Source organism: Citrobacter sp. CK180 (genome assembly GCF_030333655.1).
Classification (GTDB): Bacteria; Pseudomonadota; Gammaproteobacteria; order Enterobacterales; family Enterobacteriaceae; genus Citrobacter_B; species Citrobacter_B koseri.
Map to the genome: position 1 here is coordinate 1 of NZ_JAOWFM010000050.1, position 57,671 is coordinate 57,671.

A 57,671-nucleotide genomic window follows, 5' to 3' on the forward strand; every position below is an offset into this window, starting at 1 on the left:
AAGTGAAGAGGCCATCCTGAGGGATGGCCTTTTTGCGTTCATGCGCCCGGGTGCAGCCGGATGGCGGCTGCGCCTTATCCGGCCTACAGACTGTGTGCAAAATACCCGGGATGTTTTTACAGGCCGGATAAGGTGTTCACACCGCCATCCGGCATATATGCGCTGTTCTGCCGGATGACTATTCCCTCCGTATACTCCTAAATCGTTTTCCTGCTAACTAAAATATCGATCTCTGTCACAAAATAAATAATAACAATTATATAACATTTCATTCACTAAAAAAGACAGTGAAAAGCACCGACGAGCTCGGGTGGATCTTTGGCGGGAGTATATTTCTAATGACTGAAAGCAGTGTAACTGTAAACGGGTCGCTGGCAAGCAGTGACACCCGTCGTCGCGTATGGGCAATTGTGGGGGCATCATCAGGGAATCTGGTCGAGTGGTTTGATTTCTATGTTTATTCCTTCTGCTCTCTCTACTTTGCGCACATCTTTTTTCCTTCGGGAAATACCACCACTCAGCTTTTACAGACCGCCGGAGTTTTCGCCGCAGGCTTCCTGATGCGTCCCATTGGCGGCTGGCTTTTTGGTCGGATTGCCGATAAGCATGGTCGTAAGAAATCAATGCTTCTCTCTGTTTGCATGATGTGTATGGGCTCGTTAGTCATTGCCTGCCTGCCGGGGTATGCCACGATCGGCACCTGGGCTCCGGCTCTTCTGCTGTTGGCTCGTCTGTTTCAGGGGCTGTCTGTTGGAGGAGAATACGGAACCAGTGCGACCTATATGAGTGAGGTAGCTGTTGAAGGCCGCAAAGGTTTTTACGCATCGTTCCAGTATGTCACTCTGATCGGCGGTCAGTTACTGGCACTGCTGGTTGTGGTTATCTTGCAGCAAACGCTGGAGGAATCTTCCCTCAGAGAATGGGGATGGCGTATTCCTTTTGCATTGGGTGCCGTACTGGCCGTTGTCGCGCTTTGGTTGCGTCGACAGTTGGATGAAACCTCAAAACAAGAAACCCGCGCGCTGAAAGAGGCTGGATCGCTCAAAGGACTATGGCGTAACCGTAAAGCGTTTATCATGGTACTGGGATTTACCGCTGCGGGCTCGCTGTGTTTCTATACCTTCACAACCTATATGCAGAAGTATCTGGTGAATACCGCCGGTATGCATGCCAATGTCGCCAGCGGAATCATGACGGCGGCGCTGTTTGTCTACATGCTAATTCAACCCCTGTTTGGCGCCCTTTCAGATAAAATCGGCCGACGGACATCAATGCTCTGCTTTGGCGCTCTGGCTGCGCTATTCACCGTACCTATTCTGTCAGCATTACAGAATGTCACTTCACCTTACGCAGCCTTTGGGTTGGTGATGTGCGCCCTGTTGATCGTGAGTTTCTACACCTCAATCAGTGGGATCCTGAAGGCGGAAATGTTTCCTGCCCAGGTGCGGGCATTGGGGGTAGGGCTTTCCTATGCGGTGGCGAATGCGCTGTTCGGCGGCTCTGCGGAATATGTTGCGCTGTCTCTGAAGTCCGTTGGTATGGAGACATCATTCTTCTGGTATGTGACCATTATGGCTATCGTGGCATTTCTGGTGTCGCTGATGTTGCACCGCAAGGGAAAAGGGTTACGTCTCTAATTCCGCGCCATTTGCCAGACGGCGTAACCCGTGGTTGCGCCTGCGACATCCCAGGCGAAGTCTTTCCAGCTCCAGCCGCTCCCTGCGGGGCGGCTGTCCCACATCTCTTTTGACGCACCGAGACTAATGGAGAACAGCAGCCCAACGGTTGCACTGCGATCGCGGCTCATTCCCTGATGCCGGGCATACTCATTCCCGGCGGCGGAAAGCATGGCTGATGCAATGAAGTGTTGCGCTTTATCCTGCCCGCTCCAGCTGTCATTGGACATATGGCTACAGCCTGAGAGCAACAACATGCTAAAAAGTATAAGGAAACGCACCGTGACCCTCACAGGAAAAACCCCGTCGCAGGGACGGGGCTTTTTGATTTACAGAATACGGCTGATTAATCTGTCGATTCGAATACGACGGAGTCTGCGGATGAGCTTACGGACTTTGACCGGATAGTCAGCGATGCTTTGTAGATCGCGGTAATGCTTAACAACCGTGGTGTGAGTGCGGATAAGCTCCAGCTCTTTCTCTCTCTGGGGAGCAAGTTCCTGTTTTGGATCGTGAATCAGAATTGCGTTTTCCAGATCCAGACGCCATGCTCGCGGGTTAAGGTTGTTCCCGGTGAGCAGCATCCACTTATCATCAACCCACATTCCTTTCAGGTGATAAGTATTGTCGTCATCTTTCCACAAACGCACTACGAGCTGATCGGTGTTGACGTAATACTGCAAGCGGCTGAGGAAGCGACGCAGGTTAATCTCGTAGAGATAGGGAAGCGCGCCGATGATTTTAAACGGCTCATCCTCAGGGATATAAAAGTCGTTGGCGGTTTTATCACCCACGATAATCTCAACCTTTTTCCCTTCGCGCAGCAGTTGGATGATGTTGCGAACCAGCAGTGCAGGCAAGTTGAAATAAGGTGTGCAAATTGTGAGCTTATGCTCTGCGCAGGGCATAAGATGGAAAATGGTCTTGTTCAGCAGGCTCGATTTTCCCAGCCCAACCAGTGGCGTAACGGAAAGTTGCTCGTTGTCGGCATCGCCCTGGAAATGGTATGACGCATCGCGCAATTCCTGGCGATACAAACGAATGTCGTTTTTAATCTCCGGGCTTTTCGGACGCTGGGAACTGTCCAGGCGATTTACGCCGCGACCGTTAAGCAGATTCTGCGTGACCCACTCATACATGATGTCGGCCATCTTTGCATTACGAATCAACTGGTAACGATCATAACGATATTTATCATGCTGATGCAGATAGACGTCGTTCAGGCTGGCGCCGCTGTAAAGGACGCTATCATCAATGATAAAGCCTTTAAAATGCAGTACGCCAAGCGCTTCACGCGTGTTAATCGGCACGCCGTAGACAGGAATATCGATTCCTGGGTTTTCTTGCGCCATTCGGCAATACCAGTCAGCGTTAGTATTGGACGCGGCTGCGCCAATGCGCCCACGCTGAGCGCGATGCCAGTCGACAAGTACCCGAACATCCAGCTCAGGACGCTGCCGTTTAGCCTCATAGAGCGCGTCGAGTATGCCCTTGCCGCCGTCATCCTGTTCAAGATACAGGGCAATAATGCAAATACGCTGCGTCGCGCTGGCTATCTTCTCCAGCAGAGTCTCCCTGAAATTAGCGGGAGCATAAAAGAAATCTACATCATCAACTGGCTGAGAGATCTTGGGTAGTTGGGCAAGGTGTTGTTGATGTTTATTACGCTTAAATTTTGACAACATCACAGTGCATTTCTTCTCTGTTCATTGAAGGGTCCTCTGTGCTATGCAGACGACATAAGCGAGCAATGATAACACCAGTACCCGTTAAAGTGGTCAACATTTCCAGTACCTTACTCACGATTCCTCGTATTGGGCCAGATTCAGCGTCAGCCCAACAATCCCCTCTTCGAGCTGGATATCAACATCAAACCCGAGCTTTCGGGCCAGTGCCACCATGCCGCGATTGTTTGGCATCGTAATGCCATTCAGGCGTCTCAGTCCGTGATCTCGGGTATAAGCAATCAATTTTTCCATTAATCGCCGGCCTAATCCTAACCCTTTGAGATCTGAGCGAACCAGCACGGCAAATTCCGCATCAATGTTATCCGGGTCGGAGATCGCGCGCGTTACCCCGAGGATCTCTTCAGTTTGATCAATACGGCGCACGGCAACAAATGCCATTTCCCGATCGTAGTCGATCTGCGTCATGTTGGCTAAATCTTCATGAGTAAATTCATTGATCTCGCTAAAATAACGGTAATACAAATCCTCTTTTGTTACCTGAGAAATGAACTGCTGTAGATAAGGCTCATCTTCCGGCAGGATAGGGCGAAACAGGCAACGTTCGCCATTTTTCATCTCAACCCACTCTTCAAGCTGCTGCGGATAGGGGCGAATAGCGAGTCGGCTCTCGTTGTCGCCATCATAAGGGGCGATATCCAGCGTGACGTCCAGCGCGGTAAACTCGCCAGCAGAAGCCAGCAGGGGATGGATATCCAGACGCTGAATTTCCGGGCAATCGACAATCAGGTTCGAGACCTGTACCAGCAGCTGGCTTAACCCTGTGATATCCAGCGGGCGTAGCGCGCTCCGGCCACGAATTTTTTTACTTTTGATTCCCTGAATAACCAAATAGCGCGCCAGATTCATGTTTAACGGCGGCAGCGCGACGACGGCCTGCTCTTCGGGCCGCCACTCTACGCCGCCTTCGCCAAGCATAATCAGCGGCCCAAAGACCGGGTCGTGTTCGACGACGACGCGAAGTTCCTGCGCGCCGGCACGGTTCGCCATACTCTGGACTAACAGACCGTGAATGCGCGCCTGAGGCCAGGCCATTTTTACACGATCGAAAATGGCATTCGCGGCTTGCTGAACTTCCGTTGCCGTGCGCAGATAGAGCATTACCCCCTGAACTTCCGATTTATGCGGAATATCCGGCGAACGCAGTTTTAACGCTACCGGGTAGCCAATTTGCTCGGCGATATGCACAGCTTCCGCGCTGTCGCCAGCAATCCAGGTGGGAAGCGTGTGTAACCCATACGCCTGCAAGATAGGCTGAACTTCATGGGTATCCAGAGACGTTGCGCCCTCTGCAATCGCCTGCTGTAACAGGTTATGCGCTTGAGCCGTGTCTGAGGTCAGATTGCCTGGCAACACCGGGGTTTCCCGTAATTGCTTCTGGTTACGCCGGTATTCCACCATGTGCATAAAGGCAGTGATGGTGCCTTCCGGTGTTCGATAGGTAGGTAATCCCGCTTCACTGAACATTTTGCGGGCTTCCTGAGAGGAAAACTCGCCGCACCAGTTGGTGAGCAAGGTGACGAATTTCCCTCTGGGATGATGTTTCACCGCTTCAATGAGCGCGTGCGCGCTCTCGGTGCCAGGTGCGGCGGCGCTGGGTGAGTGGATCACCATCAGCGCATCAAAATCCTGGCTGGCGAGTAAGATATTCAGCGTTTTGACGTAGTGTTCACAGCTGGCATCATCACGCAAATCCAGCGGGTTGGCGATATCGACGTGAGCAGGTAGCGCTTCGCTTAGCTTAAGGCGGGTCTCTTCGCTCAGGGTGGCGAGCTTGCCGTTGCGCGACCACAGCTCATCCAGCGCCAGCGCGGCGGGCGCAGCGCCATTGCTGATGATCATCAACCTGTCGCCACGTAATGGCCGCATATGACTCAGCGTTTCGACCGCCGAGAAGAGTTCGTGAGTATCCTGCACGCGTAAAAGCCCCGCACGCTGGATGGCGGCATCCCATGCCGGATCCATGCCGACACTGGTATTTAACAAACGTTGCGCCGCCGGGCTGCGACCGCTTTTAATCACCAGAATGGGTTTATTTCGCGATGCGCTACGGGCGGCGGAGACAAAGCGTCGCGCGTCGCTCAGATGTTCGAGATAGAGCAAAATGGCGCTGGTTTTGCTGTCGCGCGCCAGATAATCCAGCAGTTCATCAACATCAATGTCCAGACTGTCGCCAAGCGCGATAAAATAAGAAAAGCCCATCTCCCGCTGTTGCGCCCAGTCGAGAATCGTATTGGAGACGGCGGCGGATTGTGAAATAAACGCGAGTTTTCCACGCTTGATCGGAACCGGAGAGAAACTGGCGTTAAGCCCTTGCCAGGGGGCGAGTAAACCCAGGCTATTTGGGCCGAGTAGTCGCATTTTATAGCGTTGGGCACATGCCAGAAGTTCAGCGTGCTGCGCTGCGGGCGCCGACAAAATAATGCAGGTTTTACAGCCTTTTTCCCCCAGGGCCTCCAGCAACGCGATATTACGGCTGGCGTTGGTGCACAGAACGGCGAGATCCGGTGTAAAAGGCAAACTGGCGACGTCGGGCCAGGCCAGGACGCCTAAGACGGCTTTCCATGCGGGCGTTACAGGTAATACCGGGCCATTAAAGCCTCCTGCCAGCAGGTTACGCATCATCAGGTAACCTGCGCGATTGGGCTTCATCGACGCCCCTAGCACTGCTATCGATTTTGGTCGCAGTAGTGCTTCCAGTCCTCTCTGACTCATGCCGGTCTCCCTTACGCAGAAGTGACCGAATGATTTTAAACGCTTTCTGCTGTTTCTGTTGTGACGCTTCCCTGATGTTGCGTTTTTCCTGCCAGATAGCGCGTTTTAAAGCGTGAGAAGTGATCGCCTAAATGGGTTGCCGCGGCCGTGTCGCCCGCCAGATCCAGCAGCGCTATTGCCACTTCGGCAGTGCAATACTGCCCTTCGGCATGAATTTCTCGCAGGTGATAGGCGGAAAGACGCGATAAATCAACGGAAATAACCGGCAGGTTATCGAGATAAGGGCTTTTACGGAACATTTTGCGCGCTTCCGGCCAGGTGCCGTCGAGCATGATAAACAGCGGCGGTTTTCCGGCTGGTGGCGTGAAAATGACCTCGCGTTCTTCCCCGGCATAGGAGGCGGGGAATACGACCATCGGCTGATAATCCGGGTTGTTAACCAGATCGAGCAGCGCCTGCGGCGGTTCGGTACGCGACCATTGAAAGGCCGTTGTATCCGGCAGAATATCGGCAATCAGACGCCCCGTATTGCTGGGTTTCATTGGCCCGGTATCAAACATCACCAGACAAAAACGGCTTGTCGCCTGAGAAGGCGAGAGCGTATCGCACAGGCAGAGTTTCAACGGGAGCAGACAGCGCTGACAGCGACGAATGCGGTTTCCTCTGGCAAGAAAAGGACGCGTGGCGCGTGCGAGGCGTTCGGCGCGTAACTGGAGAACAGCGTTATCAGTCATGGAAGAATACAGTGAAAAACGCTATTGTCGCAGAGGTGAAAACGGGGCACAAGATGCGCCCCGTGGAGATTACAGCGATTCGTTCAGCCAGCTGTCGAATGGTGCTTTAGGAACTGCGCCATTTAACATGTCGATGACTTCGCCGTTCTTAAAGATCATGATGGTCGGGATGCTGCGGATACCGAAACGGGCGCTGAGTTCACGTTCCGCTTCTGTGTTAACTTTCACAAAACGCACCTTACCGCTGCGCTCTTCCGCGACATCTTCAAAAATCGGGGCAAAGTTACGGCATGGGCCGCACCACGGCGCCCAGAAATCGACCACCACAGGGAGATCGTCTTTCAGCAGCTTATCCAGCGTTTCACCGGTCGCATTAATCACCTCTCCATCGAACAGGTCGTGACCACAGCGTCCACATTTTGCCGCATCCTGAATACGATCATCGGGAATGCGGTTGATTGCCTGGCAGCTGGTACAAACGGTATTCATAACTAACCTCTGGATGAGTAGGGTAGACTTTTCCGGCAATCACGCCGATATGTTTCCAATATGTTACATATTATCGATGAGACTGTTTTAAACAACAATGTGTTTTATTCAATGAGTACAATAGTCATTAGCTTTTAAATGAAATAATGGCTAACCGGGTGCACATCGGGTAATCTTCGCGCTTCGCGCAGCGCTGGTGGAGAAAAGCATGAACGATGAATTAAAGAACAAAAGCGGCAAGGTCAAAGTGATGTATGTCCGCAGTGATGATGACTCTGATAAACGCACCCATAACCCGCGTACCGGGAAAGGGGGAGGTCGTCCAGGAAAGTCTCGTACTGACGGTGGCCGTCGCCCCGCCCGCGATGCTCGTGATGAAAGAAGCGGTCAGATTCGCGATCGTAAGCGTGAAGACTCACCGTGGCGTACCGTTTCCCGTGCGCCAGGCGATGAAACGCCTGAGAAAGCCGATCACGGTGGAATCAGCGGTAAAAGTTTTATCGATCCTGAAGTTTTACGTCGTCAGCGTGCGGAAGAGACCCGTGTCTACGGCGAAAACGCCTGTCAGGCCCTGTTCCAGAGTCGCCCGGATGCGATTGTCCGCGCATGGTTCATTCAGAGCGTGACCCCTCGCTTTAAAGAAGCGTTACGCTGGATGGCGGCTAACCGCAAAGCGTACCACGTTGTGGATGAAGCTGAACTGGCGAAAGCCTCTGGAACTGAGCACCACGGCGGCGTTTGTTTCCTGATTAAAAAGCGTAACGGTACGACCGTTAAGCAGTGGGTAAGCCAGGCGGACGCGCAGGATTGCGTGCTGGCGCTGGAAGATGTGGCTAACCCGCACAACCTTGGCGGCATGATGCGTAGCTGTGCGCACTTTGGCGTAAAAGGCGTGGTGGTACAGGACGCGGCGCTTCTTGAATCCGGTGCGGCGATCCGTACGGCGGAAGGCGGAGCAGAGCATGTTCAGCCGATCACGGGCGACAGCATTGTGGATGTGCTGGATGATTTCCGTCAGGCGGGTTATACGATTGTCACCACGTCCAGCGATCAGGGCAAGCCGTTGTTTAGTACGGCGCTGCCAGCGAAAATGGTGCTGGTGTTAGGGCGTGAGCTGGAGTCCCTGCCGGAAGCCGCGCGTGAACCTGGCGATCTGTGCGTGAAAATTGATGGCACCGGAAATGTTGAAAACCTCAACGTCTCTGTCGCAACCGGCGTATTGCTGGGCGAATGGTGGCGTCAGAATAAAGCATAATCAGGTGTAAGTGCCTGATGGTGCTGCGCTTATCAGGCCTACGGCAATGATTCGTAGGCCGGGTACTCGGCGTAAACGCCTGATGGCGCTGCGCTTATCAGGCCTACGGCAATGATTCGTAGGCCGGGTACTCGGCGTAAACGCCTGATGGCGCTGTGCTTATCAGGCCTACGGTAATGATTCGTAGGCCTGATAAGGCGAAGCCGCCACCCGGCGCAAAGCAAAAACTTATTCGCTCTCTGCCGGTAATACCGGCATCCAGTCAATCGGCTTCTCGCCGTGCTGCTCCAGCCACTGATTCGCCAATACAAAATGGTTACAGCCAAAGAATCCCCGATGTGCCGACAACGGCGACGGATGCGGCGCTCTCAACACGTAATGGCGCTGGCGATCGATAATCGCCCCTTTCTTTTGTGCGTGCGAACCCCAGAGTAAAAAGACGACCCCTTCACGATGTTCGTTAACAAGGCTGATCACTTTGTCTGTAAAGGTTTCCCATCCCAGACTGGCGTGAGAATGCGCCTGGCCTGCGCGGACGGTCAGCACGGTATTTAATAACAATACCCCCTGACGCGCCCAGCTCTCCAGATACCCATGAGCAGGGCGGGTAAAGCCCGGTATGGACGTTTCCAGTTCTTTATACATGTTCAGCAGAGAAGGCGGTGTGGCAATACCCGGACGAACAGAAAACGCCAGACCATGCGCCTGCCCAGGGCCGTGATAAGGGTCTTGCCCCAGAATCACCACTTTGACATCACCGAGTTCAGTGAAGCGAAACGCGTTAAATACATCCTTCTGTGGAGGATAGACTGTCATTCCTGACTGACGTTCGCCCGCAACGGTATGGAGTGTGTTAACAAAATAGGGCTGCTGCTTCTCATCTGCCAGCACATCGTGCCAGGTTAAATCGGTGGCCATCTCGCTCTCCTGCGAATTTTTCAATTTGCATAGCTTAACTGCTTCTTTCTATGGTGCAAAATCGCGTGCGTCACAAACCCGGCTACCCCTTAAAGATAGTTGAAAATTTATGTAAAAAGTTTATGTGTGGATATGGCGTAAGTTGATGTAAAACAATAAATTCCATGCAACACCCTCTTTGTGGTGTGGTTTTTGTTGATTTAAATCAAAGAATCAAGGGTGTGTGAGGGGTATATATACACTCAAGCAACAATGGTTTTACCAATTGGCCGCGAACAGGCCGATCATAATCAAACACTTTTGCCGGGGAGGCATCACATGATTACAGGTATCCAGATTACTAAAGCCGCTAACGACGACCTGCTGAATTCTTTCTGGTTGCTGGACAGCGAAAAAGGCGAAGCACGTTGCATCGCGGCGAAAGCTGGTTTTGCCGAAGATGAAGTGGTTGCAGTGAACAAACTGGGTGAAATCGAATACCGTGAAATTCCGATGGAAGTAAAACCGGAAGTTCGCGTTGAAGGCGGTCAGCACCTGAACGTTAACGTTCTGCGTCGCGAAACGCTGGAAGATGCCGTTAAGCACCCGGAAAAATATCCGCAGCTGACCATCCGTGTTTCTGGCTATGCCGTGCGTTTTAACTCCCTGACGCCGGAACAGCAGCGCGACGTTATCGCTCGTACCTTTACTGAAAGCCTGTAAGGCTGACTGATAACATAAAAACGCCGGGTTAGCCCCGGCGTTTTTTTTACTCTTCGTTGGACTGCTTCTGCGCGTCCGTACCCGTACCAGCAGGCTTGCGGCGTTTACCAATGTTTTTGGTATCACGGTGACGTTTCTTCACGCGCGGCTTCTCTTTTTCTTGTTTTTTCTTCTCAGCACGTTTAGCCAGCACTTTCTTGGACGGCTTGCCGGTCAGTTTTTCGCTCGGCGCACGAGTGGTTGGACGCAATTCATCAATGACGCGCGCTTTCAGCGTCTCTTCAATATAGCGACCCACTTTTCCCAGCAGCAGATGGTCATGCGCTTCTACCAGGGAAATCGCCGTTCCTTTACGCCCTGCACGTCCGGTACGGCCGATACGGTGCAGATAGGTATCGCTGCTGCGTGGCATATCGAAGTTAAAAACATGGCTTACATCAGGGATATCAATCCCGCGAGCGGCGACGTCGGTCGCGATCAGCACGTTCACGCGGCCATCGGTCAGACGTTTGATCGCTTCGTTACGCTTACCCTGTACCATCTCGCCTTCGAGATAGCAGTTATTGATGCCTGCTTCGCGCAGCCAGCCTGCCAGCTCATGTACACGCTCACGTTTACGTACGAAGACGATAGAGCGGGTGGCTTCAGGTTGTTTTAACAGGTGTACCAGCAAAGCGGTTTTGTGCTGAATGTCATCGGCACGGTAGTACCATTGATGAATCTTTTTGCGTTCGCGGGTAGACGGGGTCGCTGAGACCTCGACCGGATCTTCCAGCAGACGTTCCGCAAAATCGTTAATCGCGCCGCCTTCCAGCGTAGCGGAGAACAGCATGGTCTGTTTGCGCCAGCGGGTTTCACCTGCGATATGCTCGATATCCTGGGCGAAGCCCATGTCCAGCATACGGTCGGCTTCATCAAGAATCAGCGTTTCAACCGCGCGGCAGTCAAAGTTTTCTTCTTTAATATATTGCAGCAGGCGACCCGTGGTGGCGACCACAATATCCTGGTTCTCGCTGAACACCTCGGCATGGTTCATATAAGCCACGCCGCCGGTGATTGTCGCAATATCCAGATGGGTGTGTTTCGCCAGTTCACGGGCGTGATCGGCAACCTGCATCGCCAGTTCGCGGGTCGGCGTAAGGATCAGAATACGCGGCGGCCCGGATTTTTTACGCGGGAAGTCGAGCAGGTGCTGCAACGCTGGCAGCAGGTATGCCGCCGTTTTACCGGTGCCTGTCGGCGCAGAACCGAGTACATCACGCCCATCGAGCGCAGGCGGAATGGCGGCAGCCTGAATGGCGGTCGGGCGAGTAAAACCTTTATCCTGGAGGGCATCCAGCAGGCTTTCATCGAGTTCAAGTTCGGAAAAAGTCGTTACAGTCATGTTCTACCTCTGTGTGGGGCGCTGATTATAGACGTTACGGCTGCAATCTTCATCTGTTTGTATGGATATCGCTTCTCAGGTATTGTTTTCACCCTACGCTATTGCCGTTTTTCCAGGAAGGTTGTTCTTTCATGTCCCAGTCTACATCCACACTTCGTCGTAATGGATTTACCTTTAAGCAGTTTTTCGTGGCGCACGATCGCTGCGCGATGAAAGTCGGTACTGATGGTATTTTATTGGGAGCATGGGCACCAGTCGCAGGCGTAACGCGGATCCTCGATATTGGTACCGGCAGCGGTCTGTTGGCGCTGATGCTGGCGCAGCGTACCGACGAAAGCGTCACCATTGATGCCGTTGAACTGGACAGCGAAGCGGCGACGCAGGCGCAGGAGAATATCGCCCACTCACCGTGGCCGCAGCGGATAACGGTGCATACGGAAGATGTCCGGCAGTGGGTGCCGCGCCAGACCGCGCGCTTTGATCTTATCATCAGTAACCCGCCTTATTATGAACAAGGGGTGGAATGCGCAACGCCGCAGCGAGAGCAGGCGCGTTATACCACCACGCTCGATCACGAGGCGTTACTTACCACCGCGGCTGAATGTATTACGGAAGAGGGATTCTTCTGCGTGGTGCTGCCGGAACAGACTGGCAACACCTTCACGCAGCAGGCGTTAAGCATGGGCTGGCATTTGCGTTTACGTACCGACGTAGCCGAAACGGAGTCGCGATTGCCTCATCGGGTACTGTTGGCATTTTCCCCGCGAACGGGGGAATGCTTTAGCGATCGCCTGGTGATTCGTGGGCCAGACCAGCTTTACTCTGAAGGGTACACGGCGCTGACCCAGGCGTTTTATTTGTTCATGTAAGCGTTGAGCGGCGAAAGCACCGACGGGCCGGATTCCGGCAGCAATGCGGGGTAATCCAGCGTGTAGTGCAGGCCACGGCTCTCTTTACGCATCATCGCGCAGCGCACAATCAGTTCCGCGACCTGCACCAGGTTGCGCAGCTCCAGCAGATTATTCGATACGCGGAAGTTAGCGTAATATTCGTCGATTTCCTGTTGCAGCATCGTAATGCGTCGCAGGGCGCGCTCCAGACGTTTGGTGGTGCGCACAATGCCGACATAGTCCCACATAAACAGACGTAGCTCATGCCAGTTATGCTGGATCACGACCAGCTCATCCGGGTTTTCAACGCGACTTTCATCCCAGGCCGGAAGCGTACTAACGCTACGGGCATACGGCATACGTCTGTCGATATCTTCTGCCGCTGACCAGCCATACACCAGACACTCCAACAGGGAATTGGACGCCATGCGATTCGCACCGTGCAGGCCGGTATAGCTTACTTCGCCAATGGCATACAGACCGTCCACATCGGTTCGGCCAAAATCGTCGACCATCACGCCGCCGCAGGTGTAGTGGGCGGCTGGTACGACCGGAACCGGCTCTTTAGTCAGATCGATTCCCAACCCCAGCAATTTTTCATAAATCATAGGGAAGTGCTGACGCACAAATGCTTCCGGTTTATGGCTGATGTCGAGGAACATGCAGTCTGCGCCGAGACGCTTCATTTCGTGGTCAATGGCGCGGGCGACGATATCGCGCGGAGCCAGTTCGCCACGCTCATCAACATCAGGCATAAAGCGCGTGCCGTCCGGGCGTTTGAGATGCGCCCCTTCGCCACGTAGCGCTTCCGTCAGCAGAAAGTTTCGTGCCTGAGGATGATACAGCGCGGTAGGGTGGAACTGATTAAATTCAAGATTCGCGACGCGGCACCCGGCGCGCCAGGCCATCGCGATACCGTCGCCGGAAGAGATATCCGGGTTGGTGGTGTACTGATACACTTTCGATGCCCCGCCTGTCGCCAGAACGACTGACTTCGCGTGGCATGTTTCGACCGACTCTTTATTCCGATTCCAGATCCAGGCGCCGACGACGCGGCGTGTTCCTGGCAGGCCGATTTTATCGGAGATGATCAGATCGACGGCGTTACTCCGCTCCAGTACGCGAATATTCGGATGGTTCTGCGCCTTGCTGACCAGGGTAGTTTCCACTTCTTTGCCGGTGGCGTCAGCCGCATGCAGGATACGGCGATGGCTATGGCCGCCTTCACGGGTCAGATGGTAGCTCTCTTCCCCGTTCGGTTGCACCTGGGTGTCAAATAATACACCCTGATCGATAAGCCACTGTACGCAAGAGTGGGCATTGCTGGCGACAAACTCCACCGCGTGGCGATCGCAAATACCGGCCCCGGCGATCAGCGTATCTTCAACATGCGAATCGATACTGTCCGTCTCGTCGAAAACGGCGGCAATGCCACCCTGAGCATAAAACGTTGAGCCTTCGCTCACCGGGCCTTTACTCAGGACTATCACCTGATGTTTTTCAGCCAGGCGCAGCGCCAGAGAGAGTCCGGCAGCACCGCTGCCAATAATCAGCACGTCACAGGAAAGTTCAGGAGTCGTAGTCATAGCGTTTGTTTAATTTACTAAACAGTGTTTGGGCAGCATAGCACCATACTGCGCGATACAGCACGTTTTATTTTTGAATGTGTTGCAATGGCTAAACATTAAAGGAAAATTCAAGGGGAAGTAAAACAAAGAAAATATTTTGCGAAGCAGGCCGTTAGCGCCAGATTATGTGATGAAATAAAGTGGCTGTTGGGTTACTCTTCAAGCGGCTAAAAGGGCATTTCTATACAGATAGTGCGTTGTTCAGACTCTGTAGACTTATAATGAGAGATAATGATCTGTCTACAACATGACAAACAAAAACAGATGCGTAACGGAACTTTACGAAAAAGAGACACTCTAAGCTGTTGCTTGCTCATAGTGCAGTTTATGGAGTGGCGTTTCGAGAGCGCGTGGAAATTTGGTTTGGGGAGACTTTACCTCGGATGAGCGAGCAGTTAACGGACCAGGTCCTGGTTGAACGGGTCCAGAAGGGAGATCAGAAAGCCTTTAACTTACTGGTAGTGCGCTACCAGCATAAAGTGGCGAGCCTGGTTTCCCGCTATGTACCGTCGGGCGATGTTCCCGATGTGGTGCAAGAGTCATTTATTAAGGCCTATCGCGCGCTGGATTCTTTCCGGGGGGATAGCGCTTTTTATACCTGGTTGTACCGTATTGCCGTCAATACGGCGAAGAATTACCTGGTTGCTCAGGGACGCAGGCCGCCTTCCAGCGATGTTGATGCGATTGACGCAGAAAACTTCGAAAGTGGCGGCGCATTGAAAGAAATTTCGAACCCTGAGAACTTAATGTTGTCAGAAGAGCTGAGACAGATAGTTTTCCGAACTATTGAGTCCCTCCCCGAGGATTTACGCATGGCAATAACCTTGCGGGAGCTGGATGGCCTGAGCTATGAAGAGATAGCCGCTATCATGGATTGTCCGGTGGGTACGGTGCGTTCACGTATCTTCCGTGCGCGGGAAGCTATTGATAATAAAGTTCAACCGCTTATCAGGCGTTGACGATAGCGGGATACTGGAAAAGGTATTAGGCATGCAGAAAGAAAAACTTTCCGCTTTAATGGATGGCGAAACGCTGGACAGTGAGCTGCTGAAAGAACTGGCTCACGACCCGGAAATGCAAAAAACATGGGAGAGTTATCACCTGATCCGCGATTCCATGCGGGGTGATACCGCTGACGTTCTCCATTTCGATATTTCCGCCCGCGTAATGGCCGCCATCGAAAATGAGCCGGTACGCCAGACGGCACCGCTGATTCCTGAAGCCCAGCCCGCACCGCACCAGTGGCAGAAAATGCCATTCTGGCAGAAAATGCGTCCGTGGGCGGCGCAGCTCACTCAAATGGGTGTGGCTGCATGCGTATCACTTGCAGTTATTGTTGGCGTCCAGCACTATAATGGACAATCTGAAACGTCCCAGCAGCCCGAAACGCCGGTATTCAATACATTACCGATGATGGGCAAAGCCAGTCCGGTGAGCCTGGGAGTACCTTCTGACGCGACGGCTAACGGCGGTCAGCAACAGCAGGTGCAGGAGCAGCGTCGTCGCATTAATGCCATGTTGCAGGATTACGAACTGCAACGCCGACTGCACTCCGAACAGCTTCAGTTTGAGCAGGCGCAAACACAGCAAGCCGCTGTACAGGTGCCAGGAATTCAAACTTTAGGAACGCAATCGCAGTAATGAAGCAACTTTGGTTTGCCATGTCACTTGTGGCGGGTAGCCTGTTCTTCTCTGTTAACGCCTCGGCCAATACTGCGTCCGGGGCGTTATTGCAGCAGATGAATCTGGCCAGCCAGTCACTGAATTACGAGCTGTCATTCGTCAGCATCAATAAACAAGGCGTTGAGTCTCTGCGTTATCGACATGCACGCCTGGACAATCGTCCTCTTGCACAACTGTTGCAAATGGATGGCCCGCGCCGGGAAGTGGTGCAGCGTGGTAACGAAATCAGCTACTTCGAACCTGGGCTCGAACCGTTCACCCTGAACGGCGACTATATTGTCGATTCTCTGCCGTCCCTTATCTATGCCGACTTTAAACGTCTTTCTCCCTGGTATGACTTTATTTCCGTAGGCCGCACCCGCATTGCCGACAGGCTGTGTGAAGTCATTCGTGTTGTCGCGCGCGACGGCACCCGTTACAGCTATATCGTATGGCTGGATACCGAAACAAAGCTGCCGATGCGGGTGGATCTCCTTGACCGGGATGGGGAAACGCTGGAGCAGTTCCGCGTGATTTCCTTCGCCGTGAATCAGGACGTCGGTAATAGCATGCAGATGCTGGCAAAAGCGAATTTGCCGCCATTGCTTTCTGTTCCTGTGGGGGAAAAGGCGAAGTTCAACTGGAGCCCGACGTGGTTGCCGCAAGGGTTTAGCGAAGTCTCCAGCAGCCGACGCCCGCTGCCTACAATGGATAATCTGCCTATCGAGTCACGCCTCTATTCTGACGGCCTGTTCAGTTTCTCTGTGAACGTGAATCGTGCGACGCAGAACAGCACCGATCAGATGCTGCGAACCGGGCGCAGAACGGTCAGCACCAGCGTGCGTGAAAACGCTGAAATTACGATTGTCGGCGAACTTCCGCCGCAAACCGCGAAACGCATTGCGGACAATATTAAGTTCGGGGCGGCACAATGATTAAAGAGTGGGCGACCGTTGTCTCCTGGCAAAATGGCCAGGCACTGGTGAGCTGCGACGTCAAAGCATCGTGCAGCAGTTGCGCCTCACGGGCCGGATGCGGCAGTCGTGTGCTGAATAAACTCGGGCCGCAAACCACACATACTATTGTGGTGCCAAGTGCTGAACCGCTGGCGCCTGGTCAAAAAGTGGAACTGGGCATTGCCGAAGGCAGCCTGCTGGGGTCAGCAATGCTGGTTTACCTGTCGCCGCTGGTTGGGCTGTTTATCTTCGCGGCGTTGTTCCAGGTACTGTTTGGTTCTGATATTGCCGCGTTGAGCGGCGCGGTGCTGGGCGGCGTCGGGGGTTTTCTGATTGCGCGCGGCTACTCGCGTAAACTGGCTGAACGCGAGGCCTGGCAGCCGGTCATTCTTAACGTTGCTCTTCCTCCTGGTCTGGTTCGCGTTGAAACATCATCTTCCGAAACGAACCCGTGATATTTTTGCCGGATGGCGGCTTCGCCTGATCCGGCCTGGGAACGATAAGCAGACTCTCCAGGCCCGATAAGCTCGTGCTATCGGGCATCATGCTTCCCTTACGACGTTTTACATTAGAAAAGCGATGCCGTTTCCGGTTCCCGCTATCCTTGCTGTATGAACATTTCCTCGCCTCAGTGTTGTAGTGTAGAATGCGGCGTTTCAGTTAAACAGACGTTAAGCTCAGAACAGCGACTTCTAAGAGCCTGCTCAGGCAGGCGTAAGGCACAATAATTACTCTATATGAAGAACATACGTAACTTTTCGATCATTGCTCACATCGACCACGGTAAATCGACGCTGTCTGACCGCATTATCCAGATCTGCGGTGGCCTGTCTGACCGTGAAATGGAAGCGCAGGTTCTCGACTCAATGGATCTTGAGCGTGAGCGCGGTATTACTATCAAAGCGCAAAGCGTGACGCTGGATTACAAAGCGGCTGATGGTGAAACCTATCAACTGAACTTTATCGACACCCCAGGCCACGTTGACTTCTCATATGAAGTTTCCCGCTCACTGGCGGCGTGTGAAGGCGCACTGCTGGTGGTTGACGCCGGGCAGGGCGTCGAAGCGCAAACGCTGGCGAACTGCTATACCGCGATGGAAATGGATCTCGAAGTGGTGCCGGTTCTGAACAAGATTGACCTGCCAGCCGCCGATCCTGAGCGTGTGGCTGAAGAGATCGAAGATATTGTTGGCATTGATGCGACCGATGCCGTTCGCTGCTCGGCAAAAACCGGCGTAGGCGTACAGGATGTGCTGGAACGCCTGGTGCGCGATATCCCGCCGCCGGAAGGCGATCCGGAAGGCCCGCTGCAAGCGCTGATTATCGACTCCTGGTTCGATAACTACCTCGGCGTAGTGTCGCTGGTGCGTATTAAAAACGGCACCATGCGTAAAGGCGACAAAGTCAAAGTGATGAGCACCGGGCAGGTTTATAACGCTGACCGTCTGGGGATCTTCACGCCGAAGCAGATTGACCGTACCGAACTGAAGTGCGGCGAGGTAGGCTGGCTGGTTTGCGCAATTAAAGACATTCATGGCGCCCCGGTTGGCGATACATTAACGCTGGCGCGTAACCCGGCAGAGAAAGCGCTGCCGGGCTTCAAAAAAGTGAAGCCGCAGGTATACGCCGGTCTGTTCCCGGTGAGTTCTGATGACTATGAGAACTTCAGGGATGCGCTCGGCAAGTTGAGCCTGAACGACGCCTCTCTGTTCTACGAGCCGGAAAGTTCAACCGCGCTGGGCTTCGGCTTCCGCTGTGGCTTCTTGGGTCTGCTGCACATGGAGATCATTCAGGAGCGTCTGGAACGTGAATACGATCTGGACCTGATCACCACCGCGCCGACCGTTGTGTACGAAGTGGAAACTACGGCGAAAGAGATTATCTATGTCGATAGCCCGTCCAAGCTGCCGCCGCTGAATAACATCTATGAACTGCGCGAGCCGATTGCTGAATGTCACATGCTGCTGCCTCAGGCATACCTGGGCAACGTCATTACGCTGTGTGTCGAGAAGCGCGGCGTCCAGACCAACATGGTGTACCACGGTAACCAGGTGGCGCTGACTTATGAAATCCCGATGGCGGAAGTGGTGCTCGATTTCTTCGACCGCCTGAAATCAACGTCTCGTGGTTATGCGTCGCTGGATTATAACTTCAAGCGCTTCCAGGCGTCCGACATGGTGCGCGTCGACGTGCTGATCAACAACGAACGTGTCGATGCGCTGGCGCTGATCACTCACCGTGGTAATTCGCAGAGCCGTGGTCGTGAGCTGGTGGAGAAGATGAAAGAGCTGATCCCTCGTCAGCAGTTCGACATTGCGATTCAGGCAGCGATTGGCACGCATATTATTGCGCGTTCTACCGTGAAGCAGTTGCGTAAAAACGTTCTGGCCAAGTGTTACGGCGGTGATATCAGCCGTAAGAAAAAGCTGCTACAGAAACAGAAAGAAGGTAAGAAGCGAATGAAGCAGATCGGTAACGTCGAACTGCCTCAGGAAGCGTTCCTCGCCATTCTGCATGTCGGTAAAGACAGCAAATAATCCTAAGGAGTTGGCATGGCGAATATGTTTGCCCTGATTCTGGTGATTGCCACACTGGTGACGGGCATTTTATGGTGCGTTGATAAATTTATCTTCGCGCCAAAACGTCGGGAACGTCAGGCAGCGGCACAGGCCGCTGCGGGTGATTCACTGGATAAAGCCACGTTGAAAAAAGTGGCGCCTAAGCCGGGCTGGCTGGAAACAGGGGCTTCGGTTTTTCCGGTACTGGCGATTGTGCTGGTGGTGCGTTCATTTATTTATGAACCTTTCCAGATCCCGTCGGGTTCGATGATGCCGACGCTGTTAATCGGTGACTTTATTCTGGTGGAGAAATTCGCCTATGGAATTAAAGATCCGATTTACCAGAAAACGTTGATTGAAACGGGTCATCCGAAACGCGGTGATATCGTGGTCTTTAAATACCCGGAAGATCCGCGCCTGGACTACATTAAACGCGCTGTCGGCCTGCCGGGTGACAAAGTGACGTACGATCCGGTAGCCAAAGAGGTTACTGTACAGCCAGGGTGCCGTTCCGGTCAGGCATGTGAAAACGCGCTGCCGGTGACTTACTCCGACGTTCAGCCCAGCGATTTCGTGCAGACCTTTGCCCGCCGTAATGGGGGAGAAGCCAGCAGTGGGTTCTTCGAAGTGCCATTAAACGAAACGAAAGATAACGGCATTCGTCTGGCGGAGCGTAAAGAGACGCTGGGCGACGTAACCCACCGTATTCTGACCGTACCGATCGCACAGGATCAGGCGGGGATGTATTACCGTCAGCCGGGGCAGCAACTGGCGACCTGGATCGTACCGCCAGGACAATACTTCATGATGGGTGATAACCGCGATAACAGCGCGGACAGCCGTTACTGGGGATTTGTACCGGAAGCGAATCTGGTTGGTAAAGCGACCGCGATCTGGATGAGTTTCGACAAACAGGAAGGTGAATGGCCGACCGGCGTACGCTTAAGCCGTATTGGTGGGATCCATTAATTTCTGATAATCGTTCATGTTGTCGTCATTGCGGCGACAACATGAATTATTTATTGGATAAATCTCCGCAGACTAACGACATCCCCTGTCGTTGTGTATAGAATATTCCCCCGAAGTTTTAGGTTGGCGCCGTCAGGTTGCCACGGCACACTAAACAGCGTTGGTTTCCTCAGGTCTGTTTCGTGTGCTGAATTGTTGACGCATTCATTTATTGGTATCGCATGAACCCCATCGTAATTAATCGGCTTCAACGGAAGCTGGGCTACACTTTTACTCATCAGGAGCTGTTGCAGCAGGCATTAACCCACCGCAGCGCCAGCAGTAAACACAATGAGCGTTTAGAATTTTTAGGCGACTCGATTTTGAGCTTTGTTATCGCCAACGCGCTTTATCACCGCTTCCCGCGTGTGGACGAAGGTGATATGAGCCGTATGCGCGCCACGCTGGTGCGCGGCAATACGCTGGCGGAATTGGCCCGTGAATTTGATCTGGGTGAATGCTTACGTTTAGGGCCTGGTGAACTGAAAAGCGGCGGCTACCGTCGTGAATCTATTCTGGCGGATACCGTAGAAGCGTTAATCGGCGGCGTTTTTCTCGACAGCGATATCCAAACCGTCGAGAAGTTGATCCTTAACTGGTATCAAACGCGCCTGAATGAAATCAGCCCGGGCGATAAACAAAAAGATCCGAAAACGCGTTTGCAGGAATATTTGCAGGGTCGTCATCTCCCGCTGCCGTCTTATCTGGTGGTGCAGGTGCGCGGCGAGGCACACGATCAGGAATTTACTATCCACTGCCAGGTCAGCGGCCTGAGTGAACCGGTGGTTGGCACGGGTTCGAGCCGTCGTAAGGCGGAGCAGGCTGCCGCCGAACAGGCGCTGAAAAAACTGGAGCTGGAATGAGCGAAGATAAAAGCTATTGCGGATTTATTGCCATCGTCGGACGTCCGAACGTAGGCAAATCCACCCTGTTGAACAAGCTGCTCGGACAGAAGATCTCGATCACGTCCCGTAAAGCGCAGACCACGCGTCACCGTATCGTCGGTATCCATACCGAAGGGGCGTACCAGGCTATCTATGTTGATACGCCGGGGCTGCATATGGAAGAAAAACGCGCCATCAACCGCCTGATGAACAAGGCGGCAAGCAGCTCGATTGGCGACGTTGAGCTGGTCATTTTTGTCGTGGAAGGCACCCGCTGGACGCCGGATGACGAGATGGTGCTGAATAAACTGCGCGACGGTAAAGCGCCGGTCATTCTGGCCGTTAACAAAGTGGATAACGTACAGGAAAAGGCCGATCTGCTGCCGCACCTGCAATTCCTGGCAAGCCAGATGAACTTCCTCGATATCGTGCCTGTTTCTGCGGAAACTGGCATGAACGTGGATACCATCGCTGGTATCGTGCGTAAACACCTGCCGGAAGCGACTCATCACTTCCCGGAAGATTACATCACCGATCGTTCACAGCGCTTTATGGCGTCTGAAATCATCCGTGAAAAACTGATGCGTTTCCTCGGTGCCGAACTGCCGTATTCCGTGACCGTTGAGATTGAACGTTTCGTTTCTAACGAACGCGGCGGTTATGATATTAACGGCCTGATCCTCGTTGAGCGCGAAGGGCAGAAGAAGATGGTCATTGGCAACAAAGGAGCCAAAATCAAGACCATCGGTATCGAAGCGCGAAAAGACATGCAGGAAATGTTTGAAGCGCCGGTACACCTGGAACTGTGGGTGAAAGTGAAATCCGGCTGGGCCGATGATGAGCGTGCGCTGCGCAGTCTCGGTTATGTAGACGACCTCTGAGTTAGCACTACGTGGAAGGCTGGCAGAGAGCTTTCGTCCTGCATAGTCGCCCCTGGAGCGAAACCAGCCTGATGCTGGACGTCTTCACGGAAGAGTCGGGGCGCGTGCGTCTGGTTGCCAAAGGCGCACGCTCTAAACGTTCCAGTCTGAAAGGCGCATTACAACCTTTTACGCCACTGTTGCTCCGCTTTGGCGGGCGCGGCGAGGTGAAAACCTTACGCAGCGCTGAAGCGGTCTCTCTGGCGCTCCCCTTAAGCGGCATCACGCTTTATAGCGGTTTGTACATCAACGAACTGCTTTCCCGCGTTCTGGAATACGAAACGCGCTTCTCTGAACTCTTTTTTGATTACCTGAACTGTATTCAGTCGCTGGCTGGCGCGACCGGTTCGCCCGAACCTGCGCTTCGCCGTTTCGAACTCGCCCTGCTGGGGCATCTGGGCTACGGCGTGGATTTTCTGCATTGCGCAGGGAGCGGCGAGACGGTCGATGACACCATGACCTACCGCTATCGCGAAGAGAAGGGATTCATGGCCAGCGTGGTCATTGATAACAGCACCTTTACCGGGCGGCATCTGAAAGCGCTGGATGCACGAGAATTTCCTGATGTTGATACGTTGCGCGCGGCGAAACGCTTTACCCGCATGGCGCTAAAGCCGTATCTTGGTGGTAAGCCGTTAAAAAGCCGGGAACTGTTTCGACAATTTATGCCGAAACGGCCAGGGTGGGCAGAAAATACGAATAATGATTAACGAGGATTGTCATGGCTGAATTACTGTTAGGCGTCAACATTGACCATATTGCCACTTTACGTAATGCGCGTGGTACTGCTTACCCGGACCCGGTACAGGCGGCGTTTATCGCCGAGCAGGCGGGGGCGGATGGTATAACCGTACACCTGCGCGAGGATCGTCGCCATATTACCGACCGTGATGTACGCATTTTGCGCCAGACGCTGGATACGCGTATGAATCTGGAAATGGCGGTGACTGAAGAGATGCTGGCGATTGCCGTTGAGACGAAGCCGCATTTTTGCTGCCTGGTGCCGGAAAAACGTCAGGAAGTGACCACCGAAGGCGGGCTGGACGTCGCGGGTCAGCGTGACAAAATGCGTGATGCCTGCAAACGGCTGGCAGATGCAGGTATTCTGGTATCGCTGTTCATTGATGCCGATGAAGAACAGATTAAAGCCGCTGCGGACGTTGGCGCACCGTACATTGAAATCCATACCGGCTGTTATGCGGATGCTAAAACGGATGCTGAGCAAGCGCAGGAACTGGCGCGCATCGCCAAAGCGGCGACGTTTGCGGCAAGCCTGGGGCTGAAAGTGAACGCCGGTCATGGCCTGACCTATCACAATGTGCAGGCCATTGCCGCACTGCCGGAAATGCATGAACTGAACATCGGTCATGCCATTATTGGGCGGGCGGTCATGAGCGGCCTGAAAGAGGCGGTCGCCGAGATGAAACGCCTGATGCTGGAAGCGCGCGGCTAATGGCGATTCTGGGGTTAGGCACGGATATTGTGGAGATCGCCCGCATTGAGGCGGTGATCTCCCGTTCTGGAGAGCGCCTGGCAAGACGCGTGCTTAGCGACAACGAATGGGCTATCTGGGAGATGCATCAGCAACCGGTGCGTTTTCTCGCCAAGCGTTTCGCGGTAAAAGAGGCGGCGGCAAAAGCGTTCGGCACCGGCATTCGCAATGGGCTGGCGTTCAATCAGTTTGAAGTGTTTAACGATGAGCTGGGTAAACCGCGTTTGCGTTTGTGGGGCGAGGCGTTGAAACTGGCGGAGAGGCTGGGCGTGGCGCATATGCATGTGACATTAGCGGATGAACGTCATTACGCCTGTGCGACGGTGATCATCGAAAGCTAGATTCGGGACTTTGTAGGCCGGATAAGGCGTTTACGTCGCCATCCGGCCTGGTGTCATTCCATCAGGGAGAATTACAGCTTATCCGCGTGATGCATCAGAACAAACTTATCCCACAGCTGTTCTTCCGTTTCGACATGCGCCGGGTCTTTGAGAATGGTATTGGGGATTGGGCACACCTTCTGGCAGGTCGGCGTTTCGTAATGGCCCACGCATTCGGTGCATTTGTCGCTGTTAATCTCGTAAATGCTGTCGCCCATTGAAATCGCCTCATTCGGGCATTCAGGCTCGCACATATCGCAATTGATACACTTTTTAGTGATTAACAGGGCCATCAGGAAACTCTCAAAACATCACAAACCGGGCGGGCATTATACGCGCATTCTTTGCTCAGACCAGTTTTTTTACCAGGGCCTCACTGTGGCGAATACGCTCCGGCGCGCGCCCCAAATCCTGCTGTACCAGCGCCATAAAGAGCAAATCCGTCAACATCGTCTGCGCATGCGTAGAGGATATTGCGGCGCTGCGCGTGGCCTGCTCTTCGGCGATCGTATACAGGCAACGGGTGGCGCGTTGTTGCAGGGCATTCGGTGTAAAGCCGGTGATCGCCAGAACCTTTCCTCCCACCCGCAACGTTTCATCCGCCGCCATATTCAACTCTCTGCGCTCGCCGCTATAGGAGATAGCCAGCAGGAGATCGTCCGGCGCCAGCGCCTGCACGGTGGCTAACAGCGCATGCATATCGTGTTCGGCGACGACATTGAATCCTATCTTCATCAGCTTCCAGGCGAAGTTCTGCGCCACCAGGCCCGATGTGCCAATACCGGTTATGACAACACGCCGGGCATTGCGCAGCATCATGACGCTTTCGAACAATTTCTCTTCGCTGTTAACATCGAGCGTTGCGTGCATTGCGGCGACATTTTCCTCGATCAATTTTTCGCCGACAAGCCGCATCGGATCGTCGCCCCGGATCTGATTATGTACCGGAATAGAGTGAGGATTTGGATTGCTGGCCAGCGCTTCGCTGATCGCCAGCTTCAGTGCCGGAAAGCCTTTAAAGCCCAGTTTCTGCGCGAATTTTACCACGCTGGACTGACTAACGCCCGCCTCAACGGCAAGCTGTTGTGAGCTGAGATGCCGTGTATCATCCGGCTGAGCAAGAATATAATCAGCAAGCTTTTTATCGCTTTGTGCGAGGTCCGGATAACGCTGACGTATACGAATCAAACAGTTCATGAGGACTCCTGGCGAAAAACATGACGGGGATCATAAAAAGATTTTCCCTCGCCCGAAAGAATATAATATTCCATTATTATAGTTATTATGAATTAAAAATTCCTAAGGAACAAAAATGAATCTCGGCTCGTTAGTTTCAGAAACCCGCAATCCACAGACTATGGATCTTGACGCACTCCCTACGCTTGAGCTGGTTCATCGTTTTAATCAACAGGATACGCTTGTAGCGCAAGCAGTAAAAGAGACGCTGCCAGACGTTGCCCGCGCGGTAGATGCCGCCGCCGACGCCTTAAAGGCGGGAGGGCGCATTATTTATATGGGCGCAGGCACCAGCGGACGCCTTGGCGTTCTGGACGCCTCCGAATGCCCACCAACGTTTGGCGTACCGCACGGGCTGGTGATTGGGCTGATTGCCGGCGGGCCTGGCGCGCTGCTGAAAGCGGTGGAAGGCGCGGAAGACAGTCAGCAGTTAGGGGAGGACGATCTCCGGGCGCTTAACGTGACCGCGCAGGATCTGGTTGTCGGGCTGGCGGCGTCCGGTCGTACGCCGTACGTCATTGGCGGGTTGAAATACGCGCGTCAGGTGGGCTGCGTCACGGTGGCTATCTCCTGTAATCCCGATTCTCCCATCGCGCGTGAGGCTGACATCGCCATTTCGCCGGTTGTTGGGCCGGAGGCGCTAACCGGTTCGACGCGACTGAAATCCGGTACTGCGCAAAAACTGGTGCTCAATATGATCTCCACCGGGGCGATGGTGAAGTTCGGCAAGGTGTACCAGAACCTGATGGTGGACATGAAAGCCACCAACGTTAAGCTCGTTGACAGAGCGTGCCGGATGGTGGTTGAGGCTACCGGGATTACGCGTGAAGAGGCCGAAGCGCTGCTTAAGCAGACAGATTTCGAGGTTAAACCGGCCATTCTGATGGCGCTTACCGGGCTGAATGCCGAAGACGCAAGGGCGAAATTGTCCGCTCACCAGGGATTTCTACGCGCGGCGTTAGAACGCTAACGTTACCGGAAAATTGAGGTTCTATCTGTTAGTCTATCTGGTAACGATTATCGCCGGGTTTCGGTTAACCCGGCTATTGGGCTTCAACAATCCAGAGGAGTAGGGTTTGGTTAATCACGAGCGTCGTGTCGTATTTTTTGATTTGGACGGTACGTTGCACCAGCAGGATATGTTTGGCAGTTTCCTGCGTTATCTGTTGCGTCGCCAGCCGCTGAATGCGTTGCTCGTGCTGCCGTTATTGCCGGTTATCGGGATTGGCTTGTTGATTAAAGGTCGGGCGGCGCGTTGGCCGATGAGCCTGCTGTTATGGGGTTGTACCTTCGGTCACAGTGAAGCGCGGCTCAAGGCGCATCAGGCGGATTTCGTTCGCTGGTTTCGCGATAACGTCACGGCGTTTCCGGTTGTTCAGGAGCGCCTGACGACCTATCTGTTAAGCTCTGACGCTGATATCTGGCTGATTACCGGCTCTCCGCAATCGCTGGTGGAACAGGTCTATTTCGATACGCTCTGGCTGCCGCGCGTGAACCTGATCGCCAGCCAGATGCGGCGTGGCTACGGCGGCTGGCTGCTGACTATGCGCTGTCTGGGGCACGAGAAGGTCGCCCAACTGGAACGCCAGATTGGTGCGCCGTTACGTCTGTACAGCGGCTACAGCGACAGTAAGCAGGATAACCCGCTTCTCTATTTTTGCCAGCATCGCTGGCGCGTCACGCCGCGAGGGGAGCTCCAGCAACTCGAATAGAGTTAACGATAGCGCCCATGTATAATGCGCCCGCTTTTATTACCGGAGTGTCTCCTTTGTCTGATGTTGAATTTAGCCACGAATACTGGATGCGTCATGCGTTGACGCTGGCGAAACGCGCCTGGGATGAGCGTGAAGTGCCGGTTGGCGCGGTATTGGTGCATAACAATCGCGTCATTGGCGAAGGCTGGAACCGTCCGATAGGTCATCATGATCCCACTGCGCACGCTGAAATCATGGCGTTACGTCAGGGCGGGCTGGTGCTTCAGAACTACCGTTTGCTGGATACCACGCTTTACGTGACGCTGGAGCCGTGCGTGATGTGTGCGGGAGCAATGGTACACAGCCGCATTGGTCGGGTGGTATTTGGCGCTCGCGACGCGAAAACCGGCGCGGCAGGGTCGCTGATGGACGTATTGCATCATCCGGGCATGAACCACCGCGTAGAGATCACCGAAGGTGTGTTACGCGATGAGTGTGCAGCGCTGCTCAGTGATTTCTTCCGCATGCGTCGCCAGGAGATCAAAGCGCTAAAAAAATCTTCGCAAGAATCGTTGTAGGGCGGCCAGGGCGTGAAAGCGTCCAGCCCTGTGAGATTAGTTTTCGTCTTTCTTCTTCAGTGAAAACGGCAAAGAAGGAGAGTGTGACAGGTAGTTCGATGACGGCTGCGATAAGAAAGAAGAGAAAGGAAATGTCTCCGTATCAAACTCGGTCGGAGACACTGCCGGGTAATCCTGCGCCAGCTTTATCGCTTCTGCCGTCTGCTTCTCTTTTTCTTGCAGATAGCCGACCAGGCTAATCTGATACTTCCGAATATTTTCCACATAAGCGTAGGCTTCATGCCCGCGCGCATAGCCGTACGTCAGCTTGCTGTAATATTGTTTCTGGCTGAGCAGCGGCAGCCGTTGTTTTACATCGGCCCAGCTATCCGGGTTGCCCCTGGTTTTAACCGTCAACGCACGGGCGTCAAGCATATGTGCATAACCCATGTTATAGGCGGCGAGCGCAAACCAGATACGCTCCTCTTCCGGCACGGTTTCAGGCACTTTGCCCATCATATCCTGGATATAACGCACACCGCCGCTGATGCTCTGTTCCGCATCGGTACGGTCCGTCAGCCCCAGACTTTGCGCGGTGTTTTTAGTGAGCATCATCAGACCGCGAACGCCCGTCGGGGAGGTGGCCAGCGGGTCCCAGTGTGACTCCTGATAGGAAATTGCGGCCAGCAGGCGCCAGTCTATCTCCTGCGCGTATTTTTCAAACAACGGCTGGAGATCGGGCAATACGCCGTCCACGGCCCGCAGGAAGGTGCGGGTATCGACATAATCAAAATCGTCGCCGTGCCCCAGATACTTCTCTTCCATACGCGCCAGTGAGCCGTCTTCATTAATAGCGTTGAAGAAATCGAGCAGCGCAGCGGAAAGCGTGTTGTCATCGTCCAGTTGGCTAAACCAGGTGACAGGCTGCTCATCGGTGACATCCAGCGCGACGGCCAGTTCAGGATGTACGCGCTGGAACAGGCTGATCGCGACAGAATCGGCAATGGTATAGTCCAGATTGCCGCTGATGACTTCGCTGAGCAGCGCCGCCGTCCCTTTTTTGTCATCGACTTTCCAGCTCAGATCGGGAAATTTAGTCTCTTTCAGCGCCTGCAAGTCATTCACCACGACATGCCCTGGCGCGATAGAGAGCTGGCTTTCATTCACCGTGGCCAGTGTGCGAGGCCGGTATTGTCCTACCCGGTAAACCAGCTGTTGCGAAACGGAATAGTAGGTCGGGCCGGGTTGATAATTCTTCACGCGCTCGCTGTTGTAAACCAGTCCTGCCGCCAGCAGATCGGCGTTGCCGTTATCTAAATCGTCAAATAGCTGGCTGATATTCTGGCGTACGGTAATTTTCAGCTTTACGCCAAGATAGCTGGCGAACTGCTGCGCCAGTTCGTAATCCAGACCGTACTTTTTTCCGTTAATGCGGGCGTAAGTCAGCGGCGACTCTATTGTTGAGACGCGTAACTCTCCCCGCGATTGGATCGCGGCGATACGATTGTCGGCTTTGCCGAACCAGGGGATTGATGGCCAGAGGGCCGCTGCCAGCAGCAGAGTCAATATGCCGATGAACAGATAATTAATCTTTAATTTTTTCAATTAGTTAATTCTCTGAATCGTGCGTAATCTCAGCCTGCTAATGTCATTTTGGTGGGTTAAAATCATCATGAATGTGCGGCATTTTGCGCAACAATGCGCCAGTTGGCAACTAATTAGAATGATTGGCCGCACCGTATGATAAGAAAAGGCGGCGATTTTATTTCGACGCAAACGGTTTCGTCGGGGCGTCAGATTCTTTATAATGTCGCCCGTTTCCCCCCTTGCGCACACTTAAAGCGCCTCAGGCGCTTCGAAGACGAGAGACTTATGATGGAAATTCTGCGTGGTTCGCCTGCACTGTCTGCATTCCGTATTAACAAACTGCTGGCGCGTTTTCAGGCGGCCAATCTTCAGGTCCACAATATTTACGCTGAGTATGTCCATTTTGCTGACCTGAGCGCCCCCTTAAACGAGGATGAGCACGCGCAACTTGCACGTTTGCTGAAATATGGGCCGAGCTTAAGCAGCCATACCCCTGAAGGAAAGCTGCTGCTGGTCACGCCGCGTCCTGGCACCATCTCCCCCTGGTCTTCCAAAGCGACTGATATCGCCCATAACTGCGGTCTGCAACAGGTAAGCCGCCTGGAGCGAGGCGTTGCATACTACGTTGAAGCCGCTACGCTCACGGCTGAACAGTGGCAGACGATTGCCGCTGAACTGCACGACCGGATGATGGAGACCGTGTTCTCTTCTTTATCTGATGCGGAAAAACTGTTTGTTCATCACCAGCCTGCGCCGGTTGCCAGTGTGGATCTGCTGGGTGAAGGGCGTCAGGCGCTGACTGACGCCAACCTGCGTCTGGGTCTGGCGCTGGCGGATGACGAAATTGATTACCTGCAAGACGCCTTCACGAAGCTGGGGCGCAATCCGAACGATATCGAACTGTATATGTTCGCGCAGGCAAACTCCGAACACTGTCGCCATAAGATTTTTAACGCTGACTGGGTTATCGACGGGAAACCGCAGCCGAAGTCGCTGTTTAAGATGATCAAAAACACCTTTGAAACCACGCCGGATCATGTGTTGTCTGCCTATAAAGATAACGCGGCGGTGATGGAAGGTTCTGACGTGGGACGCTACTTTGCTGACCACGAGAGCGGTCGCTATGACTTCCACCAGGAGCCTGCGCATATCCTGATGAAGGTGGAAACTCATAACCACCCGACGGCGATCTCGCCGTGGCCGGGCGCGGCGACCGGTTCCGGTGGTGAGATTCGTGATGAAGGCGCAACCGGACGCGGCGCGAAGCCAAAAGCGGGTCTGGTGGGCTTCTCCGTGTCTAACCTGCGTATTCCGGGCTTTGAGCAGCCGTGGGAAGAAGATTTTGGTAAACCAGAGCGTATCGTTACCGCGCTGGACATTATGACCGAAGGCCCGCTGGGCGGCGCGGCGTTTAATAATGAATTTGGTCGCCCGGCATTGAACGGGTACTTCCGTACTTACGAAGAAAAAGTAAACAGCCACAACGGCGAAGAGCTGCGCGGCTACCACAAGCCGATCATGCTGGCGGGCGGGATCGGCAACATCCGCGCCGATCACGTACAGAAAGGCGAGATCGTCGTTGGCGCGAAGCTGATCGTGCTCGGTGGGCCGGCGATGAACATTGGTCTGGGGGGCGGGGCGGCGTCCTCTATGGCTTCTGGTCAGTCGGATGCGGATCTCGACTTTGCCTCCGTGCAGCGTGATAACCCGGAAATGGAACGTCGCTGCCAGGAAGTGATCGACCGCTGCTGGCAGTTAGGCGATGCCAACCCGATCCTGTTTATTCACGACGTCGGGGCAGGCGGTCTCTCCAACGCGATGCCGGAGCTGGTGAGCGACGGCGGGCGCGGCGGTAAATTTGAGCTGCGCGATATCCTCAGCGATGAGCCGGGCATGAGCCCGCTGGAAATCTGGTGTAACGAGTCTCAGGAGCGTTATGTGCTGGCCGTGGCCGCCGACCAGTTGCCGCTGTTTGATGAGTTGTGCAAGCGTGAGCGCGCGCCGTATGCGGTGATCGGTGAGGCCACCGAAGAACAGCATCTGTCCCTGAACGACAGTCACTTCGATAATCAACCGATCGATCTGCCGCTGGACGTGCTGCTGGGTAAAACGCCGAAAATGACCCGCGACGTGCAGACGCTGACAGCGAAAGGCGATGCGCTGGATCGTGCTGATATCACGATTGCTGACGCGGTTAAACGGGTTCTGCATCTGCCGACCGTGGCGGAGAAAACATTCCTGGTGACCATCGGCGACCGTACCGTGACCGGTATGGTGGCGCGCGATCAGATGGTCGGCCCGTGGCAGGTGCCGGTGGCGAACTGCGCGGTGACCACCGCCAGCCTCGACAGCTACTACGGTGAAGCGATGTCTATCGGTGAACGTGCGCCGGTAGCGCTGCTGGACTTTGCCGCTTCCGCCCGTCTGGCCGTTGGCGAAGCGCTGACGAACATCGCCGCGACCCAGATTGGCGATATCAAACGCATCAAGCTGTCCGCAAACTGGATGGCAGCGGCCGGTCATCCGGGTGAAGATGCCGGTCTGTATGACGCGGTGAAAGCGGTAGGCGAAGAACTCTGCCCGCAGCTTGGCCTGACGATTCCGGTGGGCAAAGACTCTATGTCGATGAAAACCCGCTGGCAGGAAGGCAACGAGCAGCGCGAAATGACCTCGCCGCTGTCGCTGGTGATTTCCGCGTTTGCCCGCGTGGAAGATGTGCGTCATACCATCACGCCGCAGCTCTCGACCGAAGATAACGCGCTGCTGCTGATCGATTTGGGTCAGGGGCATAACGCGCTGGGCGCAACGGCGCTGGCGCAGGTGTATCGTCAACTGGGCGACAAACCGGCAGACGTGCGCGATGTGGCGCAGTTGAAAGGCTTCTATGATGCGATTCAGGCGCTGGTGGCGCAGCGTAAACTGCTGGCGTATCACGACCGTTCCGATGGCGGCCTGCTGGTCACGCTTGCCGAGATGGCCTTTACCGGTCACTGCGGCATCCAGGTTGATATTGCAACATCTGGCGACGATCGTCTGGCGGCGCTGTTTAACGAAGAGCTGGGCGCAGTGATCCAGGTGCGGGCGGCCGATCGCGAAGCGGTCGAGGCGCTGCTGGCGAAGCACGGTCTGAGTGACTGCGTACACTATTTAGGTCAGGCCGTTTCCGGCGACCGTTTTGTGATTGAATCCAACGGGCAGGTCGTCTTCAGCGAAAGCCGCACCACGCTTCGTACCTGGTGGGCGGAAACGACCTGGCAGATGCAGCGCCTGCGCGACAACCCGGAATGTGCCGATCAGGAACATGACGCAAAAACCAACGATGCCGACCCGGGTCTGAACGTGAAATTGTCGTTCGATATCAATGAAGATATCGCCGCGCCGTATATTGCTACCGGCGCACGTCCGAAGGTTGCCGTACTGCGCGAACAGGGCGTGAACTCCCACGTTGAGATGGCGGCGGCGTTCCATCGCGCGGGCTTTGACGCGATTGATGTGCATATGAGCGATCTGCTGGCTGGCCGTATTGGGCTGGGTAATTTCCAGGCGCTGGTTGCCTGTGGCGGTTTCTCTTACGGTGACGTGCTGGGCGCGGGTGAAGGCTGGGCGAAATCGATTCTGTTCAACAATCGCGTACGCGACGAGTTCGAAACGTTCTTCCACCGCCCGCAGACGCTGGCGCTTGGCGTATGTAACGGTTGCCAGATGATGTCTAACCTGCGTGAACTGATTCCGGGGAGCGAGCTGTGGCCGCGTTTTGTGCGTAACCATTCTGACCGTTTTGAAGCGCGCTTCAGCCTGGTGGAAGTGACCCAAAGCCCGTCTCTGCTGTTGCAGGGAATGGTTGGCTCACAGATGCCTGTCGCGGTGTCCCACGGTGAAGGGCGCGTTGAAGTGCGTGACGATGCGCATCTGGCTGGGCTGGAAAGCAAAGGTCTGGTTGCACTGCGTTATGTCGATAACTTCGGTAAGGTTACGGAAAACTACCCGGCCAACCCTAACGGATCGCCAAACGGCATCACCGCCGTTACCACGGAAAACGGCCGCGCAACCATTATGATGCCGCACCCGGAGCGCGTCTTCCGTACCGTCAGCAACTCCTGGCACCCGGAAAACTGGGGCGAAGACAGCCCGTGGATGCGTATTTTCCGCAATGCGCGTAAGCAGTTAGGTTAATCCGCACGTAAATGGCCCGATAAGCAAAGCGCTATCGGGCCTGGACATACGCGTAGGCCGGATAAGGCAAAGCCGCCATCCGGCAAGGAAGCTTCCGTGAAGGGCGTGTGTTTATCCGTTAAACGGAGAACCTTTTTATTCTGGTAAATTTTTCCGTTCACTTTATGTCCCGCATTTCTCTGAAGACTCAGTACCCGTGAACGTGCGAGGGAGGCTCACCGCCGCCTCCCTTGCAACCCTGGCTCTCCGGCAAGGAAAATCGCCGCTGCGCGGTTTATTCGCCTTATTCCGTCTGCCTTTCGGGTCGGGGCCGAGCCTGCGTCCCGGCAGGCCGTCCCCTCCGCCCGCGTCCCTGCGTGCGGACCCGGTCAGCCGTCAACGTCTCATCGATTTTCAGCCGGAACAGGGGCATTGCTGCAATGCCCTGATTTTCAGTTGCACCGGTTTTGCTGTTAAAAAAACAAACCGCAGAAATGGTCAGGTGCAGGCGGGTCCGGCTGAAAATTGCCGACGTGTTTCCGTAAGGCCGGAGGAACCCGCATGGATGCGGGTTCAGGGCGTGTTTTGCAGGGACGCTACCTCGCGCCCGCCCCGGTAGCCTGGAGGAATAAGCGGAGGGTATTGCGAAGCAACAATTTTCCCGCCGGGAGCCAGGATTGTTAAGGAGGCGGCGACGAGCCTCCTTAACACGTTCACGGGTGATGAAGCGCCAGAGAAATGCGGGACATAAAGTGAACGGCATAATACTCCGGGATACTATGTTCTCTCTTCAGAATAATTCCGCTCACTGGATGGCAATATTTTTTGCCCTGCCATCAACCATAAAGGTGTCGGGAAATGCCGACATCAGTAGATTGTCTGTGTCGCCAAAAGGAGACATTTAACTCATTGATTTACAAAGATAGCGTAAGGTTTGTTTTTAGGTGTCTCTGAATGGCGACATCTTGCTGAAATTTTGTTCGTTTTGTAACGGTGATGATTTCTCTATAAAACCAAATAAAATCATAATGTTAATTATTTGTTTTTAAAGTTGGCACACTTACTGCATAATAGTAACCAGTGGCTCATTCACCTTCTTATGTCAGCCCCTTCGGGAAGCGCTACATAAACTTCGAATGACGCACAACAAGGTGCCTGCCGTCCAACTTCTGATAATAGCGTCGCTTTATCAACCACCGGGCGAAACGTCGAGTTAGGCACCGCCTTATTCCATAACAAAGCCGGGTTAATCCCGGCTTTGTTGTATCTGATGTTCCCCTCGGTTAGCATCCTTGTATCCTTATCCGATGAGAGTAACGCCTTGAAGCGCTGGTCTGTTTTCCCCCGGTCCTTGCGACAACTGGTTATGCTGGCATTTCTGCTGATTCTGTTGCCTTTGTTGGTACTGGCCTGGCAGGCCTGGCAAAGTCTCAACGCGCTCAGCGCCCAGGCGGCGCAGACTAACCGCACCACGCTGATAGATGCCCGGCGCAGCGAAGCGATGACCAACGTGGCGCTGGAGATGGAGCGCAGCTACCGGCAATATTGCGTGCTCGACGACCGTACGCTGGCGAAGGTGTATCAGAGCCAGCGAAAACGCTACAGCGAAATGCTGGACGCACATGCGGGAGTATTGCCGGACGCTAAACTTTACCAGGCGCTACGCGATGATCTGAACGGTCTTGCACAATTACAGTGTAAAAATAGCGGCCCTGACGCTACCGCCGCCGCGCGGCTGGAAGCTTTTGCCAACGCCAATACGGAAATGGTGCAGGCAACGCGCACGGTGGTGTTCTCGCGCGGGCAGCAGTTACAGCAGGAAATCGCAGAGCGCGGACAATTCTTTGGCTGGCAGGCGCTGGTGCTGTTTCTGGTCAGTCTGGCGATGGTGCTGCTTTTTACAAGGATGATCATTGGGCCGGTGAAAGGGATAGAACGGATGATTAACCGGCTGGGAGAAGGGCGCTCTCTGGGGAATACCGTGTCGTTTACCGGGCCGCGCGAGCTGCGTTCGGTGGGGCAGCGCATTATCTGGTTGAGTGAACGTCTGTCCTGGCTGGAATCCCAACGGCATCAATTTTTACGTCACCTGTCGCATGAGCTGAAAACGCCGCTGGCCAGTATGCGCGAAGGGACAGAGCTGCTGGCCGATCAGGTCGTGGGGCCGTTGACGCCAGAGCAAAAAGAGGTCGTCGGCATTCTGGACGATAGCAGCCGCAACTTACAGAAGTTGATTGAGCAACTGCTTGATTACAACAGGAAACTGGCGGACAGCGCGATTGAGATGGAAACCGTGGAGCTTGAACCGCTGGTGGATATGGTGGTTTCCGCTCACAGTTTGCCTGCGCGCGCTAAAATGATGCATACCGAGGTCAGGCTGGCTATCGACAACTGTCTGGCCGAGCCGATGCTATTAATGAGCGTGCTGGACAATCTTTATTCCAATGCGGTGCACTATGGCGCTGAATCCGGTAACATTTGTATTCGCAGCAATGTATATGGTTCAAAGGCGCACATTGATGTGATCAATACGGGCACGCCGATCCCGGAAGCGGAAAGGGCCATGATTTTTGAACCCTTTTTCCAGGGAAGCCATCAGCGTAAAGGTGCGGTGAAGGGGAGTGGATTAGGGTTAAGTATCGCCAGGGACTGCATCCGTCGTATGCAGGGGGAACTGTATCTGGTCGATGAGAATGCGCAAGAAGTTTGTTTCCGTATCGAACTGCCGCTATCTGCATCGAAAAACCACTAAAAATGAAGCTAAGCCTGGTGAGTATGCCACACGTTTTTGTTCGAGTTCTGAAGCGATTATTTCCCCGAAGAGGATGGTTAGCGAGTGTGCCTTGCCTGGTGCTGATGGGGTGCGCGCCACATGCCGCGAAGCATGTCGTAAATGATGCGTCGCAGGAAAAAATTCCACCGTATCAGCTGGCGGATTATCTCTCTACCGACTGTTCGGATATCTGGTTACTTAAAGGACCATCGACGGATAACAATCCGCTTTACTGGCAGCGGGCGATTGATTGTGCCGATCGCCTGTTGCCTGTTCAGTCACGCAATGAAGCGCGGGCGCTGGAAGATGGCAGCTGGCAGAACACGTTCAAACGCGGGATTCTGCTGGCGGATGCTAAAATTACGCCCCTTGAACGGCGCGATATGGTCACTCGCCTCGATGCGCTAAGCGCGCAAATTCCCGCTCAGGTGCGCCCGCTCTATCAGCTCTGGCGCGACGGCCAGGCGCTACAGTTACAGCTTGCCGAAGAGCGCCAGCGTTACAGTAAACTCCAGCAAGCGTCGGATAGCGAGCTTGATACGTTGCGTCAGCAGCATCAGCACTTACAGGCGCAGCTCGATCTCACGACGCGCAAGCTGGAGAATCTGACTGATATTGAGCGCCAGCTCTCCACGCGCAAACCCGCAGGCAACTACAATCCTGACGCGACACACGGAAATGACAAACCCGCAGCGCCTGACGACGGCGCATCTTCCACACCGCCACAAGATGAGGTAACGCCATGATAAGCCGCAAACCGGCACATCTGCTGCTCGTGGACGATGACCCGGGGCTGTTGAAACTGCTGGGGATGCGCCTGACCAGCGAAGGCTACAGCGTCGTGACGGCGGAAAGCGGTCAGGAAGGGCTGCGCGTACTGAATCGCGAAAAAGTGGATCTGGTCATTAGCGATCTGCGAATGGATGAAATGGATGGCATGCAGCTGTTCACGGAAATCCAGAAAGTCCAGCCTGGTATGCCCGTCATCATTTTGACCGCACACGGCTCCATTCCTGATGCCGTGGCGGCGACGCAAAAAGGCGTGTTTAGCTTTCTGACCAAACCGGTCGATAAAGATGCGCTGTATCAGGCCATTGATGACGCGCTTGAACAGTCGGCGCCAGCAATGGACGACAGCTGGCGCGAATCAATCGTTACGCGCAGTCCGTTGATGATACGCCTGCTGGAACAGGCGCGGATGGTGGCGCAATCGGATGTCAGCGTGCTGATTAACGGGCAAAGCGGCACCGGGAAAGAGATTTTCGCGCAGGCTATCCATAACGCCAGCCCGCGCAGCAGTAAACCTTTCATCGCCATTAACTGCGGCGCGCTGCCGGAACAGCTACTGGAGTCCGAACTGTTTGGCCACGCGCGCGGGGCGTTTACCGGCGCGGTCAGCAATCGCGAAGGGTTATTTCAGGCGGCGGAAGGCGGCACGCTGTTTCTTGACGAAATCGGCGATATGCCCGCGCCGTTACAGGTTAAGCTGCTGCGCGTTCTGCAAGAGCGCAAAGTCAGACCGCTTGGCAGCAATCGCGATATCGATATTGATGTGCGCATTATCTCCGCAACGCACCGCGATCTGCCTAAGGCGATGGCGCGGGGTGAATTTCGCGAAGACTTATATTACCGTCTGAACGTGGTGAGTCTGAAGATCCCGACGCTGGCGGAGCGTACGGAAGATATTCCGCTGCTGGCGAATCATCTTCTGCGCCAGTCAGCAGAGCGGCATAAACCGTTTGTGCGGGCGTTTTCAACGGATGCGATGAAGCGTCTGATGACCGCAAGCTGGCCGGGAAACGTGCGTCAGTTGGTGAACGTTATTGAGCAGTGCGTGGCGTTAACTTCCTCGCCGGTCATCAGCGACGCGCTGGTGGAGCAGGCGCTGGAAGGCGAAAATACGGCGCTGCCGACGTTTGTTGAGGCGCGTAATCAGTTTGAGCTTAACTACTTGCGTAAACTGCTGCAAATCACCAAAGGGAATGTCACCCATGCGGCGAGAATGGCAGGGCGTAACCGGACGGAATTTTATAAGCTGCTCTCGCGCCATGAGTTGGATGCAAACGATTTCAAAGAGTAGTTTTCATGCCGTAAAGTAGCGTGAATTATGTTACGTTTATCAGATTAAAAGACAGGCGACCTTTTCAAGGAATAGCATGAAAAAGATTGATGCGATTATTAAACCCTTCAAGCTGGACGACGTCCGTGAAGCGCTGGCTGAGGTAGGCATTACCGGTATGACGGTTACCGAAGTGAAAGGCTTTGGGCGTCAGAAAGGCCATACCGAGCTGTACCGTGGCGCGGAATATATGGTGGATTTTCTGCCGAAGGTGAAAATTGAAATCGTGGTGACCGACGATATCGTGGATACCTGCGTTGACACCATTATTCGCACCGCGCAGACGGGGAAAATCGGTGACGGTAAAATTTTCGTCTTTGACGTTGCGCGCGTGATTCGTATTCGTACCGGTGAAGAAGACGACGCGGCAATTTAAGCCGCGTCGTGCTTGCCGGATGGCGGTGTAAACACCTTATCTGGCCTACAAAATCCCGTAGGCCTGATAAGCGCAGCGCCATCAGGCATGACTTAATTACAGCACTTTATGTGGGCCGAAGCATTCGTAATGAATGTTTTCGCTTTTCACGCCCAGCCCTGTCAGCTGCTTCGCAGCAAACTGCATAAAGCCGACCGGACCGCACAGATAAAACTGCATTGCCGGATCGCTGATCGCACTTTCCAGTTTATTTAAATCCATCAGACCTGTGCTGTCGAACGCGCCATTCGCACGATCGGCTTCTGTCGGCTCGCGATACCAGGTATGTGCGGTAAAGCGCGGCAGGGTTTTACCCAGCTCGCTCACTTCATCTGCGAACGCATGCACGTCGCCGTTTTCCGCCGCGTGGAACCAGTTCACCTGCGCGGTGTGGTTGGCTTTGGTCAGCGTATCCAGCATGGCCAGCATCGGAGTCTGGCCGACGCCTGCGGAAATCAGAGAAACAGGCGTGTCCGTTGCGACATCCATGAAGAAATCACCAGCCGGAGCGGCTAAGTGGACGATATCGCCGACGCTTGCGTGGTTGTGCAGCCAGCTGGAAACCTGACCGCCATCTTCACGCTTAACTGCGATGCGATAACCTTTACCATCCGGCTTGCGGGTCAGGGAATACTGACGGATCTCCTGATGTAGGAAGCCTTCCGGTTTCAGCCAGACCCCCAGGTATTGACCCGGATGATATTCTGCGACCGGGCCGCCATCGACCGGTTCAAATTCAAAGCTGGTAATCAGGGCGCTGCGCGGTGTTTTCGCAACGATGCGGAACGGACGAGTGCCTTCCCAGCCGCCATTCTTGCTGGCGTTTTCGCTGTAGATTTGCGCTTCGCGATTGATAAAGACATTGGCCAGAACGCCATACGCTTTACCCCAGGCATCCAGCACTTCCTGGCCTGGGCTGAACATTTCGTCCAGCGTTGCCAGCAGGTGGCCGCCAACGATGTTGTACTGTTCTGGTTTGATCTGGAAGCTGGTGTGCTTCTGGGCGATTTTTTCTACCGCAGGCAGCAGCGCAGGCAGGTTTTCGATATTGCTGGCATAGGCCGCGATGGCGTTAAACAGCGCTTCACGTTGATCGCCATTTCGCTGGTTACTCATGTTAAAAATTTCTTTGAGTTCAGGGTTGTGGGTAAACATGCGATCGTAGAAATGGGCGGTCAGTTTTGGACCGGTTTCAACCAGCAGGGGAATGGTGGCTTTTACTGTGGCGATGGTTTGAGCGTCAAGCATACTGTCTTCCTTTATCTGAGACTTTAATGATGTATGTCAAATACATCTTATAAAAAATAACCCTGTATTGTAAATGGTTCTTTGTAACTTTGCGTTTTTAACGTTACAACGTGAAAAATCTGCATCACAAACCTGAAAAGAAATCCGTTGAAATTCGTAAGGTCTTCATTCGACAAAGCCTTGTACAGCATGAAGGTAATCGTTTGCGTAAAATCCTTTGTCAAGACCTGTTATCGCAGAATGATTCGGTTATACTGTTGGCCGTTGTCCCACGGGATTGCCTTTTTAGGCCAAAAATTTATCGTTAGCTGAGTCAGGAGATGCGGATGTTAAAGCGTGAAATGAACATTGCCGATTATGATGCCGAACTGTGGCAGGCTATGGAGCAGGAAAAAGTACGTCAGGAAGAGCACATCGAACTGATCGCCTCCGAAAACTACACCAGCCCGCGCGTGATGCAGGCGCAGGGATCTCAGCTGACCAACAAATACGCTGAAGGATATCCGGGCAAGCGCTACTACGGCGGTTGCGAATATGTGGATGTCGTTGAGCAACTGGCGATTGACCGCGCGAAAGAACTGTTTGGCGCAGACTACGCCAACGTCCAGCCGCACTCTGGTTCTCAGGCTAACTTCGCGGTCTACACTGCGCTGCTGCAACCGGGCGACACCGTTCTGGGTATGAACCTGGCGCAAGGTGGCCACCTGACTCACGGTTCTCCGGTAAACTTCTCCGGTAAACTGTACAACATCGTGCCTTACGGCATCGATGAGTCCGGTAAAATTGACTACGAAGAGATGGCGAAGCTGGCTCAGACTCACAAACCGAAGATGATCATCGGCGGCTTCTCTGCTTATTCCGGCGTCGTTGACTGGGCAAAAATGCGTGAAATTGCCGACAGCATTGGCGCGTACCTGTTTGTTGATATGGCGCACGTCGCGGGTCTTATCGCCGCAGACGTTTATCCGAACCCGGTTCCGCATGCTCACGTTGTGACCACCACCACGCACAAAACCCTGGCGGGTCCGCGCGGCGGCCTGATCCTGGCGAAAGGCGGTGACGAAGAGTTGTACAAAAAACTGAACTCTGCCGTTTTCCCTAGTGCTCAGGGTGGCCCGCTGATGCATGTGATCGCCGGTAAAGCGGTGGCGCTGAAAGAAGCGATGGAACCGGAGTTCAAAGTCTACCAGCAGCAGGTTGCCAAAAACGCCAAAGCGATGGTGGAAGTGTTCCTGAACCGTGGCTACAAAGTGGTTTCCGGCGGTACGGAGAACCACCTGTTCCTGCTGGATCTGGTGGACAAAAACCTGACCGGTAAAGAAGCTGATGCCGCGCTGGGTCGTGCCAACATCACCGTTAACAAAAACAGCGTGCCGAACGATCCGAAGAGCCCGTTCGTCACTTCCGGTATCCGTATCGGTTCTCCGGCCATTACGCGTCGCGGCTTTAAAGAAGCTGAAGCTAAAGAGCTGGCTGGCTGGATGTGCGATGTGCTGGACAACATCAACGATGAAGCGGTTATCGAGCGCATCAAAGGCAAAGTGCTGGACATCTGCGCACGCTTCCCGGTTTACGCGTAAGCGATACGCCTGGCATCGTGAAAAAGGCTTCCTGCGGGGAGCCTTTTTTATTTCCGGGTCACGCCGTGCGGGCGAATCCAGGCGCGACTTTGATACCCGGTTATATGAATAATTTTAATACCGCGCCGGTGGTTTTTCATTCGACAAGCGAGTCTCCTTTCATCGCAGGGTGTCGGACTCATATTCAGAGCGCGTTTAGCTGTGATTCGACGTACAGATAGCCGATCCCCATCAACTGTTGCGAACGACTGAGTGTGCCAAAGCCGATCCGGGTGGATCTTGCCTGCGGGTTATCGCCATGATCAAAGGGATTAAACCCCGTTTGCTGCACCAGCGTATTCAGCCAGCTTTCGCCAAAGGCGCAACTGCGGCCATAAATCCAGATTTGGTTAATATTCAGGATATTCAGAAAGTTATATAAACTCAGGCCAATCGCGCTGGCGGCGTGTTCCACCCAGGCCTGGATGCGGACATCGCCCTGTTGCCAGGCGGTAATCAGTTGATCGATGGTGATAGTTTCTGGGTCGCAATCCGCCGTGGGCTGCGTTTTCATCCACCGTCGGGCCTGCTTTTTAAGCGCGCTGAGCGAGGCCACGGTTTCCAGACAGCCGTAGCGGCCGCAATCACAGGCTACCCCGTCCGGGTTGACGATGGTATGTCCGATCTGACCGCTGCCATACAAACTGCCGCGCCAGATGTTGTCGTTGATGACGAAGGAGGAACCAATCCCGTAATCGACGTTAATGACGCAGAAATCGCGGTTTGCCGCCGGGTTTTGCCACTTCTCCGCCAGCGCCAGCATCACGCAGTCATTGTCTAACCGCACCTGTACGCCGAGCATCTCCTCCAGCAAATATTTAATCTCAACCGGGGTTTTCCACGGTGCCTGCGGCATGGTTTTTGACGCCCCGGTAATGGGATCGACCTGACCGTGAACGCCTAATGCCAGATTGATGGTCACGTCGGGATAGCGCTGACGATATTCCCGCCAGTGAGCGGCAAGCGCGGTCAGCAAGGCTTTTGGCGAACCGGCATTGATCTCCGCATGGCGCCAGTCGCCCACGGCGACCAGACGCGCATCTGCCAGCTGGCTGGTGATGCTGGTGGGCGTCACGTTCATGCACAGCGTCCAGTCTCCCTGTTCGGGCAGGTGATAGCTGCCGCTACTCAGCCCTCGTTGGCTTAACGTCTCCCGGGAATGGCAAATTCTTCCCTCATCGATCAACTCCTCCAGAATATTGCTGACCGCCGGAATCGACAGGCCGCTGAGCTGCGCCAGCCGGGATTTACTGAGCTGTTTTTCACGCCACAGGTGCGACAGAAAGATCTGCTTGTTGGCTTGCCTGACCCGGGCGTTATTGAACCCTGTACGCTGCATACACTTAACTCCCTTAACTATATTGCGTGAGCATTGCGTATTTTAACGCCAGTTATCTGCCCCAGAATAGCAGTAAGGTGAAATTTTACTTTTGTTTGTTTAGTGGAGAATGACATGTACGGTTCAGTTAAGGTCTGGCAGGAAACACTCTCACTCCCTACGTGGACAACCGGCGAAGAAGATCCGAACCCGATGTTCCTGGAAAAGCGGGTTTATCAGGGGTCTTCAGGTGCGGTTTATCCTTATGGCGTCATCGATACGCTGACCGGTAAACGTGAAATGCGCGAGTATCAGGCAGTCTGGATGGAGAATGATTTTATTCGCATCATGCTGTTGCCGGAGCTGGGCGGACGTATTCATCGCGCGTATGACAAAGTACAGCAGCGTGATTTTGTTTACTACAACGAAGTGGTGAAACCCGCGCTGGTCGGGCTGCTGGGGCCGTGGATCTCCGGTGGGATTGAATTTAACTGGCCGCAGCATCACCGTCCTACCACATTTATGCCGGTGGATTTTACCTGTCAGCAGGGCGAACACGGAGAACAAACCGTGTGGATGGGGGAAGTGGAACCCATGCGCGGCTTGCAGGTGATGACCGGATTTACGCTGTACCCCGATCGGGCATTAATTGAAATCACCGGAAAAGTCTTTAACGGCAACGCTACGCCGCGCCATTTTTTGTGGTGGGCAAACCCGGCGGTGAAAGGCGGAGACGACCACCAGAGCGTCTTCCCGCCGGACGTTACTGCCGTATATGACCACGGTAAACGGGATGTCTCCGCCTTTCCGATCGCGACGGGCACTTATTACAAAGTGGACTACTCCGCCGGCGTGGATATCTCGCGTTATAAAAATGTGCCGGTGCCGACCTCTTATATGGCTGAAAAGTCAGATTATGATTTTGTCGGCGCCTGGCATCATGGCGAACGAGGGGGACTGCTGCATGTGGCCGACCACCATATTTCGCCGGGTAAAAAACAGTGGACGTGGGGATACGGTGATTTTGGCGTGGCCTGGGATCGCAACCTGACCGATGACAACGGCCCGTACATTGAACTCATGACCGGGGTCTTCACCGACAACCAGCCAGATTTTACCTGGCTTGCGCCGTATGAAGAGAAAGTCTTCGTGCAGAATTTCCTGCCCTACAGTGAACTGGGCATGGTGCAAAACGCCAGTACGCAGCTTGCGCTGCGCCTTGAGCGAGAAGGGAACCAGCTTTCATCCGGCGTTTATGCCGTTGCGCCGCTACATGACGTTCAGGTAACGCTTTGTGCCCAGGGGCAACCGTTCTTTGAAAAAACACTCACGCTGGAACCCGGTCAAAGCTGGCGCGCCGATCTTTCTGACGCGGGCCACGCGCGGGTGAAAATGACCGTTGCCCGTCGTGATGGCGTCACGCTGCTGGCGTATGAGGAGCATATCGCGGAGGACTTGCCGTTGCCGAAAGCGGCCTGCGCGCCCGAGCTGCCAGAGGCGCTGTCCAGTACTGATGAGCTCTATTTTATTGGTCAGCATCTGGAGCAGTACAACCATGCCAGCCGCTATGCAGAAGAGTATTACCAGCGAGCGCTGGACGTGGACCCGCATGACTATCGCAACAATGTCGCGCTGGGCACGCTGGCGCTGAATCGTGCGGACTGGGCGCAGGCAGAGCGCTGTGCGCAGTCTGCCTTACAGCGGGCGCATAAGCTCAATAAAAATCCGCGTGATGGGGAGGCGAGTATGCTGCTGGCCGCCGCGCTGGAACGCCAGGGCAAGGATGACCTCGCCCGTGAGCACTACTACAAAGCCAGCTGGAGCGGCAACTGTCGTGACGCGGCCTTCTGGTCGCTGGCGCGAATCGCCATGAAGCGGAATGATTACGCCGATGCGCTGGAGAAAGTGAATCTGAGTTTGCGCTTTAATGGCAGCAATAATCTGGCGATGGGGCTGAAAGCACTGGCTCTGGCCGGACTCGGGCGCACAACCGAAGCGCTGGCGTATATTTCACAGCAGCTTATTGAGTACCCGCTGAGTTATACCCTGCATTATGCGCGCTGGGCTATCCGTCAGGATGAGGCGGCGAAAGAGGCGCTTATCGCCATTACCGGGCGCCGTGGCACCAACGCCTGCGAGCTGGCGGGCTGGCTGGTCTCTTGTGGGCAAAAAGAGGCCGCCCGCGCGGTGCTGACGCTGCTCGACAGCCAGGAGACGCTGCCCATGCTGTGGCGCGCGTCGCTGAGTGATGATCCGCAACCGTTTATTGCGCTGGCTCGCGACTGTTTGCACAACCGCGTTCGTTTTCCCAACACGCTCGACGAAGTGCAAATGCTGCAAACGCTGTCGGATTGCGCCTTCGCTCGCTATCTGCTGGGTTGTTTCTGGTACAGCAAGCGTTGTTATGAAGAGGCGGTGAATTGCTGGCAGTTTACGCTGGAGCAGGAACCGAATTTCGCGCCGGTGCATCGGCTGCTGGGGATTTACGCCTGGAACAAACAGCACGATGCGCAGAAAGCGCTGAAATACCTGTCTCAGGCGGTTGCGCTGGAGCCGAAGAATGCCCGCTTCCTGTTTGAGCTGGATTATCTGAACAAACTGATGGCAGCGCCAGCCGAGGCGCGTTTACAACGGCTGGAGGCCAGCAAAGAGATTGTTTTCCATCGCGACGATCTGACCGTGGAATTGCTTAGCGTATGGAATAGCCTCGGTCGCTACGAAGCGGCCGCCGGGGTGTTGCGCGAACGTGTTTTTCACCCCTGGGAAGGCGGGGAGGGCAAAGCCACCGGGCAATATTTACTGAATCAGATCCATCAGGCGCTGGAGGCTATTCGCCGTGGCGAGCCGCAAAACGCCACCGTTTTGCTTCAGCAGGCGTTGCACTATCCGCACAATCTCGGCGAGGGGCGTTTACCGGGACAAACGGATAATGACATCTGGTATTTGCTGGGCTATTGCGCGCGCCAGCGAGGTCATCATGATGAGGCGCAGCGCTATTTCACCCGCGCGACTCGCGGAGGCAGCTCGTTGGACGCGGGACGTTACTACAATGACCAGCCGGTGGATTATCTCTTCTGGCAGGGGATGGCGCTGAAAGCGTCAGGTGACTGCACTGAAGCGAACCTTCTTTTCCAGAGTTTCCTGCAATGGGTGGAGACGCAGCGTGACAAGGTTCCCGACGTCGATTTCTTCGCCGTATCGTTACCGGATCTGGTCGTACTGGATACACCCGCGCAGGAGAAACACCAGCAGCACTGCCTGTTCATTACCGCGCTGGGCCATCTGGGGCTGGGCGATATCCCGGCGTGCCAGCAGGCGCTAAACGCGCTCCTGCAACGCAATCCGACGCATGACAAGGCGCAGCTGCTGCGCCATGCGCTCAACGTACCGTTATTTCAATAGACTCTGAACAGGTGGAGGCGACTCCACCTGAAACCTGCTGTTCCCTGCGTTTCCCTGAAAGAGGAATCATAATGAATAACACGCAGACACATTTAAGAATCGGTTATGTCTGGACTATCTGTCTGGTTGCCGCCTGCGGCGGCTTGCTGTTTGGCTATGACTGGGTGGTGATTGGCGGCGCCAAACCGTTCTACGAAGCCTATTTTTCAATTACCGATCCCGCGCAGTCCGGCTGGGCGATGAGTTCAGCGCTGGTCGGCTGTATCTTTGGCGCACTGATGTCCGGCTGGTGCGCTGATAAATTTGGGCGAAAAATGCCGCTGATTCTGGCCGCGATCCTGTTCAGCGCATCGTCCTGGGGAACCGCTGTCGCCAGCAATTTCGATATGTTTGTGATTTACCGTATCGTTGGCGGCGTAGGAATCGGCCTGGCGTCCGCCCTTAGCCCGCTGTACATCGCGGAAGTCAGCCCGGCGGAAAAGCGTGGCCGTTTTGTGGCGGTCAACCAACTCACGATCGTGATCGGCGTGCTGGCGGCCCAGCTCATTAACCTGATGATTGCTGAACCGGTGGCGACCGACGCGACCCGGCAGGCGATTGTTGAAAGCTGGAATGGGCAGATGGGCTGGCGCTGGATGTTCGGCGCGGAACTGGTGCCTGCGCTGGCGTTTCTGGTTCTGATGTTCTTTGTGCCGGAATCACCGCGCTGGCTGGTCAAAGCGGGCAAACCTGAACGCGCCCGCGCCATGCTGCAACGGATTGGCTCAGCGGAGTATGCCGGGCAGACGTTGCGGGAAATAGAACATACTCTGCTGAAAGACAACCACAAAGTGGCCTGGTCAACGCTGTTGCAGCCGCAGATTAAACCGATTGTCATCATCGGCATGGTGCTGGCCGTCTTCCAGCAATGGTGCGGGATCAATGTGATCTTCAACTATGCGCAGGAGATCTTCGCTTCCGCAGGGTTTGATATCAACGGAACGTTAAAATCCATTGTCGCCACAGGGATCATTAACCTCGTCTTCACCCTCGCAGCGCTGCCGCTGGTCGATAAAATTGGTCGCCGAAAACTGATGCTGTTTGGCGCTTCAGGACTCACGGTGATTTATGTACTGATTGCTGCCGCTTACGGGATGGGGATTATGGGCTGGCCGGTTCTGGTGCTGGTGCTGGCGGCTATTGCGATTTACGCCCTGACGCTGGCGCCTGTCACTTGGGTTCTGTTGTCGGAAATCTTCCCGAACCGAGTCCGTGGTCTGGCGATGTCGCTGGGGACGCTGGCGCTCTGGATTGCCTGCTTTCTGCTGACCTACACGTTCCCGCTGCTTAATGCGGGGCTGGGAGCAGCGGGTAGTTTCCTGCTTTACGGCGTTATCTGCGCGATGGGGTATTTCTACGTGCTGCGCAATGTGCCTGAAACGAAAGGCGTGACGCTGGAAGCGCTGGAAGAGCAACTGGCGGCGCGGCATGTGAAATCCAGCCCGTCAACTCAACAGCGAAGCGCACGGTAATGGACGATACGCTGACATTACAAAACACGCATCTGCGGATGCGTGTTGATCCACAGGGCGGCAGATTGTTGAGTTTATTTTCATTAGCGCATCAGCAGGCCGTTTTACGTGAAGGATGCGGCGTAAAACCCGGCGAATGCGGCCTGTTCCCCATGCTGCCGGTCGCCAATCGCGTTGCCGAAAACCGTTTTCTGTTCCGGGGAGAGGCGGTGAATCTTCCCCGGCATGAGGAGGATGCCGTTTTCTTTCTGCACGGTGACGGCTGGCTCAGGCGCTGGGATACGATTGCCGTTCATGAGGATGCCTGTCATCTGCGTTCAGGTCGTCAAATGGCGTGCGGTTATGATTATGTCGCGGATCTTCACTATCAGCTGAACGCTTCTGTGCTTCATGCCTCGCTGACGATAACGCACCGGGGGGAACGACCGATGCTTTATGGTTGCGGATTCCACCCGTACTTTGCTTTTGATCGCCACAGTACCGTGCAGTTTGCCGCCAGCGGTTACTGGCCGGAAGGTAAGCAGCATCTGCCGCAGGAATGGCAGAGCGATATTCCCCGGCAGGCAGATTTTTCCGGTGCGCAATATGGCGAGGATGCGTGGCTTAACGTAGGGTATTCCGGCTGGAGCGGGCGGGCGATCGTGCAGCGTGATGTGATGAAGGTCACGCTTTTATCGCAAACGCCCTGGCTTATGCTATTCAGAATGCAAGGGGAGTCATTCTTGTGTCTGGAACCGCAGTCGCACCCGGTAAATGCCCACAACATGCCGGGGCAACCGGGACTCCAGGCTTTAGCTCAGGGAGACCAGTGCCATTTCGCGATGCAAATCGCTGTTGTTTAGGCCAAAAAAGATGTTATTCGCCTGTTAATGCTCTCTTGCGCCAGCCTGCATTTATCGCCAGACTATCGCCTCCATACGGGAGGGAATCATGGTTTTGCACTCCACGCGCTGGCTGGCGCTCGGTTATTTTACCTACTTCTTTAGCTACGGTATTTTTCTGCCATTCTGGAGCGTCTGGCTTAAAGGCCTGGGACTGATGCCGGAAACCATCGGTCTCCTGCTGGGGGCAGGGCTGGTGGCGCGTTTTCTCGGTAGCCTGTTGATTGCGCCACGGGTGAGCGATCCTTCCCGCTTGATTTTTGCGTTACGCCTTCTGGCGTTGCTGACGCTGGTGTTTGCCCTTGCATTCTGGGCAGGGACGCACGTTGCGTGGCTGATGGTGGTGATGATCGGTTTTAACCTCTTCTTCTCGCCGCTGGTGCCGCTCACCGATGCGCTGGCCAATACCTGGCAAAAACAGTTAACGATGGACTATGGCCGGGTGCGTTTGTGGGGGTCCATTGCGTTTGTGATCGGCTCGGCGTTGACCGGGAAACTGGTGAGCCTCTTTGATTATCAGGCGATTCTGGGGCTATTGACGCTTGGGGTGGCCTCGATGCTGTTAGGTATGCTGCTGCGACCGAGCGTATTACCGCAGGGGGAAAGCCGTCATCAGGAGAGCGCGGGCTGGCCGGCCTGGCGTACGCTCGTCGTCCAGAGCTGGCGCTTTCTCGCCTGCGTGTGCCTGCTGCAAGGCGCGCATGCCGCTTATTACGGCTTCAGCGCGATTTACTGGCAGGGGGCGGGCTATTCCGCTTCGGCAGTGGGGTATTTGTGGTCGCTGGGCGTGGTGGCGGAAGTGGTTATTTTTGCGCTGAGCAACAAACTGTTCCGCCGTTTTAGCGCTCGCGATCTGCTATTGCTCTCCGCCGTATGCGGCGTCATTCGCTGGGGATTAATGGGCTGGAGCACCGCGCTGCCGTGGCTGATAGCGATCCAGATTCTGCATTGCGGCACTTTTACCGTTTGCCATCTGGCCGCGATGCGTTACATCGCCGCTCGCCAGGGAAGCGAAGTGATTCGTCTACAGGCGGTCTATTCTGCCGTGGCGATGGGCGGCAGCATCGCCATCATGACCGTATTCGCCGGATTCCTGTATCAGCATTTAGGGAACGGCGTATTCTGGGTGATGGCATTGGTGGCGTTGCCTGCTATTTTCTTACGGCCTAACGTCGCCGCGTCATCATGATTCCAGTATTTTGCGGATCTGCTGCTGTTGGTGTGCGGTAAGTGACAGGTCCGCATGAATCAACGGCGGCGAAAAGAGCGGCAGCGGTGTGGCATACGGGGTGACAATCAGCGCCACGCCGCGCGGCGAACCTTCTTTCTGGAAGGTCTGCGTTGGCACATGCTTAATATTGAGCGGCAGGAGCGTCAGTTCTCGTAATTGCTGCTCAATATGTGCCTCCAGTTCGCCGTTATTGCCTGTCAGTAGCACGATCTGCTTTTCGTGCAGGTCGTTCTCCTGCATCAGCCATGCGCCAAAAATTACCGCGACCAGCCCTGTCTCTTCATCAGAGAAACGCACACTGTATTCGCTTTCAAACCCGGCGAGGGCGTCACGCGTGGTGCGCACCAGCCGAGGGTAGAGGCGACTGAACTCTTCCGGCAGCGTGTTATCAATACCAATGGCGAATAAACTTCGGCTCAGCGCCTGGGCAAGGTGCACATAGAGTTGGTCGTTAAGTCCCTGTTCGTCGCTGAAGCGTACCTGCCCCATTTCCCGAAAGCGCAACACCAGCCGGGCGACAGCCAGGCGCAGGCGGCGATCCTGCTGATGGTTGTCGTGGATAGGGTCGGGGATGCGAATCATGGAAAACAGTAAAGCCATAAACAGCGTTTCGTCGGGCGGCGCGTTTTGCATGACGCGGCGCTGCCAGTGACGGCCAATCTCCAGCGCGAGCGGGTATTCGGCGCAGGACTGCGCCCACTGTTTCTGTAGCGGATTAAACGCCGGTGCGATGCCCGCATGATGCTGTAGCAGGCAATATTGTAAAAACAGCCGCAGAAACTGCACATCCCGGCATTCAAACGGTTTTTGCAGCCGCCGCGAGCAAAGGTTGATCAGCGCATGCAGATTGGTATCGTCATACAACGTACGCGCGATCCCTCTCCGTTTAAGCTCGGTTTTTAATGCCGGCGTAAACTGTTGCGTAATGAAGGTCGGGCATATGCGTAAGCCGCGTCTGAGCCAGTGTAAAAGGCACAAACGTTGGTTGAGCGCAGCCCCCTCGATTCGGTAGCGTCCGTTCTGACCCGTTGTGATGGCGAGTCGATGATAGCGCTGGATCTCCAGGCCTGTTTCGGTGATATCCTCACGGGCAATTTCATCATCGACGCCATTGAGCGCGCTGAATGTTTCCGTGGTGGCGATTTGCCCCGGTTGGAAAAGCGTCAGTAAAACCCGGCAGCGGCGCTGGGGAGCAGAAAGTACAGACGGCGAAGTAAGCGTTGGCATCATCTGTCTGGTCTCCCGTTAGTTTGTTTGATAAGGATAGCTAAAGTTTGTGCGTGGAAATGGTTATAAGAGGGCTTTACGCCAGGAATGCTGGCGAGCATCACAGAATTTTTAACGTGAGGAACAGATGCAATTAGTTAAACGCAGCGCTTTAACACTCTTTCTCGCTGTTTTATCTTTCACAGTGCAGGCGCACCCTCATAGCTTTATTCGATTGCAGACGCAACTGGTGAGTGAAAACGATCGGTTTGTGGCGCTAAAAATGCGCTGGACGATGGATGAAATCACCTCCGCAGACCTGCTTTACGACGCGGGAGACGCGAAGCCCGGTTCGGAGATCTGGAAAAAGCTGGCGGCGGAAGTGATGGCGAACGTGCTCGGCCAGCACTACTTCACCGAAGTGTGGCACAACGGACAAAAGGTCAAGTTTAAAAATCGCCCGACGGAATATGGAATGGAACGGGAAGCGCACCAGGCGGTGTTGACGTTTGTCCTGCCGTTGGCTGAACCGCACCCGCTGAGCGGCCAGACTTATACTTTCTCGACCTTCGATCCCACATACTATGTGGATATGAGCTACGCCAACGATCGGGACGCCTCGTTGCCGCAGGCGTTAAGCACACAATGCAGCATGAGCGTGCATACGCCGACGCCGAGTGAAGAGACGCTCAGTTTTGCGCAGTCGCTGGATAAAGAAGACGCGCCGCCGGAGGATATGGATTTGGGTAAACAGTTCGCGCAGAAGGTAACGGTGCAATGTCAGTAATCTCCCAACAACGTCCGCGCTCCCTACGCTGGCTGCCGCTGTGGCCGCTGGCGGTATTTCTGTTGCTGGCCATCGCGGGCGGGCTGTGGTTATGGCAGGCCTGGCCGCAGGTGATGGTGAAAAGCATTGTCTGGCAGCGGGAAGTGAATCAGCAGATGAGCGCCTTATTAAAAGCGGTGGCGGCGAATCCGGCGCAGGCGGGCGGTTCGCTGCTGTTGTTTAGCTTTCTGTATGGCGTACTCCATGCGCTGGGGCCGGGTCATGGTAAAGTGGTGATTACCACATGGCTGGCGACGCATCCATCAAAGCTGAAATCAAGCATCGGCCTGACGCTGGCCTCATCGTTGTTGCAGGGGCTGGTGGCCATTGCGCTGGTGGTTGTGGTGCTGACGGTATTGCAGCTTCCGGCGAGGCAGTTACATCTGAGCAGCTTCTGGCTGGAGAAGGGCAGTTATGCGTTAGTCGGCGTGCTGGGAATATTGCTTTGCTGGCGGGCGCTAAAGACGCTTCGCGCGCTGCTGCGCAAGCCGAAATTTATCTCATTTACGCCGCATCATGTTCACCACGAACATTGCGGCTGTGGGCATCAGCATCTGCCGAACCCAGAGCAACTCAGGAATGGCGATGACTGGCGCGCGCGGCTGATGATTATTCTGTCGATGGGGATGCGCCCCTGTTCCGGCGCGATTATGGTGCTGCTGTTCAGTAAAGTTATTGGCGTCTTTAGTTGGGGAATGGCGTCGGCGCTGGCGATGGCGGCGGGAACCTCGCTGACCATTACCTCTCTGGCGTTGCTGGTCCACAGTTTCCGCACGCTGGCGGTAAAATTAAGCGGCAATAAAACGCCGGTATTGTGGCGACAGATTGGCTGGACAACGCTGGCGTTAGCCGGTGGCGTGATTTTGGTTGTGGCTGCTGTTGTGATGTGGGTCAGTGCGGTGCCGGTGGGCAGGGGATTAAGACCGTTTTAGCACAGTTGTAGGATGAATGCCTGATGGCGCTTCGCTTATCAGGCCTACGGGAAACTCCCCTGGTAGGCCGGATAAGGCGCTAGCCGTCATCCGGCATCAAACGATTAACGCTTCAGCGCATCACTCAATTCGTCGCGCATGCTTGCCAGCATCGCTTTAACCACGCGTGGGTTACCGGCCACGATGTTACCGGTCGTCATGTAATTATGGCCGCCGGTAAAGTCGCTGACGATACCGCCCGCTTCACGCACCAGCAGTTCGCCGCCGGCGAAATCCCACGGGCGCAGACCGATCTCAAAGAAACCGTCAACGCGACCCGCAGCCACATACGCTAGATCCAGCGCAGCAGAACCGGTGCGACGGAAGTCAGCGCATTCGGTGAACAGTTTGCTAACGATATTGATGTAGGTGGTCGCATACTGTTTGGCTTTGAACGGGAAACCGGTCGCCAGGATGGTGCCATCCAGGTCGCGCGCGGTGCTGCCGCGCAGACGGTAACCGTTCAGCTGTGCGCCCTGACCGCGAGTGGCGGTGAACAGTTCGTTACGCATAGGATCGTAAACTACCGCGACTTCAGTACGGCCTTTGATGCGTACTGCGATAGATACCGCGAAGTGCGGCAGACGTTTGATAAAGTTGGTGGTGCCATCCAGTGGATCGATAACCCATTGAACATCCTGATCGGTACCTTCATGTTCACCGCTTTCTTCGGTAATGATGGTGTGCTGTGGGTAAGATTTGCGGATCGTTTCGATAATAATCGCTTCGGCGGCTTTATCGACGTTGGTCACAAAATCATTGCTGCCTTTCTGGCTGGTTTCTACTGAGTCAGGCGTTTCGTAGTGTTTGGCAATTACATTACCCGCCTTGCGCGCTGCGCGCACGGCGATGGTCAGCATCGGATGCATCGGTCTCTCTCACTGGATGTTAAAGAACGGGAAAACGGCGCAGAGTATAGCAGCGAGTTCGGAATATGTCTCCGTTTTATGATAATATGCCCGAATAATCTTTAGCCGAAGAAAGACAATGCTGCAAAATATTCGAATTGTGCTGGTGGAAACCTCTCACACCGGCAATATGGGTTCTGTTGCCCGCGCCATGAAAACAATGGGTTTAACAAACCTGTGGCTGGTAAATCCGTTGGTCAAGCCGGACTCCCAGGCTATCGCGCTGGCGGCTGGCGCCAGCGATGTGATCGGCAATGCGCAGATCGTCGATACGCTCGATGACGCGCTGGCAGGGTGTAGCCTGGTGGTCGGCACCAGCGCGCGTTCCCGCACGCTGCCGTGGCCGATGCTGGACCCGCGCGAATGCGGTCTGAAAAGCGTGGCGGAAGCCGCGAATACGCCGGTTGCGCTGGTCTTTGGCCGCGAGCGCGTTGGCCTGACCAACGACGAACTGCAAAAATGCCATTACCATGTGGCGATTGCTGCAAACCCGGAATACAGCTCGCTCAACCTGGCGATGGCGGTACAGGTGATCGCCTACGAAGTGCGTATGGCCTGGCTGGCAACGCAGGAAAACGACGAGGCGGCGGAACATGAAGAGACGCCATATCCGCTGGTGGACGACCTGGAACGTTTTTACGGCCATCTGGAGCAGACGCTGCTTTCAACCGGCTTCATCCGTGAAGGCCATCCGGGGCAGGTCATGAACAAACTGCGTCGTCTGTTTACGCGTGCGCGCCCGGAAAGCCAGGAACTGAACATCCTGCGCGGTATTCTTGCTTCTATTGAGCAGCAGAATAAAGGCAAGTAAGCGTGTTGATGCCGGATGGCTGCACGATTTGCAGGCCGAATATTGTAGGCCGGATAAGCGGAGCGCCATCCGGCAAACAGAAACGGCACTGAAGGTTAAATACCTGACTAAATTAGTCAAGTAAATAGTTGACTGATTTAGTCGGGAATGTCAGACTTGACCCTGCTATGCAATACCCCCATTTTACAATAAAAAACCCCGGGCAGGGGCGAGTTTGAGGTTAAGTAAGACATGAGACTGACATCTAAAGGGCGTTATGCCGTGACCGCAATGTTGGACGTTGCGCTCAACTCCGAAGCGGGCCCGGTACCGTTGGCTGATATTTCTGAACGTCAGGGAATTTCCCTTTCTTATCTGGAACAGCTGTTTTCACGTTTGCGTAAAAATGGTCTGGTTTCCAGCGTACGTGGCCCAGGCGGTGGTTATCTGTTGGGTAAAGACGCAGGTAGCATCGCGGTTGGCGAAGTGATTAGCGCTGTTGACGAGTCGGTAGATGCGACCCGTTGTCAGGGCAAAGGCGGCTGTCAGGGCGGCGATAAATGCCTGACGCATGCGCTGTGGCGTGATTTGAGTGACCGTCTGACCGGTTTCCTCAACAACATTACTTTAGGCGAACTGGTGAATAACCAGGAAGTTCTGGATGTGTCTGATCGTCAGCACACCCATGACGCGCCACGTAGCACCCGTACGCAAGACGCAATCGACGTCAAACTGCGCGCGTAATTTACCCGCCCTGTTTCGGGGCGCTGCTGCGTTGGCCGCGCTTGTTCATCCCGGTCACTTACTTATGTTAAGCGCCTGGGTTTCACAAGCTTGTCGCCTTGCTGCACCGCAAAACAGTTAGGGTAAAAAATTATAATAGATTTCAGAATCAGGCCGGGGCGTTTACTCGCCCCGTGTACTCGGTCGTACATCCAGCCGGTTGCCTGATTCCTTGCATTGAAGCGATGTACGGAGTTTATAGAGCAATGAAATTACCGATCTATCTCGATTACTCCGCAACCACGCCGGTGGACCCGCGTGTTGCCGAGAAAATGATGCAGTTTTTGACCCTGGACGGAACCTTTGGTAACCCGGCCTCTCGTTCACACCGTTTCGGCTGGCAAGCTGAAGAAGCGGTAGATATCGCCCGCAACCAGATCGCAGAACTGGTTGGCGCCGATCCGCGTGAAATCGTCTTTACCTCCGGTGCGACTGAATCCGACAACCTGGCGATTAAAGGTGCGGCCAACTTTTATCAGAAAAAAGGCAAGCACATCATCACCAGCAAAACCGAGCATAAAGCCGTGCTGGATACCTGCCGTCAGCTTGAGCGCGAAGGGTTTGAGGTTACTTACCTGGCGCCGCAGAGTAACGGCATTATCGATCTGAAAGAACTCGAAGCGGCGATGCGCGGTGACACCATTCTTGTGTCCATCATGCACGTCAACAACGAAATCGGCGTGGTGCAGGATATCGCGACCATCGGCGAAATGTGCCGTGCGCGTGGCATTATCTACCACGTTGACGCCACCCAGAGCGTGGGCAAACTGCCTATCGACCTGAGCCAGCTGAAAGTAGACCTGATGTCCTTCTCCGGCCACAAAATCTATGGCCCGAAAGGGATTGGCGCGCTGTATGTGCGTCGTAAACCGCGTATTCGTATCGAAGCGCAGATGCACGGCGGCGGTCACGAGCGCGGTATGCGTTCCGGTACGCTGCCTGTACACCAGATCGTCGGTATGGGCGAAGCTTACCGTATCGCGAAAGAAGAGATGGAAACCGAGATGGCGCGTCTGCGCACGCTGCGTAACCGTCTGTGGAACGGCATCAACGATATCGAAGAAGTTTACCTGAACGGTGACCTGGAACAGGGCGCGCCGAACATTCTCAACGTCAGCTTTAACTACGTTGAAGGCGAATCCCTGATTATGGCGCTGAAAGATCTGGCGGTGTCTTCAGGTTCCGCCTGTACGTCCGCAAGTCTGGAACCGTCCTATGTGCTGCGCGCACTGGGCATGAATGACGAGCTGGCGCATAGCTCTATCCGTTTCTCTTTAGGTCGTTTCACTACTGAAGAAGAGATCGACTACACCATTGAGCTGGTGCGCAAATCCATCGGTCGTCTGCGTGACCTTTCCCCGCTGTGGGAAATGTTCAAACAGGGCGTGGATTTGAACAGCATCGAATGGGCTCATCATTAATCGGTATCGGAATCAGGAGAATTTATAATGGCTTACAGCGAAAAAGTAATCGATCATTACGAGAATCCACGCAACGTGGGTTCCTTTGACAACAGCGACGAAAACGTAGGCAGCGGCATGGTGGGCGCACCGGCTTGCGGCGACGTGATGAAGTTGCAGATTAAAGTCAACAATGAAGGTATCATTGAAGACGCGCGTTTCAAGACTTACGGCTGCGGTTCCGCTATCGCGTCCAGCTCCCTGGTCACCGAATGGGTGAAAGGGAAGTCTCTGGACGAAGCGCAGGCGATTAAAAATACCGATATCGCAGACGAGCTTGAACTGCCTCCGGTGAAAATTCACTGCTCCATTCTGGCAGAAGACGCAATTAAAGCCGCTATTGCGGATTACAAAAGCAAACGTGAAGCAAAATAAGAAGAGTTGAGGTTGTTATGTCGATTACACTTAGCGACAGTGCTGCAGCGCGAGTAAATACCTTTCTGGCAAACCGTGGTAAAGGGTTTGGCCTGCGCCTGGGGGTGAGAACCTCCGGCTGTTCAGGTATGGCTTATGTACTGGAATTTGTTGATGAACCGGCGGCAGAAGACACCGTGTTTGAAGACAAAGGCGTAAAAGTCGTGATCGACGGTAAGAGCCTGCAATTTCTGGACGGTACGCAGTTAGACTTCGTAAAAGAAGGTCTGAACGAAGGGTTTAAATTCACCAACCCGAACGTAAAAGACGAGTGTGGTTGCGGCGAAAGCTTCAACGTGTAACGTGCTTACCGATAACCCCACCGTGGTCACCTGCGCGTGGGGTTTGTTTTACCTGACTTCCTGAAACATCAGAGAGTCGATGCCCTGAGAATGTTATGGACTACTTCACCCTCTTTGGCTTGCCAGCCCACTATCAACTCGATACCCAGGCGCTGAGCCTCCGTTTTCAGGATCTTCAACGTCAGTATCATCCTGATAAATTCGCCAGCGGTACGCAGGCTGAGCAACTCGCCGCCGTACAACACTCCGCGACCATTAATCAGGCCTGGCAA

The 57,671-nt window shown here is 54.5% G+C and carries 52 protein-coding genes and 2 pseudogenes (1 of these 54 running past the window's edge); 38 read left to right on the forward strand and 16 right to left on the reverse strand.

Annotated elements, in window-relative coordinates; genetic code table 11:
• Positions 1 to 338 precede the first annotated feature (338 nt).
• Entirely contained in the window at positions 339 to 1,637 is a 1,299-nt protein-coding gene (locus tag OGV50_RS12260; RefSeq protein ID WP_047461905.1) for an MFS transporter, read from the forward strand.
• On the opposite strand, the gene OGV50_RS12265 is transcribed toward OGV50_RS12260, so the two are convergent.
• The 5 genes from OGV50_RS12265 to trxC all read right to left on the reverse strand — a co-directional run bounded on the left by OGV50_RS12265 (position 1,634) and on the right by trxC (position 7,359).
• Entirely contained in the window at positions 1,634 to 1,957 is a 324-nt protein-coding gene (locus OGV50_RS12265) for a YfiM family lipoprotein (RefSeq protein WP_200090969.1), read from the reverse strand. The two genes, OGV50_RS12260 and OGV50_RS12265, sit on opposite strands and share 4 nt — an antisense overlap.
• A gap of 48 nt (positions 1,958 to 2,005) precedes the next feature.
• A complete protein-coding gene (gene pssA / locus OGV50_RS12270; protein ID WP_130028910.1) occupies positions 2,006 to 3,361 on the reverse strand; it encodes a CDP-diacylglycerol--serine O-phosphatidyltransferase in 1,356 nt (451 codons plus the stop codon).
• Between the two features lie 114 nt (positions 3,362 to 3,475).
• Positions 3,476 to 6,136, reverse strand: a complete 2,661-nt coding sequence (locus OGV50_RS12280) for a bifunctional acetate--CoA ligase family protein/GNAT family N-acetyltransferase (RefSeq protein WP_047461908.1) — start codon at positions 6,134 to 6,136, stop codon at positions 3,476 to 3,478.
• 35 nt (positions 6,137 to 6,171) lie between these two features.
• Entirely contained in the window at positions 6,172 to 6,870 is a 699-nt protein-coding gene (tapT, locus tag OGV50_RS12285) for a tRNA-uridine aminocarboxypropyltransferase (RefSeq protein WP_286488562.1), read from the reverse strand.
• 69 nt (positions 6,871 to 6,939) lie between these two features.
• Entirely contained in the window at positions 6,940 to 7,359 is a 420-nt protein-coding gene (gene trxC / locus OGV50_RS12290) for a thioredoxin TrxC (protein WP_047461913.1), read from the reverse strand.
• A 208-nt stretch (positions 7,360 to 7,567) separates the two neighbouring features.
• On the opposite strand from trxC, the gene OGV50_RS12295 reads away from it, so the two are divergent.
• Positions 7,568 to 8,614: a tRNA/rRNA methyltransferase gene (locus OGV50_RS12295; RefSeq protein WP_115625818.1), complete on the forward strand. Its 1,047-nt coding sequence runs from the start codon at positions 7,568 to 7,570 to the stop codon at positions 8,612 to 8,614.
• Between the two features lie 228 nt (positions 8,615 to 8,842).
• On the opposite strand, the gene ung is transcribed toward OGV50_RS12295, so the two are convergent.
• A complete protein-coding gene (ung, locus tag OGV50_RS12300; RefSeq protein ID WP_047461918.1) occupies positions 8,843 to 9,532 on the reverse strand; it encodes a uracil-DNA glycosylase in 690 nt (229 codons plus the stop codon).
• Positions 9,533 to 9,850: 318 nt separating this feature from the next.
• Between ung and grcA the strand changes: the two genes are divergently transcribed.
• Positions 9,851 to 10,234: an autonomous glycyl radical cofactor GrcA gene (gene grcA / locus OGV50_RS12305; protein ID WP_012131205.1), complete on the forward strand. Its 384-nt coding sequence runs from the start codon at positions 9,851 to 9,853 to the stop codon at positions 10,232 to 10,234.
• Between the two features lie 46 nt (positions 10,235 to 10,280).
• Here grcA and srmB read toward each other — a convergent pair whose 3' ends face one another.
• Positions 10,281 to 11,618, reverse strand: coding sequence for an ATP-dependent RNA helicase SrmB (gene srmB / locus OGV50_RS12310; RefSeq protein ID WP_012131206.1), 1,338 nt, complete (start codon positions 11,616 to 11,618; stop codon positions 10,281 to 10,283).
• Between the two features lie 131 nt (positions 11,619 to 11,749).
• Here srmB and trmN point away from each other — a divergent pair, with 131 nt between their 5' ends.
• Positions 11,750 to 12,487: a tRNA(1)(Val) (adenine(37)-N(6))-methyltransferase TrmN gene (trmN, locus tag OGV50_RS12315; RefSeq protein WP_024130106.1), complete on the forward strand. Its 738-nt coding sequence runs from the start codon at positions 11,750 to 11,752 to the stop codon at positions 12,485 to 12,487.
• Here the strand turns inward: trmN and nadB are convergent.
• Positions 12,472 to 14,094, reverse strand: coding sequence for an L-aspartate oxidase (gene nadB / locus OGV50_RS12320; RefSeq protein WP_286488563.1), 1,623 nt, complete (start codon positions 14,092 to 14,094; stop codon positions 12,472 to 12,474). The two genes, trmN and nadB, sit on opposite strands and share 16 nt — an antisense overlap.
• A gap of 273 nt (positions 14,095 to 14,367) precedes the next feature.
• Between nadB and rseD the strand changes: the two genes are divergently transcribed.
• From rseD to acpS, 12 genes are all read left to right on the forward strand, one after another.
• A complete protein-coding gene (gene rseD, locus OGV50_RS12325; RefSeq protein WP_123907454.1) occupies positions 14,368 to 14,523 on the forward strand; it encodes a rpoE leader peptide RseD in 156 nt (51 codons plus the stop codon).
• Complete coding sequence (gene rpoE / locus OGV50_RS12330; protein WP_006176728.1) at positions 14,520 to 15,095, forward strand: RNA polymerase sigma factor RpoE; 576 nt, start codon at positions 14,520 to 14,522, stop codon at positions 15,093 to 15,095. Before rseD ends, rpoE begins: the two co-directional genes overlap by 4 nt.
• 31 nt (positions 15,096 to 15,126) lie before the next feature.
• Positions 15,127 to 15,777, forward strand: coding sequence for an anti-sigma-E factor RseA (gene rseA, locus OGV50_RS12335; RefSeq protein WP_047461936.1), 651 nt, complete (start codon positions 15,127 to 15,129; stop codon positions 15,775 to 15,777).
• On the forward strand, positions 15,777 to 16,733 hold the full coding sequence (rseB, locus tag OGV50_RS12340; protein WP_012131210.1) for a sigma-E factor regulatory protein RseB: 957 nt from the start codon (positions 15,777 to 15,779) through the stop codon (positions 16,731 to 16,733). The genes rseA and rseB overlap by 1 nt, the downstream gene beginning before the upstream one ends.
• Positions 16,730 to 17,209, forward strand: a complete 480-nt coding sequence (gene rseC, locus OGV50_RS12345; RefSeq protein WP_115608957.1) for a SoxR-reducing system protein RseC — start codon at positions 16,730 to 16,732, stop codon at positions 17,207 to 17,209. Before rseB ends, rseC begins: the two co-directional genes overlap by 4 nt.
• Positions 17,210 to 17,491: 282 nt before the next feature.
• A complete protein-coding gene (lepA, locus tag OGV50_RS12350; protein WP_047461945.1) occupies positions 17,492 to 19,291 on the forward strand; it encodes a translation elongation factor 4 in 1,800 nt (599 codons plus the stop codon).
• Positions 19,292 to 19,306: 15 nt separating this feature from the next.
• Positions 19,307 to 20,281 carry a signal peptidase I gene (gene lepB / locus OGV50_RS12355; RefSeq protein WP_012131213.1) on the forward strand — a complete coding sequence of 325 codons (975 nt, stop codon included), beginning with the start codon at positions 19,307 to 19,309 and terminating at the stop codon, positions 20,279 to 20,281.
• Between the two features lie 221 nt (positions 20,282 to 20,502).
• Positions 20,503 to 21,183 carry a ribonuclease III gene (gene rnc / locus OGV50_RS12360; protein WP_024130107.1) on the forward strand — a complete coding sequence of 227 codons (681 nt, stop codon included), beginning with the start codon at positions 20,503 to 20,505 and terminating at the stop codon, positions 21,181 to 21,183.
• A complete protein-coding gene (gene era, locus OGV50_RS12365) occupies positions 21,180 to 22,085 on the forward strand; it encodes a GTPase Era (RefSeq protein WP_012131214.1) in 906 nt (301 codons plus the stop codon). Before rnc ends, era begins: the two co-directional genes overlap by 4 nt.
• 11 nt (positions 22,086 to 22,096) lie before the next feature.
• A complete protein-coding gene (recO, locus tag OGV50_RS12370; RefSeq protein ID WP_200090967.1) occupies positions 22,097 to 22,834 on the forward strand; it encodes a DNA repair protein RecO in 738 nt (245 codons plus the stop codon).
• Between the two features lie 11 nt (positions 22,835 to 22,845).
• Positions 22,846 to 23,577, forward strand: a complete 732-nt coding sequence (gene pdxJ / locus OGV50_RS12375) for a pyridoxine 5'-phosphate synthase (RefSeq protein WP_012131216.1) — start codon at positions 22,846 to 22,848, stop codon at positions 23,575 to 23,577.
• On the forward strand, positions 23,577 to 23,957 hold the full coding sequence (gene acpS / locus OGV50_RS12380) for a holo-ACP synthase (protein WP_114848590.1): 381 nt from the start codon (positions 23,577 to 23,579) through the stop codon (positions 23,955 to 23,957). The genes pdxJ and acpS overlap by 1 nt, the downstream gene beginning before the upstream one ends.
• 71 nt (positions 23,958 to 24,028) lie before the next feature.
• On the opposite strand, the gene yfhL is transcribed toward acpS, so the two are convergent.
• Both yfhL and OGV50_RS12390 read right to left on the reverse strand, forming a co-directional pair.
• Positions 24,029 to 24,289 (reverse strand): 4Fe-4S dicluster ferredoxin YfhL, encoded by a 261-nt coding sequence (gene yfhL / locus OGV50_RS12385; protein WP_012131218.1) that lies wholly within the window; start codon positions 24,287 to 24,289, stop codon positions 24,029 to 24,031.
• Between the two features lie 55 nt (positions 24,290 to 24,344).
• Positions 24,345 to 25,193 (reverse strand): MurR/RpiR family transcriptional regulator, encoded by an 849-nt coding sequence (locus OGV50_RS12390; RefSeq protein WP_012131219.1) that lies wholly within the window; start codon positions 25,191 to 25,193, stop codon positions 24,345 to 24,347.
• Positions 25,194 to 25,308: 115 nt separating this feature from the next.
• Here OGV50_RS12390 and murQ point away from each other — a divergent pair, with 115 nt between their 5' ends.
• The 4 genes and pseudogenes from murQ to tadA all read left to right on the forward strand — a co-directional run bounded on the left by murQ (position 25,309) and on the right by tadA (position 27,504).
• Positions 25,309 to 26,202, forward strand: coding sequence for an N-acetylmuramic acid 6-phosphate etherase (murQ, locus tag OGV50_RS12395; protein ID WP_058667928.1), 894 nt, complete (start codon positions 25,309 to 25,311; stop codon positions 26,200 to 26,202).
• Position 26,203: 1 nt separating this feature from the next.
• Positions 26,204 to 26,305: pseudogene (locus OGV50_RS12400) on the forward strand (PTS transporter subunit EIIC); the annotation flags it as partial.
• 3 nt (positions 26,306 to 26,308) lie between these two features.
• The gene (gene yfhb, locus OGV50_RS12405) at positions 26,309 to 26,944 is read left to right on the forward strand and encodes a phosphatidylglycerophosphatase C (RefSeq protein ID WP_012131221.1); all 636 of its coding nucleotides are present in this window, start codon (positions 26,309 to 26,311) and stop codon (positions 26,942 to 26,944) included.
• 17 nt (positions 26,945 to 26,961) lie between these two features.
• On the forward strand, positions 26,962 to 27,504 hold the full coding sequence (tadA, locus tag OGV50_RS12410; protein ID WP_012131222.1) for a tRNA adenosine(34) deaminase TadA: 543 nt from the start codon (positions 26,962 to 26,964) through the stop codon (positions 27,502 to 27,504).
• 36 nt (positions 27,505 to 27,540) lie between these two features.
• Here the strand turns inward: tadA and mltF are convergent, their stop codons facing one another.
• Positions 27,541 to 29,088 (reverse strand): membrane-bound lytic murein transglycosylase MltF, encoded by a 1,548-nt coding sequence (gene mltF, locus OGV50_RS12415; protein WP_104868333.1) that lies wholly within the window; start codon positions 29,086 to 29,088, stop codon positions 27,541 to 27,543.
• A gap of 267 nt (positions 29,089 to 29,355) precedes the next feature.
• Here mltF and purL point away from each other — a divergent pair, with 267 nt between their 5' ends.
• The 5 genes from purL to glnB all read left to right on the forward strand — a co-directional run bounded on the left by purL (position 29,356) and on the right by glnB (position 38,490).
• A complete protein-coding gene (gene purL, locus OGV50_RS12420; protein WP_200090957.1) occupies positions 29,356 to 33,243 on the forward strand; it encodes a phosphoribosylformylglycinamidine synthase in 3,888 nt (1,295 codons plus the stop codon).
• Positions 33,244 to 34,543: 1,300 nt separating this feature from the next.
• On the forward strand, positions 34,544 to 35,974 hold the full coding sequence (qseE, locus tag OGV50_RS12425) for a two component system sensor histidine kinase QseE/GlrK (RefSeq protein WP_199977447.1): 1,431 nt from the start codon (positions 34,544 to 34,546) through the stop codon (positions 35,972 to 35,974).
• 23 nt (positions 35,975 to 35,997) lie between these two features.
• A complete protein-coding gene (qseG, locus tag OGV50_RS12430; RefSeq protein WP_104868337.1) occupies positions 35,998 to 36,741 on the forward strand; it encodes a two-component system QseEF-associated lipoprotein QseG in 744 nt (247 codons plus the stop codon).
• Positions 36,741 to 38,075, forward strand: a complete 1,335-nt coding sequence (glrR, locus tag OGV50_RS12435; RefSeq protein WP_024130114.1) for a two-component system response regulator GlrR — start codon at positions 36,741 to 36,743, stop codon at positions 38,073 to 38,075. The genes qseG and glrR overlap by 1 nt, the downstream gene beginning before the upstream one ends.
• A 76-nt stretch (positions 38,076 to 38,151) precedes the next feature.
• Entirely contained in the window at positions 38,152 to 38,490 is a 339-nt protein-coding gene (gene glnB / locus OGV50_RS12440; RefSeq protein WP_002914032.1) for a nitrogen regulatory protein P-II, read from the forward strand.
• On the opposite strand, the pseudogene OGV50_RS23655 reads toward glnB, so the two are convergent.
• Together OGV50_RS23655 and hmpA are read right to left on the reverse strand one after the other, a co-directional pair.
• A pseudogene (locus OGV50_RS23655) lies at positions 38,487 to 38,582 on the reverse strand (hypothetical protein); the annotation flags it as partial. The gene glnB and the pseudogene OGV50_RS23655 overlap by 4 nt on opposite strands.
• A gap of 4 nt (positions 38,583 to 38,586) precedes the next feature.
• Positions 38,587 to 39,777, reverse strand: a complete 1,191-nt coding sequence (gene hmpA / locus OGV50_RS12445) for an NO-inducible flavohemoprotein (RefSeq protein ID WP_200090951.1) — start codon at positions 39,775 to 39,777, stop codon at positions 38,587 to 38,589.
• Positions 39,778 to 40,103: 326 nt separating this feature from the next.
• Here hmpA and glyA point away from each other — a divergent pair, with 326 nt between their 5' ends.
• Positions 40,104 to 41,357 carry a serine hydroxymethyltransferase gene (gene glyA, locus OGV50_RS12450; RefSeq protein ID WP_024130115.1) on the forward strand — a complete coding sequence of 418 codons (1,254 nt, stop codon included), beginning with the start codon at positions 40,104 to 40,106 and terminating at the stop codon, positions 41,355 to 41,357.
• Positions 41,358 to 41,541: 184 nt separating this feature from the next.
• Here the strand turns inward: glyA and OGV50_RS12455 are convergent, their stop codons facing one another.
• A complete protein-coding gene (locus OGV50_RS12455; RefSeq protein WP_047461977.1) occupies positions 41,542 to 42,735 on the reverse strand; it encodes an ROK family transcriptional regulator in 1,194 nt (397 codons plus the stop codon).
• A 114-nt stretch (positions 42,736 to 42,849) separates the two neighbouring features.
• Between OGV50_RS12455 and OGV50_RS12460 the strand changes: the two genes are divergently transcribed.
• From OGV50_RS12460 to OGV50_RS12475, 4 genes are all read left to right on the forward strand, one after another.
• Entirely contained in the window at positions 42,850 to 46,116 is a 3,267-nt protein-coding gene (locus OGV50_RS12460; protein ID WP_200090944.1) for a DUF5107 domain-containing protein, read from the forward strand.
• Between the two features lie 71 nt (positions 46,117 to 46,187).
• Positions 46,188 to 47,627, forward strand: a complete 1,440-nt coding sequence (locus tag OGV50_RS12465; protein ID WP_049009092.1) for a sugar porter family MFS transporter — start codon at positions 46,188 to 46,190, stop codon at positions 47,625 to 47,627.
• Entirely contained in the window at positions 47,627 to 48,469 is an 843-nt protein-coding gene (locus OGV50_RS12470) for an aldose 1-epimerase (RefSeq protein WP_200090942.1), read from the forward strand. The genes OGV50_RS12465 and OGV50_RS12470 overlap by 1 nt, the downstream gene beginning before the upstream one ends.
• 88 nt (positions 48,470 to 48,557) lie before the next feature.
• Positions 48,558 to 49,697, forward strand: a complete 1,140-nt coding sequence (locus OGV50_RS12475; protein WP_200090939.1) for a 3-phenylpropionate MFS transporter — start codon at positions 48,558 to 48,560, stop codon at positions 49,695 to 49,697.
• Here OGV50_RS12475 and csiE read toward each other — a convergent pair.
• Positions 49,692 to 50,969 carry a stationary phase inducible protein CsiE gene (csiE, locus tag OGV50_RS12480; protein ID WP_200090932.1) on the reverse strand — a complete coding sequence of 426 codons (1,278 nt, stop codon included), beginning with the start codon at positions 50,967 to 50,969 and terminating at the stop codon, positions 49,692 to 49,694. The genes OGV50_RS12475 and csiE overlap by 6 nt on opposite strands.
• A 124-nt stretch (positions 50,970 to 51,093) precedes the next feature.
• On the opposite strand from csiE, the gene OGV50_RS12485 reads away from it, so the two are divergent.
• Positions 51,094 to 51,732 (forward strand): DUF1007 family protein, encoded by a 639-nt coding sequence (locus OGV50_RS12485; protein ID WP_200090930.1) that lies wholly within the window; start codon positions 51,094 to 51,096, stop codon positions 51,730 to 51,732.
• A complete protein-coding gene (locus tag OGV50_RS12490) occupies positions 51,723 to 52,703 on the forward strand; it encodes a nickel/cobalt transporter (RefSeq protein ID WP_200090928.1) in 981 nt (326 codons plus the stop codon). Before OGV50_RS12485 ends, OGV50_RS12490 begins: the two co-directional genes overlap by 10 nt.
• A 104-nt stretch (positions 52,704 to 52,807) precedes the next feature.
• Here OGV50_RS12490 and suhB read toward each other — a convergent pair whose 3' ends face one another.
• On the reverse strand, positions 52,808 to 53,611 hold the full coding sequence (suhB, locus tag OGV50_RS12495) for an inositol-1-monophosphatase (RefSeq protein WP_024130116.1): 804 nt from the start codon (positions 53,609 to 53,611) through the stop codon (positions 52,808 to 52,810).
• Positions 53,612 to 53,729: 118 nt separating this feature from the next.
• Here suhB and trmJ point away from each other — a divergent pair, with 118 nt between their 5' ends.
• The 6 genes from trmJ to hscB all read left to right on the forward strand — a co-directional run.
• Entirely contained in the window at positions 53,730 to 54,461 is a 732-nt protein-coding gene (gene trmJ / locus OGV50_RS12500) for a tRNA (cytosine(32)/uridine(32)-2'-O)-methyltransferase TrmJ (RefSeq protein ID WP_071258072.1), read from the forward strand.
• Positions 54,462 to 54,692: 231 nt separating this feature from the next.
• Positions 54,693 to 55,184 carry a Fe-S cluster assembly transcriptional regulator IscR gene (gene iscR / locus OGV50_RS12505; protein WP_012131246.1) on the forward strand — a complete coding sequence of 164 codons (492 nt, stop codon included), beginning with the start codon at positions 54,693 to 54,695 and terminating at the stop codon, positions 55,182 to 55,184.
• Between the two features lie 245 nt (positions 55,185 to 55,429).
• Entirely contained in the window at positions 55,430 to 56,644 is a 1,215-nt protein-coding gene (gene iscS / locus OGV50_RS12510; RefSeq protein ID WP_200090926.1) for a cysteine desulfurase, read from the forward strand.
• Between the two features lie 27 nt (positions 56,645 to 56,671).
• Positions 56,672 to 57,058, forward strand: coding sequence for a Fe-S cluster assembly scaffold IscU (gene iscU / locus OGV50_RS12515; protein ID WP_002913991.1), 387 nt, complete (start codon positions 56,672 to 56,674; stop codon positions 57,056 to 57,058).
• A gap of 17 nt (positions 57,059 to 57,075) precedes the next feature.
• Positions 57,076 to 57,399 (forward strand): iron-sulfur cluster assembly protein IscA, encoded by a 324-nt coding sequence (iscA, locus tag OGV50_RS12520; protein WP_004104506.1) that lies wholly within the window; start codon positions 57,076 to 57,078, stop codon positions 57,397 to 57,399.
• Between the two features lie 95 nt (positions 57,400 to 57,494).
• Positions 57,495 to 57,671 carry the 5' end (the start) of a co-chaperone HscB gene (hscB, locus tag OGV50_RS12525; RefSeq protein ID WP_012131249.1) on the forward strand. The gene runs 339 nt beyond the window's last position, so the window shows 177 of its 516 coding nt (coding positions 1-177); the start codon lies at positions 57,495 to 57,497; the stop codon falls past the right edge of the window.

Bases quoted from the DNA above. Each gene is read 5' to 3' on its own strand.
- OGV50_RS12260 (WP_047461905.1), top strand. From the start codon at position 339: ATGACTGAAAGCAGTGTAACTGTAAACGGGTCGCTGGCAAGCAGTGAC.
- pssA (WP_130028910.1), bottom strand. From the start codon at position 3,361: ATGTTGTCAAAATTTAAGCGTAATAAACATCAACAACACCTTGCCCAA.
- OGV50_RS12280 (WP_047461908.1), bottom strand. From the start codon at position 6,136: ATGAGTCAGAGAGGACTGGAAGCACTACTGCGACCAAAATCGATAGCA.
- tapT (WP_286488562.1), bottom strand. From the start codon at position 6,870: ATGACTGATAACGCTGTTCTCCAGTTACGCGCCGAACGCCTCGCACGC.
- trxC (WP_047461913.1), bottom strand. From the start codon at position 7,359: ATGAATACCGTTTGTACCAGCTGCCAGGCAATCAACCGCATTCCCGAT.
- OGV50_RS12295 (WP_115625818.1), top strand. From the start codon at position 7,568: ATGAACGATGAATTAAAGAACAAAAGCGGCAAGGTCAAAGTGATGTAT.
- ung (WP_047461918.1), bottom strand. From the start codon at position 9,532: ATGGCCACCGATTTAACCTGGCACGATGTGCTGGCAGATGAGAAGCAG.
- grcA (WP_012131205.1), top strand. From the start codon at position 9,851: ATGATTACAGGTATCCAGATTACTAAAGCCGCTAACGACGACCTGCTG.
- srmB (WP_012131206.1), bottom strand. From the start codon at position 11,618: ATGACTGTAACGACTTTTTCCGAACTTGAACTCGATGAAAGCCTGCTG.
- trmN (WP_024130106.1), top strand. From the start codon at position 11,750: ATGTCCCAGTCTACATCCACACTTCGTCGTAATGGATTTACCTTTAAG.
- nadB (WP_286488563.1), bottom strand. From the start codon at position 14,094: ATGACTACGACTCCTGAACTTTCCTGTGACGTGCTGATTATTGGCAGC.
- rseD (WP_123907454.1), top strand. From the start codon at position 14,368: ATGATCTGTCTACAACATGACAAACAAAAACAGATGCGTAACGGAACT.
- rpoE (WP_006176728.1), top strand. From the start codon at position 14,520: ATGAGCGAGCAGTTAACGGACCAGGTCCTGGTTGAACGGGTCCAGAAG.
- rseA (WP_047461936.1), top strand. From the start codon at position 15,127: ATGCAGAAAGAAAAACTTTCCGCTTTAATGGATGGCGAAACGCTGGAC.
- rseB (WP_012131210.1), top strand. From the start codon at position 15,777: ATGAAGCAACTTTGGTTTGCCATGTCACTTGTGGCGGGTAGCCTGTTC.
- rseC (WP_115608957.1), top strand. From the start codon at position 16,730: ATGATTAAAGAGTGGGCGACCGTTGTCTCCTGGCAAAATGGCCAGGCA.
- lepA (WP_047461945.1), top strand. From the start codon at position 17,492: ATGAAGAACATACGTAACTTTTCGATCATTGCTCACATCGACCACGGT.
- lepB (WP_012131213.1), top strand. From the start codon at position 19,307: ATGGCGAATATGTTTGCCCTGATTCTGGTGATTGCCACACTGGTGACG.
- rnc (WP_024130107.1), top strand. From the start codon at position 20,503: ATGAACCCCATCGTAATTAATCGGCTTCAACGGAAGCTGGGCTACACT.
- era (WP_012131214.1), top strand. From the start codon at position 21,180: ATGAGCGAAGATAAAAGCTATTGCGGATTTATTGCCATCGTCGGACGT.
- pdxJ (WP_012131216.1), top strand. From the start codon at position 22,846: ATGGCTGAATTACTGTTAGGCGTCAACATTGACCATATTGCCACTTTA.
- acpS (WP_114848590.1), top strand. From the start codon at position 23,577: ATGGCGATTCTGGGGTTAGGCACGGATATTGTGGAGATCGCCCGCATT.
- yfhL (WP_012131218.1), bottom strand. From the start codon at position 24,289: ATGGCCCTGTTAATCACTAAAAAGTGTATCAATTGCGATATGTGCGAG.
- OGV50_RS12390 (WP_012131219.1), bottom strand. From the start codon at position 25,193: ATGAACTGTTTGATTCGTATACGTCAGCGTTATCCGGACCTCGCACAA.
- murQ (WP_058667928.1), top strand. From the start codon at position 25,309: ATGAATCTCGGCTCGTTAGTTTCAGAAACCCGCAATCCACAGACTATG.
- tadA (WP_012131222.1), top strand. From the start codon at position 26,962: ATGTATAATGCGCCCGCTTTTATTACCGGAGTGTCTCCTTTGTCTGAT.
- purL (WP_200090957.1), top strand. From the start codon at position 29,356: ATGATGGAAATTCTGCGTGGTTCGCCTGCACTGTCTGCATTCCGTATT.
- qseG (WP_104868337.1), top strand. From the start codon at position 35,998: ATGCCACACGTTTTTGTTCGAGTTCTGAAGCGATTATTTCCCCGAAGA.
- glnB (WP_002914032.1), top strand. From the start codon at position 38,152: ATGAAAAAGATTGATGCGATTATTAAACCCTTCAAGCTGGACGACGTC.
- hmpA (WP_200090951.1), bottom strand. From the start codon at position 39,777: ATGCTTGACGCTCAAACCATCGCCACAGTAAAAGCCACCATTCCCCTG.
- glyA (WP_024130115.1), top strand. From the start codon at position 40,104: ATGTTAAAGCGTGAAATGAACATTGCCGATTATGATGCCGAACTGTGG.
- OGV50_RS12455 (WP_047461977.1), bottom strand. From the start codon at position 42,735: ATGCAGCGTACAGGGTTCAATAACGCCCGGGTCAGGCAAGCCAACAAG.
- OGV50_RS12460 (WP_200090944.1), top strand. From the start codon at position 42,850: ATGTACGGTTCAGTTAAGGTCTGGCAGGAAACACTCTCACTCCCTACG.
- OGV50_RS12465 (WP_049009092.1), top strand. From the start codon at position 46,188: ATGAATAACACGCAGACACATTTAAGAATCGGTTATGTCTGGACTATC.
- OGV50_RS12470 (WP_200090942.1), top strand. From the start codon at position 47,627: ATGGACGATACGCTGACATTACAAAACACGCATCTGCGGATGCGTGTT.
- OGV50_RS12475 (WP_200090939.1), top strand. From the start codon at position 48,558: ATGGTTTTGCACTCCACGCGCTGGCTGGCGCTCGGTTATTTTACCTAC.
- csiE (WP_200090932.1), bottom strand. From the start codon at position 50,969: ATGATGCCAACGCTTACTTCGCCGTCTGTACTTTCTGCTCCCCAGCGC.
- OGV50_RS12485 (WP_200090930.1), top strand. From the start codon at position 51,094: ATGCAATTAGTTAAACGCAGCGCTTTAACACTCTTTCTCGCTGTTTTA.
- OGV50_RS12490 (WP_200090928.1), top strand. From the start codon at position 51,723: ATGTCAGTAATCTCCCAACAACGTCCGCGCTCCCTACGCTGGCTGCCG.
- suhB (WP_024130116.1), bottom strand. From the start codon at position 53,611: ATGCATCCGATGCTGACCATCGCCGTGCGCGCAGCGCGCAAGGCGGGT.
- trmJ (WP_071258072.1), top strand. From the start codon at position 53,730: ATGCTGCAAAATATTCGAATTGTGCTGGTGGAAACCTCTCACACCGGC.
- iscR (WP_012131246.1), top strand. From the start codon at position 54,693: ATGAGACTGACATCTAAAGGGCGTTATGCCGTGACCGCAATGTTGGAC.
- iscS (WP_200090926.1), top strand. From the start codon at position 55,430: ATGAAATTACCGATCTATCTCGATTACTCCGCAACCACGCCGGTGGAC.
- iscU (WP_002913991.1), top strand. From the start codon at position 56,672: ATGGCTTACAGCGAAAAAGTAATCGATCATTACGAGAATCCACGCAAC.
- iscA (WP_004104506.1), top strand. From the start codon at position 57,076: ATGTCGATTACACTTAGCGACAGTGCTGCAGCGCGAGTAAATACCTTT.